The sequence below is a fragment of the Microbispora hainanensis genome (assembly GCF_036186745.1).
GTDB lineage: Bacteria > Actinomycetota > Actinomycetes > Streptosporangiales > Streptosporangiaceae > Microbispora.
This window is the reverse complement of the sequence record NZ_CP108086.1, coordinates 4,717,249-4,772,714: the sequence shown is the minus strand read 5'-3', so window position 1 is coordinate 4,772,714 and position 55,466 is coordinate 4,717,249. Positions and strand designations below refer to the sequence as shown.

At 69.3% G+C, this 55,466-nt stretch carries 59 protein-coding genes and 1 pseudogene (2 of these 60 only partly in view); 24 read left to right on the top strand and 36 right to left on the bottom strand.

Going from position 1 to position 55,466, the window contains the following annotated elements; genetic code table 11:
* The 3 genes from OHB01_RS22315 to rocD form a co-directional block, all read left to right on the top strand.
* Positions 1-370, top strand: partial view of an Lrp/AsnC family transcriptional regulator gene (locus OHB01_RS22315; protein WP_142624257.1) — the 3' portion only. It extends 80 nt beyond the left edge of the window; only the last 370 of its 450 coding nucleotides appear in the window; the start codon falls outside the window, past its left edge; it ends in the stop codon at positions 368-370.
* A gap of 107 nt (positions 371-477) precedes the next feature.
* Entirely contained in the window at positions 478-1,332 is an 855-nt protein-coding gene (gene ddaH, locus OHB01_RS22310) for a dimethylargininase (RefSeq protein WP_142649804.1), read from the top strand.
* Positions 1,329-2,534, top strand: a complete 1,206-nt coding sequence (gene rocD / locus OHB01_RS22305; RefSeq protein ID WP_328853924.1) for an ornithine--oxo-acid transaminase — start codon at positions 1,329-1,331, stop codon at positions 2,532-2,534. The genes ddaH and rocD overlap by 4 nt, the downstream gene beginning before the upstream one ends.
* Here rocD and OHB01_RS22300 read toward each other — a convergent pair.
* Positions 2,503-4,086: an alkaline phosphatase D family protein gene (locus tag OHB01_RS22300; protein WP_328853923.1), complete on the bottom strand. Its 1,584-nt coding sequence runs from the start codon at positions 4,084-4,086 to the stop codon at positions 2,503-2,505. The two genes, rocD and OHB01_RS22300, sit on opposite strands and share 32 nt — an antisense overlap.
* A 257-nt stretch (positions 4,087-4,343) precedes the next feature.
* Between OHB01_RS22300 and OHB01_RS22295 the strand changes: the two genes are divergently transcribed.
* A complete protein-coding gene (locus OHB01_RS22295) occupies positions 4,344-5,666 on the top strand; it encodes a Glu/Leu/Phe/Val dehydrogenase (protein WP_328853922.1) in 1,323 nt (440 codons plus the stop codon).
* 96 nt (positions 5,667-5,762) lie between these two features.
* Here OHB01_RS22295 and OHB01_RS22290 read toward each other — a convergent pair whose 3' ends face one another.
* The 3 genes from OHB01_RS22290 to OHB01_RS22280 are packed head-to-tail and all read right to left on the bottom strand — an operon-like array spanning position 5,763 to position 7,988.
* Positions 5,763-6,668 carry a Gfo/Idh/MocA family protein gene (locus OHB01_RS22290; protein ID WP_142649808.1) on the bottom strand — a complete coding sequence of 302 codons (906 nt, stop codon included), beginning with the start codon at positions 6,666-6,668 and terminating at the stop codon, positions 5,763-5,765.
* Positions 6,665-7,630 carry an NAD-dependent epimerase/dehydratase family protein gene (locus tag OHB01_RS22285; RefSeq protein ID WP_142649809.1) on the bottom strand — a complete coding sequence of 322 codons (966 nt, stop codon included), beginning with the start codon at positions 7,628-7,630 and terminating at the stop codon, positions 6,665-6,667. Before OHB01_RS22285 ends, OHB01_RS22290 begins: the two co-directional genes overlap by 4 nt.
* 10 nt (positions 7,631-7,640) lie before the next feature.
* Positions 7,641-7,988: a YrdB family protein gene (locus OHB01_RS22280; RefSeq protein ID WP_142649810.1), complete on the bottom strand. Its 348-nt coding sequence runs from the start codon at positions 7,986-7,988 to the stop codon at positions 7,641-7,643.
* 112 nt (positions 7,989-8,100) lie between these two features.
* On the opposite strand from OHB01_RS22280, the gene OHB01_RS22275 reads away from it, so the two are divergent.
* Together OHB01_RS22275 and OHB01_RS22270 are read left to right on the top strand one after the other, a co-directional pair.
* The gene (locus OHB01_RS22275) at positions 8,101-8,799 is read left to right on the top strand and encodes a TetR/AcrR family transcriptional regulator (protein WP_142649811.1); all 699 of its coding nucleotides are present in this window, start codon (positions 8,101-8,103) and stop codon (positions 8,797-8,799) included.
* A 44-nt stretch (positions 8,800-8,843) separates the two neighbouring features.
* A complete protein-coding gene (locus tag OHB01_RS22270) occupies positions 8,844-9,080 on the top strand; it encodes a type IV toxin-antitoxin system AbiEi family antitoxin domain-containing protein (RefSeq protein WP_328709551.1) in 237 nt (78 codons plus the stop codon).
* 25 nt (positions 9,081-9,105) lie between these two features.
* On the opposite strand, the gene OHB01_RS22265 is transcribed toward OHB01_RS22270, so the two are convergent.
* From OHB01_RS22265 to leuA, 3 genes are all read right to left on the bottom strand, one after another.
* The gene (locus OHB01_RS22265; RefSeq protein ID WP_142649812.1) at positions 9,106-9,516 is read right to left on the bottom strand and encodes a type II toxin-antitoxin system VapC family toxin; all 411 of its coding nucleotides are present in this window, start codon (positions 9,514-9,516) and stop codon (positions 9,106-9,108) included.
* The gene (locus tag OHB01_RS22260; protein WP_142649813.1) at positions 9,513-9,806 is read right to left on the bottom strand and encodes a type II toxin-antitoxin system Phd/YefM family antitoxin; all 294 of its coding nucleotides are present in this window, start codon (positions 9,804-9,806) and stop codon (positions 9,513-9,515) included. The genes OHB01_RS22265 and OHB01_RS22260 overlap by 4 nt, the downstream gene beginning before the upstream one ends.
* Before the next feature lie 366 nt (positions 9,807-10,172).
* A complete protein-coding gene (gene leuA, locus OHB01_RS22255; protein ID WP_328855860.1) occupies positions 10,173-11,900 on the bottom strand; it encodes a 2-isopropylmalate synthase in 1,728 nt (575 codons plus the stop codon).
* Between the two features lie 276 nt (positions 11,901-12,176).
* On the opposite strand from leuA, the gene OHB01_RS22250 reads away from it, so the two are divergent.
* The 3 genes from OHB01_RS22250 (at position 12,177) to OHB01_RS22240 (ending at position 15,063) form a co-directional block, all read left to right on the top strand.
* Positions 12,177-12,422 (top strand): DUF2630 family protein, encoded by a 246-nt coding sequence (locus tag OHB01_RS22250; RefSeq protein ID WP_142649815.1) that lies wholly within the window; start codon positions 12,177-12,179, stop codon positions 12,420-12,422.
* Positions 12,423-12,496: 74 nt separating this feature from the next.
* A complete protein-coding gene (locus OHB01_RS22245) occupies positions 12,497-13,609 on the top strand; it encodes a GNAT family N-acetyltransferase (RefSeq protein ID WP_328709550.1) in 1,113 nt (370 codons plus the stop codon).
* Between the two features lie 407 nt (positions 13,610-14,016).
* Positions 14,017-15,063, top strand: a complete 1,047-nt coding sequence (locus OHB01_RS22240) for an alpha/beta hydrolase (protein WP_328853921.1) — start codon at positions 14,017-14,019, stop codon at positions 15,061-15,063.
* A 38-nt stretch (positions 15,064-15,101) separates the two neighbouring features.
* Here OHB01_RS22240 and OHB01_RS22235 read toward each other — a convergent pair whose 3' ends face one another.
* The 8 genes from OHB01_RS22235 to urtA form a co-directional block, all read right to left on the bottom strand.
* Entirely contained in the window at positions 15,102-16,289 is a 1,188-nt protein-coding gene (locus OHB01_RS22235; RefSeq protein WP_328853920.1) for a PqqD family protein, read from the bottom strand.
* Between the two features lie 162 nt (positions 16,290-16,451).
* Positions 16,452-16,574, bottom strand: coding sequence for a hypothetical protein (locus OHB01_RS22230; protein ID WP_260617397.1), 123 nt, complete (start codon positions 16,572-16,574; stop codon positions 16,452-16,454).
* Between the two features lie 57 nt (positions 16,575-16,631).
* Positions 16,632-17,555 (bottom strand): HesA/MoeB/ThiF family protein, encoded by a 924-nt coding sequence (locus OHB01_RS22225; protein ID WP_147942309.1) that lies wholly within the window; start codon positions 17,553-17,555, stop codon positions 16,632-16,634.
* A 495-nt stretch (positions 17,556-18,050) separates the two neighbouring features.
* On the bottom strand, positions 18,051-18,743 hold the full coding sequence (gene urtE, locus OHB01_RS22220) for an urea ABC transporter ATP-binding subunit UrtE (protein ID WP_142649820.1): 693 nt from the start codon (positions 18,741-18,743) through the stop codon (positions 18,051-18,053).
* The gene (urtD, locus tag OHB01_RS22215) at positions 18,730-19,491 is read right to left on the bottom strand and encodes an urea ABC transporter ATP-binding protein UrtD (protein WP_328853919.1); all 762 of its coding nucleotides are present in this window, start codon (positions 19,489-19,491) and stop codon (positions 18,730-18,732) included. Before urtD ends, urtE begins: the two co-directional genes overlap by 14 nt.
* A complete protein-coding gene (urtC, locus tag OHB01_RS22210) occupies positions 19,488-20,621 on the bottom strand; it encodes an urea ABC transporter permease subunit UrtC (RefSeq protein WP_142649822.1) in 1,134 nt (377 codons plus the stop codon). Before urtC ends, urtD begins: the two co-directional genes overlap by 4 nt.
* A complete protein-coding gene (gene urtB, locus OHB01_RS22205; RefSeq protein ID WP_142649823.1) occupies positions 20,618-21,472 on the bottom strand; it encodes an urea ABC transporter permease subunit UrtB in 855 nt (284 codons plus the stop codon). The genes urtC and urtB overlap by 4 nt, the downstream gene beginning before the upstream one ends.
* 7 nt (positions 21,473-21,479) lie before the next feature.
* Positions 21,480-22,706, bottom strand: coding sequence for an urea ABC transporter substrate-binding protein (urtA, locus tag OHB01_RS22200; RefSeq protein ID WP_142649824.1), 1,227 nt, complete (start codon positions 22,704-22,706; stop codon positions 21,480-21,482).
* Between the two features lie 181 nt (positions 22,707-22,887).
* On the opposite strand from urtA, the gene OHB01_RS22195 reads away from it, so the two are divergent.
* The 7 genes from OHB01_RS22195 (at position 22,888) to OHB01_RS22165 (ending at position 28,436) form a co-directional block, all read left to right on the top strand.
* Positions 22,888-23,190, top strand: a complete 303-nt coding sequence (locus OHB01_RS22195; RefSeq protein WP_030506285.1) for an urease subunit gamma — start codon at positions 22,888-22,890, stop codon at positions 23,188-23,190.
* The gene (locus tag OHB01_RS22190) at positions 23,187-23,531 is read left to right on the top strand and encodes an urease subunit beta (protein ID WP_142649825.1); all 345 of its coding nucleotides are present in this window, start codon (positions 23,187-23,189) and stop codon (positions 23,529-23,531) included. The genes OHB01_RS22195 and OHB01_RS22190 overlap by 4 nt, the downstream gene beginning before the upstream one ends.
* The gene (locus tag OHB01_RS22185) at positions 23,524-25,242 is read left to right on the top strand and encodes an urease subunit alpha (protein ID WP_328853918.1); all 1,719 of its coding nucleotides are present in this window, start codon (positions 23,524-23,526) and stop codon (positions 25,240-25,242) included. Before OHB01_RS22190 ends, OHB01_RS22185 begins: the two co-directional genes overlap by 8 nt.
* A 1-nt stretch (position 25,243) precedes the next feature.
* Positions 25,244-26,152 (top strand): urease accessory protein UreF, encoded by a 909-nt coding sequence (locus OHB01_RS22180; protein WP_328853917.1) that lies wholly within the window; start codon positions 25,244-25,246, stop codon positions 26,150-26,152.
* 75 nt (positions 26,153-26,227) lie between these two features.
* Positions 26,228-26,926, top strand: coding sequence for an urease accessory protein UreG (ureG, locus tag OHB01_RS22175; RefSeq protein ID WP_142649828.1), 699 nt, complete (start codon positions 26,228-26,230; stop codon positions 26,924-26,926).
* Between the two features lie 5 nt (positions 26,927-26,931).
* Positions 26,932-27,714 carry an urease accessory protein UreD gene (locus OHB01_RS22170; RefSeq protein WP_328709541.1) on the top strand — a complete coding sequence of 261 codons (783 nt, stop codon included), beginning with the start codon at positions 26,932-26,934 and terminating at the stop codon, positions 27,712-27,714.
* Positions 27,715-27,953: 239 nt separating this feature from the next.
* Complete coding sequence (locus tag OHB01_RS22165; RefSeq protein ID WP_142649830.1) at positions 27,954-28,436, top strand: hypothetical protein; 483 nt, start codon at positions 27,954-27,956, stop codon at positions 28,434-28,436.
* A 7-nt stretch (positions 28,437-28,443) separates the two neighbouring features.
* Here the strand turns inward: OHB01_RS22165 and era are convergent, their stop codons facing one another.
* The 7 genes from era to OHB01_RS22130 all read right to left on the bottom strand — a co-directional run bounded on the left by era (position 28,444) and on the right by OHB01_RS22130 (position 33,925).
* Positions 28,444-29,355, bottom strand: a complete 912-nt coding sequence (era, locus tag OHB01_RS22160; RefSeq protein ID WP_142649831.1) for a GTPase Era — start codon at positions 29,353-29,355, stop codon at positions 28,444-28,446.
* Between the two features lies 1 nt (position 29,356).
* Positions 29,357-29,692, bottom strand: a complete 336-nt coding sequence (locus OHB01_RS22155; protein ID WP_142649832.1) for a cytidine deaminase — start codon at positions 29,690-29,692, stop codon at positions 29,357-29,359.
* Positions 29,689-30,345 carry a hypothetical protein gene (locus tag OHB01_RS22150; protein ID WP_142649833.1) on the bottom strand — a complete coding sequence of 219 codons (657 nt, stop codon included), beginning with the start codon at positions 30,343-30,345 and terminating at the stop codon, positions 29,689-29,691. The genes OHB01_RS22155 and OHB01_RS22150 overlap by 4 nt, the downstream gene beginning before the upstream one ends.
* 361 nt (positions 30,346-30,706) lie before the next feature.
* Positions 30,707-32,002 carry a hemolysin family protein gene (locus OHB01_RS22145; protein WP_142649834.1) on the bottom strand — a complete coding sequence of 432 codons (1,296 nt, stop codon included), beginning with the start codon at positions 32,000-32,002 and terminating at the stop codon, positions 30,707-30,709.
* Positions 31,999-32,475 (bottom strand): rRNA maturation RNase YbeY, encoded by a 477-nt coding sequence (ybeY, locus tag OHB01_RS22140; protein ID WP_142649835.1) that lies wholly within the window; start codon positions 32,473-32,475, stop codon positions 31,999-32,001. Before ybeY ends, OHB01_RS22145 begins: the two co-directional genes overlap by 4 nt.
* Positions 32,476-32,503: 28 nt before the next feature.
* Positions 32,504-33,526 carry a PhoH family protein gene (locus OHB01_RS22135; RefSeq protein ID WP_142649836.1) on the bottom strand — a complete coding sequence of 341 codons (1,023 nt, stop codon included), beginning with the start codon at positions 33,524-33,526 and terminating at the stop codon, positions 32,504-32,506.
* A 54-nt stretch (positions 33,527-33,580) separates the two neighbouring features.
* Positions 33,581-33,925 (bottom strand): histidine triad nucleotide-binding protein, encoded by a 345-nt coding sequence (locus OHB01_RS22130; RefSeq protein ID WP_260617398.1) that lies wholly within the window; start codon positions 33,923-33,925, stop codon positions 33,581-33,583.
* A gap of 244 nt (positions 33,926-34,169) precedes the next feature.
* On the opposite strand from OHB01_RS22130, the gene OHB01_RS22125 reads away from it, so the two are divergent.
* Positions 34,170-34,649 (top strand): SigE family RNA polymerase sigma factor, encoded by a 480-nt coding sequence (locus OHB01_RS22125; protein ID WP_111697223.1) that lies wholly within the window; start codon positions 34,170-34,172, stop codon positions 34,647-34,649.
* The gene (locus OHB01_RS22120; RefSeq protein ID WP_187280652.1) at positions 34,646-35,329 is read left to right on the top strand and encodes a hypothetical protein; all 684 of its coding nucleotides are present in this window, start codon (positions 34,646-34,648) and stop codon (positions 35,327-35,329) included. The genes OHB01_RS22125 and OHB01_RS22120 overlap by 4 nt, the downstream gene beginning before the upstream one ends.
* A gap of 152 nt (positions 35,330-35,481) precedes the next feature.
* On the opposite strand, the gene OHB01_RS22115 is transcribed toward OHB01_RS22120, so the two are convergent.
* The 3 genes from OHB01_RS22115 to hrcA are packed head-to-tail and all read right to left on the bottom strand — an operon-like array spanning position 35,482 to position 38,379.
* Positions 35,482-36,216, bottom strand: a complete 735-nt coding sequence (locus tag OHB01_RS22115; protein WP_142649838.1) for a 16S rRNA (uracil(1498)-N(3))-methyltransferase — start codon at positions 36,214-36,216, stop codon at positions 35,482-35,484.
* Positions 36,217-36,225: 9 nt separating this feature from the next.
* A complete protein-coding gene (gene dnaJ, locus OHB01_RS22110) occupies positions 36,226-37,365 on the bottom strand; it encodes a molecular chaperone DnaJ (protein WP_142649839.1) in 1,140 nt (379 codons plus the stop codon).
* Entirely contained in the window at positions 37,366-38,379 is a 1,014-nt protein-coding gene (gene hrcA / locus OHB01_RS22105; protein WP_142649840.1) for a heat-inducible transcriptional repressor HrcA, read from the bottom strand.
* Positions 38,380-38,824: 445 nt separating this feature from the next.
* On the opposite strand from hrcA, the gene OHB01_RS22100 reads away from it, so the two are divergent.
* Complete coding sequence (locus tag OHB01_RS22100; RefSeq protein ID WP_142649841.1) at positions 38,825-39,631, top strand: DUF3097 domain-containing protein; 807 nt, start codon at positions 38,825-38,827, stop codon at positions 39,629-39,631.
* A 17-nt stretch (positions 39,632-39,648) separates the two neighbouring features.
* On the opposite strand, the gene hemW is transcribed toward OHB01_RS22100, so the two are convergent.
* On the bottom strand, positions 39,649-40,869 hold the full coding sequence (gene hemW, locus OHB01_RS22095; protein ID WP_142649842.1) for a radical SAM family heme chaperone HemW: 1,221 nt from the start codon (positions 40,867-40,869) through the stop codon (positions 39,649-39,651).
* 380 nt (positions 40,870-41,249) lie between these two features.
* Here hemW and OHB01_RS22090 point away from each other — a divergent pair, with 380 nt between their 5' ends.
* The 4 genes from OHB01_RS22090 (at position 41,250) to OHB01_RS22075 (ending at position 44,239) form a co-directional block, all read left to right on the top strand.
* On the top strand, positions 41,250-42,128 hold the full coding sequence (locus OHB01_RS22090) for a CDP-diacylglycerol diphosphatase (RefSeq protein ID WP_142649861.1): 879 nt from the start codon (positions 41,250-41,252) through the stop codon (positions 42,126-42,128).
* A 236-nt stretch (positions 42,129-42,364) separates the two neighbouring features.
* The gene (locus OHB01_RS22085; RefSeq protein ID WP_328853916.1) at positions 42,365-42,502 is read left to right on the top strand and encodes a hypothetical protein; all 138 of its coding nucleotides are present in this window, start codon (positions 42,365-42,367) and stop codon (positions 42,500-42,502) included.
* A gap of 36 nt (positions 42,503-42,538) precedes the next feature.
* A complete protein-coding gene (locus OHB01_RS22080) occupies positions 42,539-42,910 on the top strand; it encodes a recombinase family protein (RefSeq protein WP_328853915.1) in 372 nt (123 codons plus the stop codon).
* A 24-nt stretch (positions 42,911-42,934) separates the two neighbouring features.
* Positions 42,935-44,239 (top strand): IS256 family transposase, encoded by a 1,305-nt coding sequence (locus OHB01_RS22075; RefSeq protein ID WP_169953795.1) that lies wholly within the window; start codon positions 42,935-42,937, stop codon positions 44,237-44,239.
* 88 nt (positions 44,240-44,327) lie between these two features.
* Here the strand turns inward: OHB01_RS22075 and OHB01_RS22070 are convergent, their stop codons facing one another.
* The 8 genes and pseudogenes from OHB01_RS22070 to OHB01_RS22035 all read right to left on the bottom strand — a co-directional run bounded on the left by OHB01_RS22070 (position 44,328) and on the right by OHB01_RS22035 (position 53,151).
* On the bottom strand, positions 44,328-45,593 hold the full coding sequence (locus OHB01_RS22070; RefSeq protein ID WP_405396679.1) for an IS256 family transposase: 1,266 nt from the start codon (positions 45,591-45,593) through the stop codon (positions 44,328-44,330).
* Positions 45,594-45,753: 160 nt separating this feature from the next.
* Positions 45,754-47,034, bottom strand: coding sequence for an IS701 family transposase (locus OHB01_RS22065; RefSeq protein WP_419197547.1), 1,281 nt, complete (start codon positions 47,032-47,034; stop codon positions 45,754-45,756).
* A 311-nt stretch (positions 47,035-47,345) separates the two neighbouring features.
* Positions 47,346-47,969: a hypothetical protein gene (locus OHB01_RS22060; protein WP_142652732.1), complete on the bottom strand. Its 624-nt coding sequence runs from the start codon at positions 47,967-47,969 to the stop codon at positions 47,346-47,348.
* A gap of 9 nt (positions 47,970-47,978) precedes the next feature.
* Positions 47,979-50,702 (bottom strand): DNRLRE domain-containing protein, encoded by a 2,724-nt coding sequence (locus OHB01_RS22055; protein ID WP_328709538.1) that lies wholly within the window; start codon positions 50,700-50,702, stop codon positions 47,979-47,981.
* Positions 50,703-50,969: 267 nt separating this feature from the next.
* Positions 50,970-51,254: a transposase gene (locus OHB01_RS22050; protein ID WP_328855859.1), complete on the bottom strand. Its 285-nt coding sequence runs from the start codon at positions 51,252-51,254 to the stop codon at positions 50,970-50,972.
* A gap of 10 nt (positions 51,255-51,264) precedes the next feature.
* A pseudogene (locus OHB01_RS22045) lies at positions 51,265-52,265 on the bottom strand (IS5 family transposase).
* Positions 52,262-52,534 (bottom strand): hypothetical protein, encoded by a 273-nt coding sequence (locus tag OHB01_RS22040; protein ID WP_328853914.1) that lies wholly within the window; start codon positions 52,532-52,534, stop codon positions 52,262-52,264. Before OHB01_RS22040 ends, OHB01_RS22045 begins: the two are co-directional and overlap by 4 nt.
* Before the next feature lie 77 nt (positions 52,535-52,611).
* Positions 52,612-53,151: a winged helix-turn-helix domain-containing protein gene (locus OHB01_RS22035; RefSeq protein ID WP_147945462.1), complete on the bottom strand. Its 540-nt coding sequence runs from the start codon at positions 53,149-53,151 to the stop codon at positions 52,612-52,614.
* Positions 53,152-53,678: 527 nt separating this feature from the next.
* Here OHB01_RS22035 and OHB01_RS22030 point away from each other — a divergent pair.
* Positions 53,679-54,782: a glycoside hydrolase family 18 protein gene (locus OHB01_RS22030; protein ID WP_221889988.1), complete on the top strand. Its 1,104-nt coding sequence runs from the start codon at positions 53,679-53,681 to the stop codon at positions 54,780-54,782.
* Here OHB01_RS22030 and OHB01_RS39940 read toward each other — a convergent pair.
* On the bottom strand, positions 54,751-55,161 hold the full coding sequence (locus tag OHB01_RS39940; protein WP_142650593.1) for a GntR family transcriptional regulator: 411 nt from the start codon (positions 55,159-55,161) through the stop codon (positions 54,751-54,753). The two genes, OHB01_RS22030 and OHB01_RS39940, sit on opposite strands and share 32 nt — an antisense overlap.
* A gap of 257 nt (positions 55,162-55,418) precedes the next feature.
* Positions 55,419-55,466, bottom strand: the 3' portion of a protein-coding gene (locus OHB01_RS22025; protein ID WP_142650586.1) for a hypothetical protein. 516 nt of this gene lie beyond the right edge of the window; the window shows 48 of its 564 coding nt (coding positions 517-564); the start codon falls outside the window, past its right edge; it ends in the stop codon at positions 55,419-55,421.

Below are 55,466 nucleotides of genomic sequence, written 5' to 3'. Positions count from 1 at the left end.
TCAAGTGGGGCTGTCGGCTCCGGCCGTGAAGAGGCGGGTCGACCGGCTCGTCGCCAGCGGCGCGATCACCGGCTTCAGCGCCCGGGTCGAGCCGTCGGCCCTCGGCTGGACCACCGAGGCGTACGTCGAGCTGTACTGCCGGGGGAAGACCTCACCGGCGGAGATCGGCATGGCCGTGTCCCGGCATCCGGAGGTCGTCTCGGCCTGCACGGTCACCGGCGAGGCCGACGCGCTGCTGCACATCCGCGCGACCGACGTGCGGCACGTCGAGCGGGTGATCGAGCGCCTGGCGGCCGAGCCGTTCGTGGTCCGCACGAAGAGTTCGATCGTGCTGTCGCGGCTGATTAACGGATCGCTGCAAAACGGGTGATAGACGCAACCGATCCACATGTGATCGCAACGCGGGCGCATTGGATTGTCGCCTCCGGATTCCTACGCTGAAGTCCCGTTCACCCGGTTTTCCGCTTGGAGTCGACGATGACGCTTGCGCCCGCCACCGAGGCCACGGACCGTGGCCGTACGGGCACTACCCGGCATTTCCTGATGTGCCGGCCGGATTTCTTCACGGTCTCGTATTCCATCAACCCGTGGATGCACCCGGAGAAGGACACCGACACGGCCAGGGCGGTGCGGCAGTGGGAGAGCCTCCGGCAGGCGTACGAGAGCCTGGGCCACACCGTCAGCCTGATCGACCCGATCGAGGGCCTGCCGGACATGGTGTTCGCCGCGAACGGCGCGCTCGTCGTGGACGGACGGGTCTACGGCGCGAAGTTCGCCCACCCGCAGCGCGCCGCCGAGGGCCCCGCCTACCTGCGGTGGTTCGCCGAACGGGGATACGAGACGCTGGAGGCGTCCTTCACCAACGAGGGTGAGGGCGACTACCTGACGCTCGACGAAGTTATCCTGGCCGGGACGGGATTCCGCACCGACGTCGCGGCGCACATGGAGGCCCAGGAGTTCCTCGGCCGCCCGGTCGTCACGCTGCGCCTGGTCGACCCGAGGTTCTACCACCTCGACACCGCCCTGTTCCCGCTGAACGGCCACAACGTCGCGTACTATCCGGAGGCGTTCAGCGAGGGCAGCAGGAAGGTGCTGCGGCGGCTGTTCCCCGACGCCGTGATCGCCACGTCCGCGGACGCGGAGGTGCTCGGCCTCAACGCGGTGAGCGACGGCCGCAACGTCGTCCTCAACGCCGAGGCCACGGGGCTGACCCTGGAACTCAAGCGCCGGGGTTTCGAGGTCGTCCCGGTCGACCTCAGTGAGCTGCGCAAGTCGGGCGGCGGTCCCAAGTGCTGCACCCTCGAGATCCGGCCGAACAGGGAGACCCGATGAACAGCGAGGAACTGATCCGGCTCAGCGAGAGCCACAGCGCGCACAACTATCACCCGCTGCCCGTCGTGATCAGCTCGGCCGAGGGCGCCTGGGTCACCGACGTGGAGGGCAAGCGGTATCTCGACTGCCTGGCCGGCTACTCGTCGCTGAACTTCGGCCACGGCAACCCCGCGATCCTCGCCGCGGCCCGGGAGCAGCTCGACCGGCTGACACTGACCAGCCGGGCGTTCTACCACGACCGGTTCGCCGCGTTCGTGACCGGCCTTTCCGAGCTGTGCGGCAAGGACATGGTCCTGCCGATGAACACCGGCGCGGAGGCCGTCGAGACCGCGATCAAGGTCGCCCGCAAGTGGGGCTACGAGGTCAAGGGCGTCGCTCCCGACCAGGCCAACATCGTCGTGATGGAGGACAACTTCCACGGCCGCACGACGACGATCGTGGGCTTCTCCACCGACCCCGACTCGCGCGACGGCTTCGGCCCCTTCACCCCCGGCTTCCGGATCGTCAAGTACGGCTCGGCCGAGGCGGTCAGGGAGGCGATCGACGAGAACACGGTGGCCGTGCTGCTGGAGCCCGTCCAGGGCGAGGCCGGCGTGCTCGTGCCGCCGGACGGCTACCTGGCCGCGGTCAGGGAGATCTGCACCGACAACAACGTGCTGTTCGTGGCCGACGAGATCCAGTCGGGCCTCGGCCGCACCGGTGACACGTTCGCCTGCGACCACGAGCGCGTCGTCCCGGACATGTACGTCCTGGGCAAGGCCCTCGGCGGCGGCGTGGTCCCGGTCTCCGCGGTCGTCGCGAACACCGACGTCATGGGCGTGATCGGCCCCGGCCAGCACGGCTCCACCTTCGGCGGCAACCCGCTGGCCTGCGCCGTCGGCGACGCGGTCATCGGACTGCTGAAGACCGGCGAATACCAGGCCAGGGCCCGCGAGCTCGGCGTGTTCCTGCACGCGCGGCTGGCCGAAATGGGCCCCGGCGTGGTGGCGGTGCGCGGGCGCGGCCTGTGGGCGGGCATCGACATCGACCCCTCGCTCGGCACCGGACGGCAGATCAGCGAGGCGCTCATGCGCCGCGGCGTGCTGGTCAAGGACACCCACGGCTCGACGATCCGCCTCGCGCCGCCTCTGGTCGTCTCCCGGGACGACCTGGAGTGGGCGCTCGACCAGCTCAGCGCGGTGCTGCGGGAGGCTCGGGCCTGATCCGCACCGCGTCCTGATCGCCGGTGTCGGTGAACCACGTCACCGCGGCCTCCCCGGGCGCCAGGTCGATGGCGGTCATCATGTTGGGGAACCAGGGTCCCTTGCTGATGCGCCATCGCAACGGCGGCCGGGGAAGGCCCCCGGCCCTGGCCAGCACCCCGCCGAGCACGCCCGCGAGCCCGAACGACGCCACGATGTTGGCGAAGCGCAGCGTGCGGCTCAGCGGGTTGCGGATGGGCGAGCAGACGATCTGGTGGACGCGCCCGCCGCCCCGGCGCCGTACGGACGCCATGTAGGAGTAGTGGACGTCGCCCGACAGCAGCAGGACGGTCGCGGGCGGCCTGCCCCGGCGGCCCGAGGCGACCTCCAGCACCACCCGCGCGAGGTCCTCGAACGACCGGCTGAAGGCTCCCCAGTGCTCCAGGTCGAGGAACTGCCGCAGCCGCTCGCCCCACCGCGCCGCCCGGCGGCCCCAGATGCCGTCGCAGACCGCCTCGTTCCAGCTCTCCACGTGGTGGATCCCCGCGGGCAGCAGGATCGGCAGCGACGACCCGACGAGCAGGTGCTCGAAGTCGCCGGTGGCGTGCTTGTCGAACCAGTCCCACTCCCCCGGGTCGAGCATCCTGCGGCGTCCCGGCGCCAGCACCCGGGCGCTGCGGCTGTCGAGCACGATCAGCCGGGTGCCGTCCAGGTCCCTGTGATAGCTCCAGCGCACCGAGTCGGGCTCCCGGTCGGCCCGCCGGGCGAAGGCGTCGAGCGCCTCGTCGCCGTCGCCCGCCCGCAGTGCGGCGAGCACGGGATCGGCCGCCCGGTCGGCCGGGGGCAGGTTGCCCAGGTGCTGGTAGACGTAGTAGGAGCCGAGCGCGGAGACGATGCGCCGCTCCCACCAGGGCACCTCGGCCATCTGCTCACGCCAGGCCTTCGAGGTGTTCCAGTCGTCCCTGACGTCGTGGTCGTCGAAGATCATCAGGCTGGGCACCGTGGCCAGCAGCCAGCGGACCGGCGGGTCCGACCACGCCTGCCGGTACAGCTCGGCGTACTCCTCGAAGTCGACGACCTCCTCGGGTCCGTCGTCCCTGCGCCCGGCGATGAACTGCTTCATGTCCGGCGTCAGCTCGTCGGCGTACACCTGGTCGCCGAGCAGCAGGATCAGGTCGGGCCGCTCGTCCGGCGACTCCATCAGGCGCAGGCCGTACGCCCGTAGGACGTCCGGGCCGTGCGTGCGCACGTACGGCTCCTCGTGCGGGACGCTGGTGCGGCAGGAGCCGAAGATCAGCCGGTCGAGGCGGGTCAGCGGGCGGATCACGCTCGGCGGCAAGCCGTCGGCGGGCCACACCCGCCGGTCGTCGAGCTCCACCTCGTAGGCCACCGGGCTCTCGACGCCGACGTCGATCAGGGCATAGTGGTGGCCGTGCACAGTGAAGGTGCGCTCCTCCGAGCAGGCGTCGCCGGCGCGCACGCGGACCGTGCAGGGTTCGGAGGTCTCCACCCAGACGGTCGCGGCGGCCGCGTCCACGTGGCGCAGCAGCGGGCCCAGCACAAGTTCCGGCACGAGACCTGTCTACTGCAAACGGACGGCAAAGCGCGACTTACGCCCATGTGTCCTGCGCCGTTCGCGGTCCGTGCGCCGCCTATGCGCCGGAACGGCGAAATCCCGCCCGGTGATCTCCGTATTGGCCTATATCGCGATCACCCGGCACACGGTTTGATCCAGATGTCGCTCCTCCGGCCCGCCTTCCGTGCCCGTCAACGACGACGGCGCGCGGGGGCCCGGGGGGACGGCCCCCCTTCCGACAGGAGAACAACAGAATGACCATCACGGACTTCCCGACAACGGCGTCGGGGGTTCGGTCTCCGATCCCCGATCATCCTGCCCCCACACCGGGTGAGCGCGCCCTGGCCGCCGCCCGCTTCCACCTCGCAGAGGCGTCCCGCTTCCTCGGCCTCGACGACGGCCTGCACCACATGCTCGCCACGCCCCGCCGCTCGCTGACCGTCTCCGTGCCCGTACGGCGTGAGGACGGCCGCCTTGAGGTCGTGCAGGGCCACCGCGTGCAGCACAACCTGTCGCGCGGACCGGCCAAGGGCGGCATCCGTTTCCACCCCGACACCGATCTCGCCGAGGTCACCGCCCTCGCCATGTGGATGACGTGGAAGTGCGCCCTCGTCGGCATCCCGTACGGCGGGGCCACGGGCGGCGTCGCGGTGGACCCGGCCACGCTGACCACCCGCGAGCTCGAACGCGTCACCCGGCGCTACGTCAACGAGATCCTGCCGCTCCTCGGCCCGGAAAAGGACATCCCCGCGCCCGACGTGGGCACCGACGAGCAGACCATGGCCTGGATCATGGACACCTACAGCGCCAACGCGGGCTACTCCGCCCCCGGCGTGGTGACCGGCAAGCCCACGGCGCTCGGCGGCTCGCCGGGCCGCGCGGGCGCGACCTCGCGCGGGGTGCGGATCGCCGCGCTGCAGGCGCTGACCCGGACCCTTGGTGCGAGCTCCCCCGAGGGCACGACCGTGGCGGTGCAGGGCTTCGGCAAGGTGGGCGCGCTCGCCGCGCAATACCTGGCCGACGCCGGCTGCCGCGTCGTGGCCGTCTCGGACGCGGGCGGCGCGGTCGTCCGGCCCTCCGGTCTCGACGTCGCCGCGCTGCGCGCCCACGCCGCCGAGACCGGGACGGTCCACGGCTACCGCGACGCCGACGCGCTCTCCCACGACGAGCTGCTCGAACTCGACGTGGACATGCTGGTGCCCGCCGCGCTCGACGGCGTGATCACGGCCGGCAACGCGCCGCGCGTACGGGCCCGCCTGGTCGTGGAGGGCGCCAACGGGCCCACCACGCCCGAGGCCGACCGGATCCTGGCGGGCAACGGGGTCACAGTGGTGCCCGACATCCTGGCCAACGCCGGCGGGGTGATCGTGTCCTACCTGGAGTGGGTGCAGAACACCCAGGCGTACTCCTGGAGCGCCGGTGAGGTCGAGGTGAAGCTCCGCGACCTGATGGAGAACGCCTACCGGGCGGTCGCCGACCTGGCCGCCGAGCGTGACCTCACGCTCCGCCAGGCCGCCCACGCGATCGGCGTGGAGCGGGTGGCCGAGGCCCACCGCATACGGGGCCTCTACCCGTGACGCCCCTCTGAAAGACGGCGATGACGACCGCCTCCCGGGAATATGCGGCTTCCGGGAGGCGGTCAGGCCGTCTTGGGAGAGGCTCCTGGGGGGCTGTCAGGCCGTTTCCACCGTCTTCGTGGCGGCCAGCACGATCTGCTCGCACAGCTCGTGGGTCTCCAGGGCGTCGGCGGCGTCGAGGACGCGGCCCTCGCGGACCGCGTCCAAGAATTCCCGGCAGACCTGCTCGATGCCGCGCTGCCGCGTCGCGGGCACCCAGTCGCCGCGCCTCGTGAGGGTCTCGTCCCCGGCGAACTCGACCACGTCGCCGAGGTTGACGACCCGCCGCTTCCCGCCGCCGCCCATGACCTCGCAGGTCTCCTCGGCCGCGCCGCTGGTGCGGCTCATCACGCCGACGGCGGTGAAGTCGTCCCCGCCGAGCGTCAGCACCACGTGTTCGAGCAGGCCGTCGCGCAGCCGGGTCCTGATCACGGTGTCGGTGACGGGCCCGGGGGCGAGGAAGCGCAGCGTGTCGGCCACGTGGACGAAGTCGTCGAAGATCACCGTACGTGGGTCGCCGGGCAGGTCGCGCCGGTTCTTCTGCATCACGATCACGTCGCGCGGCAGGCCGCGCAGGGCCGCGTACGCGGGGGCGTGCCTGCGGTTGAAGCCGACCATCAGCGACCTGTTCCGCTCGCGGGCCAGCCGTACGAGCCCGGCGGAGGAGGCGGCGTCGTAGGCGAGGGGCTTGTCCACGTAGACGTGCACGCCCGCCTCCAGCAGCGTGGTCACGATCGGGACGTGCGCGCCGGTGGCCGCGTGCACGAACGCCGCGTCGATCCCGGCCTCGGCGAGCGCGTCCACGGAGGTGAAGCGCGCGCCGATCCGGTACGCGTCGCCGAGCCGGTCGAGCGTCGCCCGGTCGCGGGTGCACAGCAGCGGCTCGATGCCCGGCGTCGCCGCCAGAACGGGCAGGTAGGCCTTCTCCGCGATGTCGCCCAGGCCGATGATTCCGACTCTCATGCCGGGGAGACTACCGCCGCCCGTCCAAGGCCGGTGCGCCCCCGCCACCACACCACCGTCTCCTTCACCGCGTCCTCGACCGGTGTCGGCGTGAATCCGAGGACCGCCTGGGACGCCGCGGAGTCGAGCACGTACGGCCGGTCGAACTGATAACGGGTCTCCCCCAGCTCGCGCAGGAACGGCGACCCGAGGCCCGCCGCCTTCAGCGCCCACGACGGCAGCCGCCGCAGGCGCGGCGCCGGGAGGCCGGCCGCCTCGCACACCCGCACGGCGTACTCCCTGATGGTGAAGGGCGGCGCGGTCGGCACGTGCCAGGGCCGGCCCCACGCGCGTTCCTCCTCCGCGGCCGCCGCCAGCGCGCGCACCACATCGGGCAGGTACGTGTAGCTGTGCGGGATGTCGGGGTCGCTCAGGACGAGGCCGGTCTTGCCCGCGAACAGGGGCTCCAGGAGCCGGGGGCCGAGGTAGGACTGGTCGGACGACCGCGGCCCGTAGTAGTCCGAGGCGCGCACCTCCGTGGCCCGCACCCGGCCGGCCTCGTGCGCGGCCCGCATCTCCTCCCACATCCGCGCCCTGACCCTGCCCTTCGTGCCCGTCGCGGCGAGCGGCAGGTCTTCGGTCATCGGCCCGTCCACCGGGCCGTAGCCGTACAGGCAGCCCAGCGTGACCAGGACGGCCCCGGACGACTCGGCGGCGGCCAGCAGCGAGGCGGCGACCGGCGGCCAGTCGATCGGCCATCGGTGATAACGCGGGTTCATGCAGTTGTAGAGCACGTCGGCCCCTTCGGTGACCCGCCGCATCACGGCGACGTCGGCCGCGTCCGCGGCGACCCGCGAGATCCCGGGGCGTTCGGGGCCGGAACCCGAGCGGGTGACGAGGGTGACCTCGTGTCCGCGCTCCGCCAGAGTCTCGGCGAGCCCGCCGCCGACCTGTCCCGCTCCGACGATCACATGCTTGCCCATCACTCCTCCTTCAGACCTGATCGGTCAGCAGCCGCAGCACACCGTCCACGACGTACACGATCGCGAACACAACACCCGCGGTGACGAGCCCGGAGGCCGCCAGGGCCGCCGCCCCCGCGCCGAACCACACGACTTCGAAGACGGCCCTGGCGATCCCGTGGAGCTGGTGCGGCGCCTTGCCTCCCGCCATGAACAGCCCCCACAGCGTGGCGAACACCGCGGGCGTGCCGAGCCCCAGGAGGATCTTCATCAGGATGTTGACCTCCCGCGTGAACCCCCAGTAGCCCAGCGCGAGCAGCACGCCCAGCTCCAGGAAGAACATCACTGCGGCTACCGCTCCCTTGGCCACGGTCAGCATCAGCACTCCTTGTGTTCATTGCTCTCTTGCGAGAGCAATGCTCTCGTATCGGCATGCACTTCGTCAAGAGCAGTGCTCTCTGAACACTGCGGTGCTCTGTTAGCCTGGGCTCATGAATGCGAGCAGGACCGCGCGGGAGCGGGTGAGGGCGGAGCTGATCAGGGAGATCACGGACATCGCCCGGCGACAGCTGGCGACGGAGGGGGCCGGGGGCCTGTCCCTGCGGGCGGTGGCACGCGAGATGGGGATGGTCTCCTCGGCGATCTACCGTTACTTCCCCAGCCGCGACGACCTGCTGACCGCGCTGATCATCGACGGATACAACGCCCTCGGAGAGGCCGTCGAGCAGGCCGACGCCGCCTGCCCGACCGACGACTTCGCCGGGCGCTGGCTCGCCGTCTGCCGCGCCGTACGCGAGTGGGCCCTGGCCCATCCGCACGAGTACGCCCTGCTGTACGGCTCGCCCGTGCCGGGCTACGCCGCTCCGCAGGACACCGTGGGGCCGGCCGTGCGCGACACGGCCGTGTACGGACGGATCATCGCCGAGGCCCACCAGGCGGGCAAACTCACCCCTCCCCCGGTCTGCCCGCCGCCGCCCGCGGTCCTGGCGCAGGACGCGGACGTCGTGCGGGCACTGATGCCGGGCGTGCCGGACGACGTGGTCACCCGCGCGATCATCGCCTGGACGGGCCTGTTCGGCATGGTCAGCTTCGAGGTCTTCGGCCAGTTCAACAACACGATCACCCACCGGGCCGAGCTGTTCGACCACAACATGACCTGCCTCGCCCGCCTGATCGGCCTGCCCGGATAACCGCCCCACCCCCGCCTCATCTCACCGAGGCGCAGTGCGGCCTGGTGACGACACGCCAGGCGGAACTGAACGGTGCGCACCGCCGCGATCTGAGCCGCCTGGTGCAGGCCGGGATCCTCGAACACATGGCACACGGCGTTTACCGCCTGGCCGGCGCGCCGCACCCGGATCTGGTGGATGACGCCGACGCTGACGTGGACCTGAAGCAGGACGAGGAGTTCGCCGAGCGGGTCCTCCAGCTCTTGCCGCAGGTCGGTGCCTATCGCGGGCAGGTCTCGTAGGGTGGCCGGCGCGACAGGAAGCGGTTTATCCGGGCCCGACCCCTTGCAAGCCCGGTGCGGCGATGGGAAGGCCCGCCTCTTCGGCCGCGGCGAGCAGCCGCTTGTCGTACGCCACGAACCAGTCGAGCGCGCGCTCCAGCAGCCGCGCGGCGGACAGGTGAAGGGCGTCGAGAGTCCGCAGCCGGGCCGGCCCGATCTCTGCGGCCGCGTCGAGAAGCGGTGTGTCCACGGGCACCATCCTCAGCCGGGCCATCAGCGCCTTCGCCGTGGAGACCGCCTGAGGTCCGCAGGGTCGTACCGCCCGGATCACCTCGGCCCGGGCCAGTTCACAGGCGACCACCGCCCCGCTCTGCGCCGCCAGCCATTTCTCGAGCGCCGCCGTCTCCTCCTCCCGGACGACCAACTTGACCAGTGCCGAGGAGTCGAGGTAGATCACCGCTCGTCCGCCCTGAGATCCGCCAGCACCTCGCTGGGCACGGGCGCTCCGGGTTCGGGGGGCAGGGCATGCCAGGCGGTCCAGTCGATCTCCACCTCGGGCGGCTTCATGCGGCCCTCCGCGACGAGCCGGTCGGTGACGACACGTTCGTGTGGCAATGCGGTGAGCTGCGCCACCGGCCGCCCCCTCTCCGTGATCTCGACCGTGTTTCCCGCCTGGACCAGCTCCAGGTAGTGCGCGAGCCGGTCGCGCAGTTCCCGGACTCCCACGCTGACGACCTCGTCCGACATGTCCTCAGGCTAACCGACACGGTCCTACCTGTCTGTCAACGGTACACCACTCTGCGTATGCGTACCCTCTGTTTCGGTAGCGGTACACATTCAGCGGTGAACACAAAGGTCGCAGGTCCGGCCGGCGGGCCGCCCGAGATCGACGACGTCGGCGAGGCCATCCGGGACCGGCGGGGGTAGCCACGCGGCTCGAACGCGTCGGTCACGGGACATGCGAAAGGCGGCAGTCGGGGATCTCCCGGTTGCCGCCTTTCGCGTGTTTCACGACAGCTTTGTGGGCTGTTCAGGGCGTACGCTTGCGATTTTGTGCAAGGTCAGGGCAGTGAGGCCGCGGGTCCCGCCGGATCACTGCAAGCTTGGGAGCCGTCAGACGCGGGTGGCGCGGTTGACGGCGGAGATGATGGCCTTGAGCGAGGCGCTCGTCGTGTTCGCGTCGATGCCGACGCCCCACAGGACCTGCGTGCCGTTCGGCCCGCCGACCTCGCACTCGACGTACGACGCGGCCTTGGCGTCGGCGCCCGCGCTCATCGCGTGCTCGGTGTAGTCGAGGACCCGCACCGGCACCCCGATGCTGTCCAGCGCGTCGCAGAAGGCCGAGATGGGGCCGTTGCCGACGCCCTCGATCTCCCGGATCTGGCCGTCCACCCGTACGTCGGCGCTGATCGCGTCCTTGTCGTCCACGGTCGAGGTGTGCCGGTGGGCCAGCAGGCCCAGGCGGCCCCAGGGGCTCGCCGGGTTGGGCAGGTATTCGTCGGCGAACCGCTCCCACATCTCGGCGGCCGTGACCTCGCCGCCCTCGGCGTCCGTACGGGCCTGGATGACGCGGGAGAACTCGATCTGCAGGCGGCGCGGCAGGTCGAGCTGGTGGTCGGCCTTCATGATGTAGGCGACGCCGCCCTTGCCCGACTGGCTGTTGACGCGGATCACGGCCTCGTACGTGCGGCCGATGTCCTTGGGGTCGATCGGCAGGTACGGCACGGCCCAGGTGAACTGGTCGACGGGCACCCCGGCGGCGGCCGCGTCGCGCTCCAGGTGCTCGAAGCCCTTCTTGATCGCGTCCTGGTGGGAGCCGGAGAATGCCGTGTAGACCAGCTCGCCGCCCCACGGGTGGCGGGGGTGCACGGGGAGCTGGTTGCAGTGCTCGACCACGCGCCGGATCTCGTCCATGTCGGAGAAGTCGATCTCCGGGTCGATGCCCTGGGAGAACAGGTTCATGCCCAGCGTGACCAGGCAGACGTTGCCGGTCCGCTCGCCGTTGCCGAACAGGCAGCCCTCGATGCGGTCGGCGCCGGCCATGTAGCCCAGCTCGGCGGCGGCGACGGCGGTGCCGCGGTCGTTGTGCGGGTGCAGGGACAGCACGATCGAGTCCCGGTACGCCAGGTTGCGGTGCATCCACTCGATCTGGTCGGCGTACACGTTGGGGGTGGCCATCTCGACCGTCGCCGGCAGGTTGACGATCACCTTGTGGTCGGGGGTGGGCTGCCAGACGTCGTTGACGGCGTTGCAGACCTCGACGGCGTAATCCAGCTCGGTGCCGGTGAAGGACTCGGGCGAGTACTGGAAGTAGATGTCGGTGCCCTCCATCTCGGCCGCCAGCTTCTTGCACAGCTTGGCGCCCTCGACGGCGATCGCGGTGATGCCTTCCTTGTCCTGGCCGAAGACGACCCGGCGCTGGAGGATGGAGGTGGAGTTGTACAGGTGGACGATCGCCTGACGGGCCCCGCGCAGCGACTCGAAGGTCCGCTCGATCAGCTCGGGCCGGGCCTGCGTCAGCACCTGGATGACCACGTCGGAGGGGATGCGCTCCTCTTCGATGATCTGGCGGACGAAGTCGAAGTCGGTCTGCGACGCGGCCGGGAAGCCGACCTCGATCTCCTTGTAACCCATCCGGACCAGCAGGTCGAACATCTTCAGCTTGCGGTCGGCGTCCATCGGGTCGATCAGCGCCTGGTTGCCGTCGCGCAGGTCCACGGCGCACCAGCGGGGCGCCTTGGTGATGACCTTGTCGGGCCAGGTGCGGTCGGTCAGCCGTACGGGCTCGAACGGCGTGTAGCGATGGAAGGGCATGGGGCTGGGCTGCTGCTCGTTCATGATCTGCTCCTCGTCGGGCGCACGGCGATCCCCGGGCACGACGCAACCGTCGGGTTCGTGAGAGAGGGGCGCCGTTGGATGAAACCAGGGCGGCCGACGCGCATGACTCTCGCACCGCGGCGAGGGAGCCGGCCTCTTACAGGCCCTCGCCGCGGCGGATAAGAAGGAGTCCGCGCAGCATGCCAAGCAGACTAGCAGACCCCCTCAACCGCATGAGACACCCGATCACATTTCGAGACGGAGCCCCAGGTTATGGTGACTCGTGACGAAGGAGGCGACATGAAGGACGACGAGATCCTGAGGCGGATCAGCGACCTGGTCGACGAGGAGCACGCCCTGCGCGAACGGCTGGTCGCGGGCAAGCTGACCTCGGAGGAGGAGCACAACAGGATCGCCTCGCTGGAAGAGCAGCTCGACCGCTGCTGGGACCTGCTGCGCCAGCGCCGCGCCCGGCGCGACGTGGGCGAGGACCCCGACTTCGCCTCTCCCCGTCCGGCCGACGAGGTCGAGAACTACTTGCAATAGCGCCCTCACCACCCCTGTTCCACGATGTGAAAATCAGTCGCGCCCCTGACACTGGGCGCGAAATCCTTGTCGGCATGCAAACGAAGCGCGTCGGCCCCAACGAGAACGACGCCGCGCAGGAGGAAGACGACCCGGACGGCCCGGCAGACCACTCTCCTCTGGCCGGTCTGCACGCCATCGCGCGGGCATGCGACCATCCGGGCCCGGCTATGTCGTGGCGGCAGTTCACGGCGAGCGTACGGAGCGGGCCCGGCGGCGAGCGGGGCGAGGCGTGGGTGGCGGACGACAGCGGCCGGATCGACCACGCCCGAACCGACCGCGCCCGAACCGACCGCGCCCGAACCTACGACGGCCGAACCAGCAGCGGGCAGGGCGGCGGTGACGAGGTCACCGGTGGTTACCTCCTCCACTTCCCGCAGGACGACAACACCCACCTCGCCCTGCTCCGGCTGATGACGCGTCCGGACCGCAGGCGCGAGGGCATCGGCGGCGCGCTGCTCGACCACGCCATCGGCCGGGCACGCGAGGAGGGCAGGCGCGTCCTCGTCGGCGAGGCCGCGGCCGGCGGGCCGGGCGCGGAGTTCGCCAAGGCCCGCGGGTTCTCCCCCGCCTCCACCGAGACCCGGCTGGTGCTCGACCTGCGTACGGCCGACTGGTCCGGCCTCGAACTCCTCCGGGCCCGGGCCGTACGGCACGCCACTGACTACTCGCTCGAACGGTGGGTCGGACCGACGCCCGCCGACCTGCTCGGCGACATGGCCCGCCTCACGGAGGGCATGAACGACGAGCCGCTGGGCGACCTCGCGATAGAGCATCAGCGGTGGACGGCCGGCCGCGTACGCGCCCGCGAGGAGATGCTCGCGCGGGCGGGCCAGCGGACCTACACGATGATCGCCCGGCACACGGCCAGCGGGGAGCCCGCGGGGTTCACCCAGCTCATTGTGGACGCGGAGCGGCCGGAGGGATGGGGCCGCCAGTCCTCGACGACCGTCCTCGCGCCGCACCGCGGCCGGCGGCTCGGCCTGGTGCTCAAGCTGGCCAACATCACCTGGTTCCGCGCCTGCGAGCCGTCGGTCGAGCGGGTCATCACCTGGAACTCCGTCGCGAACCCGCACATGCTGGCGATCAACGAGGCGATGGGCTTCGAGGTCTTCGACACCTGGCACCAGTGGCAGCTCGACATCTGACCGGGAGCGCGGGCCGGCGGTGACGTCTGCCAGGCTCGGAGGCGAACCGCGTGAAGCGTCTCGCCGCCGGGCCTACCTGATCTTCCGGATGAGACGACCCGGTCGGCCGACCGTCCGGGCGCCCCGAGAAGATCTCGGGAACGTCGGCTCGGAACTGGTCGAGGCGCTGCTCGAGGCGGGCCGTTCACTTTGCGGACAGCGGGGACTCACGACTCGGCCAGCGTGCCGTCGGGCGCAGCGCCGGAAGAACGCATCGGCCACTGCGCGGGCCCACCATGGCCGATCAATCGTCATTGATTTGGCGGCCGGACTCGCTGTACGAATGACGGAGGCGAGGTGATCCACGGCGCGACCGCCGCTCTCGTCCCTCCTCGGAACCATCGAAGAACCGGCACAACTGGAGGGTGATGAACCGCTCGATCGGCAGCAGGGGGATCATCGTCAAGGCACTGACCGGGCTCGTCTCAGGCGCGATCGCCGGGGCCGCCATGAGCGCCGCGTACCAGACTTACGGAGCACGGCGTGATCGGCGCCGGTTTCCTCCCCCCGGACGGACGGTCGACGTGGGCGGACGTCGGATCCATCTGTGGATCGCGGGCACGGGCTCACCGAGCGTTGTCATCGTGCCGGGGCTGGGCGAGCCGGGCTTGAACTGGGCCGCCCTGCTACCCGAATTGGCGGTGGAGTCATCGGTTGTCCTATACGACCGCGCCGGTCTCGGGTGGAGCGACCCGTGTCCGTGGTCGGGAACGGCGCTGGGAGCCGCTCGTGACCTGCGACGCGCACTGGACGGGGCGGGGATCGTGCCGCCATATGTTCTGGTGGGGCATTCGGCCGGGGGCAACATTGTCCGGTTGTTTGCGGCCGAAAAGCCCGACGCCGTCGCAGCGGTCGTCCTCGTGGATTCCAGCCATCCCGAGCAGATCCGCCTGCTGCACGGGACGAGAGTCGCCATCACCCGAGAGATGCTGCGCTCGCGCCTGACACCGCTGGGGCTTCGGCGCCTGGCCTTCGACGCGGGATGGAGCGACCGCGCCCGCTGCGAAGCCGAGGCCCGGCGCCTGCCGGCGAAGCTCCTCTCCACCAGAATCGCCTTCGACCTCAGCGACCGGCAACGGCGCGCTGAACTCCGTGAGGCTGCGGCCGCGATCACCGTCAATCCCTGGCAAGTCCGGCGCAGAGCGCCGAGCCTGGGGCCGATCCCGCTCACGGTCATCTCTTCCTGTCCCGACGAACCACTGGGAGCCGACGTCGAGGCGATCGCGGAACAACGCCGCTTCTATTCTGTCTGGTCTCCGCTCCAGGCCGACCTGACCCGTCTGTCCTCGAACGCCGAACACGTTGTCGCGGAGCATGCTGGGCATCACATCCACAGGGACCGGCCCGAGCTGGTCGTCAAGGTGATACTCGACCATCTCCAGCGAGCCCGGACCGAGGCAAGGCGCGATCGATGACCGGCGCCGTGAGAGGGTCGCCTACGAGAACAGATTGATCAGGCACTCACCACTGCGGCTCCGCGGCGGCGAAGGCGACGACCGTGACGACGCCACCAGGCACGTAGCCAGAGGAACTGCGTCGTCGCCAGCAGCGTCAGAACCACCACCGCGTCCACCGTCCCCGACGGCCCGCCGGGTGAGATCAAGGTCCGCACCGCCCCGACGACCAGGGCCACCGTCACCGGAAGAGTGATGGTCGCGAAGACAGCGAGGCAGGCGATCGTCCCGCCCACCAGCACCACTCCGTACACGGCCAACCAGCGGCGCTCGCGGCGGCTCACGTGGACGATCGGACCGGGACGCCTCCGTCCCATCAGCCGCGCCAGCCCGTACCGTACGTAGGCGACGACGTCGCCGTACATGTTGCGGCAGCCCGTGAGATCCTGCAGCACGAAGTACAGGTCCGTGCGCATGAACACGCAGGCCTGGGTGGCCAGCATGGACATGCCGGTAAGCAATGCGATCGAGTACGCGGGATGTGGACCCGTCAGGACGCTGAGGATCACGCAGGCCGCGCATAAGGCGATGTCCACCGCTATCCCGGAAAGATAAACGGTGAGCCGCACTCGGCGCGGTGCGAGCCAGATGCCCGAAACATCTGTCTGCACCGCCAAAAACTGCAGCCTCGTGCCGAAGGCGACCCGTCCGGGAACCCCTGCCGCGCGAGCGGTAACCAGATGCGCCATCTCGTGGACGAAAAGCATCAACCAGCCGACAGCAATCCGTGTGAACAGCACGGCCGCCCCGCTCGGGCTCCACAGGATCGCGCGCCAGTTCGGCAGCAACGCGGGCTGCCTGATGAGAAGGACCACGCCGACCGCGATCAGCGCCACGACACAGATATGCAGGACAGGATCCAGCGTCCAGCGAACACTGCCTGGACGTAACCAAGGAAAGGTCGGACGCGGCGGGTCTGGCGCCGGGACGGGCCTGCCGTCGATGGCGGCCACCAGCCCCGCGTCCGCCAAGTGCCGGACGAAGGAGTCGATGTCCAGCTTGGCGCCAGTCTCCTGCCGAAGCCGCGTCTGGATGTCCTCGACGGGAAGACCGTCGCCCAGCAGGCGCAGAACCCACATGCCGACCTCGGGCAGCGCCACAAAATCGCCGGTCGAAACACGCCCGACGATCCACTCCCCCCGGTCCGGGCGTACGCCGAGCTCGTGCAGCACAACCCTGCTGGTCATGTTCCCTCGGAGGTGAAAAGAACAGCAGCGGAATCCCTGCATATGCGGGAGGGTCGCGATTCCTGTCGCAGGTCCGGCATGTGCGAACGCTCCCTGCTCATCGTTGTGCCCAATGACGTGCGGCTGAGCCGGAATATACCGGCTCAGCCGCGACGGCCCCGCCTATTGGCCGTGACTGTTGCTCTCCAGCATTGTCGTCTCGATCTTGTCGAGTTTACGAATCGAGATGGCCTGCAACTCCTCGGCCTCGTCCAGTGCAGGATGCGTTTCACGTTCCTCTGCCACGAGAACTTCCTCTCAATCATGTTTGGGCCACGAGGTTTCGAAGCCCCGACACGAGCATCATGATCGATCCATAGGAGATGTCAAGGGATGACAATTGGTACAGCCGGCGCGCGGCGGAGGTTTGAAGAGGTCGTGGTGTCCGAGCACGGCGAGATTCATGGCTCGTATTGTCCCCGGCATCGGATCCGGCACATCCGTAATAAGAGAGACAACGGATTGTGCGACCATCTGGCCACTGATTCCCGCCGAGAAGGCGATAACGCCGGGACCGCCGAGATCGACGTCTATTCCGGATCGTCGTTTGGCTATTGCCTGCGCGCTTACGCACTCGTAACACGCGCCCCGAGGCGGCGCGAAGACGCCGCAGGTGACGACAGGACCGGAGTAACCGCCACCGGCCCACGGGACTCCCGCGGCGGCGCAGGCTCGGCTGGCCCAAACCTTGATGTTCTCCGAACCTCGGGGCTCGTCCGCACAGAGCGCCAGGACGTCGTAGCCCTCCACAAGCCGGGAAAGATCGGCCTGGCTCGTAACCCTCGCTCGTGAGCACGTGACGGTGACGTCGGAGTTCACCCGGCTGATCCGATTCGCAGCGACCTCTGCCTTGAACCGGCCGAGGTCGTCCTCCGTGTATAGGATCTGGCGGTTCGGATTTGACAACTCGACCCGGTCCGGATCGACGCAGTGAATCTCCCCGACTCCCGCCGCGGCCAGTGCCCACGCAACGTGCGAACCAGTGCCGCCCAGCCCAAGTACGACTGCACGGGAGCGCTTCAATCTGAGCTGAATCTCCCAATCGTGGGCCCGTGGGGTGAGATCGACACGCCGGAAGAACGCGCGGCTTCTACTGTAGCGTTCGAGTTCGCGTTCACTGAGTTCTGCCGGTATGGCGGCAGCGGCATCCTCGATATAACCCGAGGCCGTCAGAGCCGAAACGATCCGACAGCAGCGTCGCGATAGCATCCGGGTCTCGACTGCCATCCATCAATTGCAATGCCGCCCACACCCAGCCCTCTGGATCGTCTATCTCGGCAGCGATGCCGTAGGTGTCGCCACCGATACGGATGGCCCCGCCGTCAAGCCGGTACGGCCTATGCTCGGACTTCACTTGCGGCATGCGAAATCTAGGCGTCATCCGCGACACTCCCCGTCCCGTAAAACCTTCTGATCATCAGACGGTGAATACAGAATCTCAACCTCTGTCCGAAAACGCGGGACAGCATCCTGTCCTGCTCATCAGAACCCGCTTGAGGCGGCTGGTTTCACGGTTGGTCACACACGCCCTCGTATGGCGACACACCTCGGCCATCGCGCGAACCGGCCGGAGACGGCGGAGGAAGCGGTCGGTCCGTGCGCAGTGCCGGGTCCGGACGGCCCCTGCCGCTGCGGAACCGCTGTGGCGGCGCGGAGCCTCCGGCGCGGCCGAAGGCGTTCACACGTGCGATCGCTTCCTCCCCTCCAGGGTAAGCGCGAGGCTCAGACCGACAACAGCCGGTGGACCTCCTCATCTTGGAGCTCCTCTGCCGGGCCGGATCTGACCACGCGGCCGGCGTCGAGGATCACGAACCCGTCGGCCAGCCGCAGCGCGAGGTCCAGATACTGCTCCACCAGCAGGATCGCCAGACCGCTCGCGTGCAGGCGTTCGACGGCCTCCTCGATCTCCAGGATGATCGACGGCTGGATGCCCTCGGTGGGTTCGTCCAGGATCAGCAGCTTCGGCCGGGTGACCAGGGCCCGCGCCATCGCGAGCTGCTGCTGCTGACCACCCGACAGGAAGCCCGCCGGCCGTTTGAGCAGTGGTTTCAGCCGGGGGAAGACCTCCAGGGCCTCCTCCACCGCCGCCCGGTCCCGGTGCGCCGACGCCTCCAGCGTGACCAGCAGGTTGTCGATCACGCTGAGCTGGGGAAACGTGTCGTGTCCCTGCGGCACGTAGCCCATGCCGAGCCGTACGCGCTGGTCGGGGCGCAGCCGGGTGACGTCCCTGCCCTCGAACGTCACCTTCCCACCGGTCGCCGGGAGCACGCCCATGATGGTGTCGAGCAGGGTCGTCTTGCCGACCCCGTTGCGGCCCATCACGCAGACGAGGCGGCCGGCGGGCACCTCGAGCGAGACGCCGAAGAGCACCCGCGCCCGGCCGTACCCCGACTCCAGTCCCTCAACGGACAGCATCCTCGGCCTCCTCCCGAGCCCGGCCCAGGTAGATCTCCTGCACGCGCGGGTCGGCCCGCACCTGGTCGACCGAGCCCTCCGTCAGCACCTTGCCCTCGTGGAGCACGGTGACCTGGGAGGCGTAGCGACGCAGGAAGTCCATGTCGTGCTCGACCACGATCACGGTGTGGTCGCGGGCGACCTCGGTGAGCAGCTCGCCGGTGCGCTCGCGCTCGCCGGAGGACATGCCGGCGACCGGCTCGTCGAGCAGCAGCAGCCGGGGCCGCTGGACGATCAGCATGCCGATCTCCAGCCACTGCCGCTGCCCGTGCGACAGCACCCCGGCCTTGCTGCCGGCCAGGGAGGCCAGGCCGGTCGTCTCCAGCGCCGCCGTGACCTCCTCCGACACCCCGCGCCTGCGGCGCAGCAGCGACCACAGCGGGCGCCGGAACGACGCGGCCAGGTCGAGGTTCTCCAGCACGGTGAGCTCCTCGAAGACCACCGAGGTCTGGAAGGTGCGGCCCACGCCGAGCCGCACGATCTCGTGCTCCCTGCGGCCCACGAGGTCGTGCCCCTCGAACCGCACCGAGCCCCCGGTGGGCCGGGTCAGGCCCGTGATCACGTCGATGAGGGTGGTCTTCCCCGCGCCGTTCGGGCCGATCAGGAACCGCAGCTCGCCCCGGCCGACGGTGAGGTCGACGCCGTCGATCGCCCGGAAGCCGCCGAAGGCGACCTCCAGAGACCGGATTTCCAGCAGCGTGTCGGTCACACCCGTGCCTCCCTTCTCCGTACGAGGCCGGCGGCAAGGCCCGCGATGCCCTTGGGCGCCAGCGTCATGACGAGCACGAACAGGGCGCCCTGGAGATAGAGCCAGGCGTCCGGCAGTTCCTCGCTGAAGTACGTCCGGGCATAGCCCATGACGACCGCGCCCAGCACCGCGCCGGCCAGCGCGAACCGGCCGCCGACGGCCACCGCGACGACGAGTTCGAGCGAGGGCACGACCCCGAGCAGGGCAGGCGAGATGATGCCGACCACGGGCACGAACAGCGCCCCGGCGATGCCGGCCATGCCCGCCGAGACGGCGAAGGTCAGCGTCTTGACGGTGGCCGGGTTGTACCCGAGGAAGCGCACCCGGTCCTCGCCGTCCCTGACGGCCAGCAGCAGCCGCCCGAACCGGCTGCGGACGAGCTGCCTGGCCCCCAGGTAGAGCACCCCGAGCACGACCGCGACGAGCAGGTAGAGGCCCCGCTGGGTCTCGTCGGCCGCCACGTCGCGGCCGAAGAAGTCGAAGAAGTTGGTCAGGCCGTTCGTGCCGCCGGTCAGCCCCTGCTGACCGACCAGCAGGATCACCAGCGCCGCCGCCAGCGCCTGGGTGAGGATCGCGAAGTACGCCCCGCGTACGCGCTGGCGGAAGACCAGCGCGCCGAGCAGCAGCGCGACCACGACCGGCAGCACGACGACCATGGCCAGCGCGAAGACCGGGTTGCCGAACGGCTTCCACAGCGCGGGCAGCTCTTCCACCCCGCTCCAGACCATGAAGTCGGGCAGGTCCCCGCCCGCGTCGTTGAGCTTGAGATACATGCCCATCGCGTAGCCGCCGAGGCCGAAGAACACCCCCTGGCCGAGCGTGAGCATGCCGCCCTGCCCCCAGGCGAGGCCGATGCCCAGCGCCACGATCGCGTAGCACAGATACTTGGCCAGCAGCCCGAGGCGGAACGGCTCCAGCAGCAGCGGCGCCACCACCAGGGCGAGCACCGCCACCGCCGTGAAGACCGCCGGGCCCTGCCACCGCCGTACGGGCTTGTCCGGCGCCGCCGCGCCCGCGCCCTTGTCCGGGACGGCCGCGTCGGCGCTCTCGACCGGCGCCCTCGTGTCGGCGCCCTCGACCGAGGCCGTCATGTGAGCGCCCTCGATCGGACGAAGAACAGCCCCTGCGGCCGGATCTGCAGGAAGCCGATGATCGCCACGAAGACCACCACCTTGGCGAGGCTGGCGTCGCTCCAGAACTCGGCATAGGAGTTCAGCAGACCGAGGCCGGCCGCGGCCAGCACCGCGCCGCGAAGCTGCCCCAGACCGCCCGCGACGACCACGAGGAACGCGTCCACGATGTAGTAGGTGCCGAGCGTCGGGCCGACCGGCCCGATCAGCGTGAGGGCGACCCCGGCGATCCCGGCGAGGCCGGAACCGATGAAGAACGTCCGCTGGTCGACCCGCCCGGTGTCGATGCCGCTCGTGGCCGCGAGCTTCCTGTTCTGCATCACGGCCCGCATCCGCCGTCCCTGCCCGGTCCTGTTCATGTACGCCCAGATCGCGAGCACCGAGGCCGCGGCGAGCGCCATGATGAACAGCCGGTTGTACGGCAGGATCCCGATGCCGCCGCGCAGCCAGGCGGGCGAGGCGACCTGCACGTTGGGCGCCCCGAACAGGTCACGGGCGAGCTGCTGGAGCATGAGGCTGACGCCCCAGGTGAGCAGCAGCGTGTCGAGCGGGCGACCGTAGAAGCGCCGGATCAGCGTGCGCTCCAGGATCAGGCCCATGACCCCGGCCACCACGAAGGCGGCCGGGAGGGCGATCAGGAAGCCCACGCCCTGCAGCAGGTAGGCCGTGTAGGCCCCCGCCATGATGAACTCACCGTGGGCCATGTTGATCACGCCCATCTGTCCGAACGTGAACGTCAGCCCGAGAGCGATGAGCAGCAGGACCGCTCCGATCGACAGCCCGATCGGCAGCTGGTTGAGCATTCCCTCCATGTCGGCGTCAGACCAGTCCGCCGGCCCAGGGGTACGTCTTGAGGTAGGGGTCCGGCTTGATCGGCTCGCCGGAGTTCCACACCTCCTTGATCTGACCGTCCGGCTGGACGACGCCGATGCGCGCGGTCTTGTAGACGTGCTGGTTGTCGCCGTCGATGGTGACCTTGCCCTCGGGGCGGTCGAGGGACACACCTCCGGCGGCCTTCTTCACGGCCTCCACGTCGGTGCTGCCGGCCTTCTTCACGGCCTCGGCCCACAGGTAGACGGCGTTGTATCCGGCTTCCATCGGGTCGGAGGTCACCTTGTCCGCGCCGTACTTCGCCTTGAACGCGGCGACGAACTTCTGGTTCTCCGGGGTGTCGGTCGTCTGGTAGTAGTTCCAGGCCACGAGCTGCCCGGCGACGTTGTCGACGCCGATGCCCTTGACCTCCTCCTCGGCCACGGACACCGACATGACCGGCATCTGCTCGGCGGTGATCCCGGTGCTCTTGAGCTGCTTGAAGAACGCGACGTTGCTGTCGCCGTTCAGGGTGTTGAAGACCGCGTCCGGCTTCGCCTCGGTGATCTTGTTGACGAGCGTGCTGTATTCGGTGTGCCCGAGCGGGGTGTACTCCTCGCCGAGGATCTCCATCCCGTTCGCCGCGGCGTACGCCTTGATGATTTTGTTCGCGGTTCTCGGGAAGACGTAGTCGCTGCCCACCAGGAACAGCTTCTTCTTGCCCTCCTGCTTCAGATAGTCGAGCCCGGGAACGATCTGCTGGTTGGTCGTCGCGCCCGTGTAGAAGATGTACGGCGAGCTTTCCAGGCCCTCGTACTGGACCGGATACCAGAGCAGCGCCTTGCGTTTCTCGAAGACCGGGAGCATCGCCTTGCGGCTCGCCGACGTCCAGCCGCCGAATACGGTGGCGACCTTGTCCTGCGCGATGAGCTTGGTGGCCTTCTCCGCGAAGGTCGGCCAGTCGGAAGCGCCGTCCTCCACGACGGGCTCCAGCTTCTTGCCCAGCACGCCGCCGGCCGCGTTGATCTCCTCGATCGCGAGCAGTTCGGCGTCCCTGACCGTGACCTCGCTGATGGCCATCGTGCCGCTGAGGGAGTGCAGGATGCCGACCTTTATGGTGTCGGAACCACCAGATGAGGCCGATGTACTATTTGTCGAGGATTGTCCGCCACATGCCGCGAGTGTCGCGGTCGCGAGAGCGAAAGCCGCTCCGGCACGCCATAATGAGTTCCGCAATTGCCTCTCCTTGCCGCTGCGGCCCCCGAGTTGATCCGTCTGCCGCCAAGGTGGGCGCGTGGTATTTCCCGCCGAAATCCCGGGAGTTAACAACTCATTAGCGAGAGCTCACCGCCTGTCGGATACGCATACGAAATGCACGGGTAACGCGGGGGAAACGGCGGGTACCTATCGTCCCGCCATGCGGCTCACTCCACACGAACAGGAACGGCTCCTCATCCACGTCGCCGCGGGCGTGGCCCGCGAGCGCAAGGAGCGCGGCCTTCGCCTCAACCATCCGGAGGCGACGGCCCTCATCGCGTCATTCCTCCTGGAAGGCGCCCGCGACGGCCGCAGCGTCGCCGACCTGATGGACGCCGGCCGCAAGGTCCTGCGGCGCGAGGACGTCATGGAGGGCGTGCCCGAGATGCTGGAGTCCGTCCAGATCGAGGCCACCTTCCCCGACGGCACCAAGCTCGTCACCGTCCACAACCCGATCGCATGAGCACACCGCGCTTCGAGGGCGTGCCGGGAGAGATCCTCTGCGGCGACGGCGACGTGCCGCTGAACCCGGGCAGGGAGCGGATCACCCTGAGAGTCGTGAACACCGCCGACCGGCCGGTGCAGGTCGGATCGCACTATCACTTCGCCGCCGCCAACCCCGGCCTGGAGTTCGACCGCGAGGCGGCCTGGGGCACCCGCCTCGACATCCCGGCGGGCACCGCGATCAGGTTCGAGCCCGGGGTGGAGCGCGACGTCACGCTCGTCCCGCTCGCGGGGAACCGTGTCGTACCCGGCCTCCGTCCCGAGTGGGCCGGGCCTCTCGACGGGAGGACCGATGACTAGCGTCGAATGCGCGCGCTACGCCGCGCTGTACGGCCCGACCACCGGCGACCGCGTGCGCCTGGCCGACACCGACCTGTACGTCGAGGTGACCGACGACCTGTCGATGGGCCCCGCCGGGGCGGGCGACGAGGCCGTGTTCGGCGGCGGCAAGGTCATCCGCGAGTCGATGGGGCAGGCGCGCACCACGAGAGCCGAGGGCGCGGCCGACCTGGTCATCACCGGCGCGGTGATCCTCGACCACTGGGGTGTGGTGAAGGCCGACATCGGCGTACGCGACGGCCGGATCGCCGCCATCGGCAAGGCCGGCAACCCCGACACCATGGACGGCGTCCACCCGGACCTCGTCATCGGCCCGTCCACCGAGATCCTCGCGGCCAACGGCAAGATCGTCACGGCGGGCGCGGTCGACTCGCACGTCCACCTGATCTGCCCGCAGCTCATGGACGAGGCGCTGGCCTCCGGGGTGACCACGATCATCGGCGGCGGCACCGGCCCCGCCGAGGGCACGAAGGCCACCACCGTGACCGGCACCTGGTATCTCGGCCGGATGCTGGAGTCGCTGGACTCCTACCCGGTGAACGTCGCCCTGCTCGGCAAGGGCAACACGGTCAGCGAGGAGGGGCTGCTCGAACAGCTCAGGGCCGGGGCGTCGGGCTTCAAGCTGCACGAAGACTGGGGCACCACCCCCGCCGCCATCGACGCCTGCCTGCGGGTGTGCGACGCGACCGGGGTGCAGGTCGCCATCCACACCGACACGCTGAACGAGGCGGGGTTCGTGGAGTCGACCCTGCGGGCCATCGGCGGGCGGGCGATCCACGCCTACCACACCGAGGGCGCCGGAGGCGGCCACGCCCCGGACATCATCACGGTGGCCTCCCACGTCAACGTGCTGCCGTCGTCCACGAACCCGACCCGGCCGCACACGGTCAACACCCACCACGAGCACCTGGACATGCTCATGGTGTGCCACCACCTCAATCCCGCCATCCCGGAGGACCTGGCGTTCGCCGAGTCGCGCATCCGGCCCACGACGATGGCGGCCGAAGACGTCCTGCACGACATCGGCGCGATCTCGATGATCGGCTCCGACTCCCAGGCCATGGGCCGGATCGGCGAGACGATCATCCGCACCTGGCAGACGGCGCACGTGATGAAGCGCCGCCGCGGCGCGCTGCCGGGCGACGGCCCGGCCGACAACCTCCGGGCCCGCCGCTACGTCGCCAAATACACGATCAACCCGGCGATCGCCCACGGCCTGGACGCGGAGATCGGCTCGGTGGAGCCCGGCAAGCTCGCCGACCTCGTGCTGTGGAGCCCGGCCTTCTTCGGGGTGAAGCCGGACGTCGTGGTGAAGGGCGGCGTCATCGCCTACGCCCAGATGGGCGACGCGAACGCGTCGATCCCGACGCCGCAGCCCGTGCTCCCCCGGCCGATGTTCGGCGCGGCCCCGGTCACCGCCGCCGCGACCTCGCTGCACTTCGTCGCGCCGCTCGCGCTGGAGGACGGCCTGGCCGACCGCCTGGCCGTGGGCAGGCGGCTGGCGCCCGTGGCCGACGTACGCGCCCGGCGCAAGGACGCGATGCCGCTCAACGACGCCCTGCCCGACATCCGGGTGGATCCCGACACCTTCGCCGTACGCGTGGACGGCGAGCTGATCGAGCCCGCCCCGGCCGAGTCGCTGCCGATGGCGCAGCGCTACTTCCTCTTCTGACATGAACGGCGAAGCGGCGCTGCTGCTGCTGGCCGACTCCCGGCTGCCGGCGGGCGGGCACGCCCACTCGGGCGGCGTGGAGGAGGCCGTACGGCGGGGCGTGGTGACCGGCACCGGCGACCTGGCGCGGTTCCTGCGCGGCAGGCTCGCCACCGCCGGCCTCGTCACCGCCGCCCTCGCCGCCGCCGCCTGCGAACTGGCCGTCTCGGAAACCGCCGCCGAGACCGTCCCCGCAGGCAGCGGCGGCGCGGACCGGGAACGTGGCACAGACCGCGAACGCGACACCGGCCGGGAACGCGGCAGCGACGGCGCGGACCGGGAACGCGGCGCCGCCCGTGACCCGGTGGCGTCGCCCGCGAAGGGCGTCACGGACGACGCAACGGACGACGCAACGGACGAGGCTGCGGGCGAGGCCGTCAGCGGCATGGAGCTGTGGCGGCGGCTGGACGCGGAGGCCGACGCCAGGACCGCCGCACCCGCCCAGCGGGAGGCCTCGCGCACCCAGGGGCGGCTCCTGCTGCGCACGGCCCGGCGGATGTGGCCCTCGGCCGTCCTGGGCACGCTCGCGCGGGCCGTGCCGGAGGGACCGCACCATCCTGTCGCGCTCGGCGCGGCCGGAGCCTCGGCGGGCTGCACGCCCCGCCAGGCCGCGCTGACCGCCGCCTACACCTCGGTCACCGCCCCGGCCACAGCGGCCGTGCGGCTCCTCGGCCTCGACCCGGTCACCGTTCACCGCCTGCTCGCCGATCTCGCCCCCGCGATCGAGGACGCGGCCCGCGCCGCCTGCGCGCCGCTCGGCGACGCGGCCGGGCCGGCGGGCTGGCACACGCTGCCGGGGCACGGCGCGCCCGCGCTCGACCTCCTGGCGGAGGGACACCTGACCAACCCGATGAAGCTCTTCGTCTCCTGATCACTCCTCCCGACGAATCTCCACGAATCTCCACGTATCCGTACCGGCCATCGCACGAGAAGGAGCACAACCCCCATGGGCGCTCAGCACGACGATCTCCACGACGCGGCCGATCCACACGGGCGGGCGCTCCGCCTCGGCATCGGCGGGCCGGTCGGCAGCGGCAAGACCGCCCTGGTGGCGGCGCTGTGCCGCAGCCTCGGGCCGTCGCTGCGGCTCGGGGTCGTGACCAACGACATCTACACCACCGAGGACGCCGACTTCCTCCGCCGCGCGGGCGTCATCGACCCCGAACGGATCCTCGCCGTACAGACCGGCTGCTGCCCGCACACCGCCATCCGGGACGACATCGCGGCCAACCTGGACGCCGTCGAGACGCTGGAGGAGCGGTTCGGGCCGCTCGACCTCGTGATCGTCGAGAGCGGCGGCGACAACCTCACCGCCACGTTCAGCCGGGGCCTGGCCGACCGGCAGATCTTCGTGCTCGACGTGTCGGGCGGCGACAAGGTGCCGCGCAAGGGCGGGCCGGGGGTGACCTCCGCCGACCTGCTCGTCGTCAACAAGACCGACCTCGCGCCGATGGTCGGCGCCGACCTGACCGTGATGTCCCGCGACGCGGCGGCCGTACGGGACGGCAGGCCCGTGCTGTTCACGTCGATCAGGGAGGACAAGGGCGCGCACGCCGTGGCGGAGTGGGTGACGCACATGGTCGGCGCCTGGCAGCACGAGCACGGCGAGCCCCACCACCACGCCGCGCAGGCCCCGGCGTCCTGACCGGCATGACGGCCTTCACCGCGCACGCGCTGATCAGGACGGAGGCCGCGAGCGGGGGCCGGACCCGGCTGGAGACGCTGCGGTCCGACCCTCCGCTGACGCTGCGGCAGACCGGCCCGCAGCGGGTCCACCTCGTCTCGACCGGCGCGGGACCGCTGCGCGGCGACCACCTCGACCTCGACGTGGACGTCGCGCCCGGCACCTCGCTGGAGGTTCGCTCGGTGGGCGCCACGCTGGTGCTGCCGGGGCTCGCGGACGCCCCTTCGGTCATGGTCGTGCGGGCGCGGGTCGGCGCGGGTGCCACCCTGCGCTTCTCCCCCGAGCCGACCGTCCTCGCCGCCGGATGCGCCCACCGCCTCGTCGTACGGCTCTCGCTCGCCGAGGACGCCACGGTCTTCTGGCGGGAGGAGATCGTCTTCGGGCGGCACGGCGAACGGCCGGGACGCTGCCACTCGCGGTTCGACGCGACCGTGGCCGGACGGCCCCTGCTCCGCCAGGACCTCCTGATCGGCGAGGAGGCGCTGGACGGCAGCCCGGCCGTCTACGGGGACGCCCGGTGCGTCGGCTCGACCCTGCTCGCGGGGCCCGCCTGGGCTCCGCCCGCGGTGCCGGATGTCAAGCGCGAGCGGCGGGCCGTGCTGGGAGACGGCTGGGCGGCGCTGCCGCTGGGCGGTCCGGGCGTGCAGGTGTGCGCGCTCGGCGCGGACGCGGTCGAGCTCAGGGAGCGGCTGCGGCGCGGCGAGGAGGCCGCGGCCGCCTGCGCGCCACCCGGGCCGCCGCCCGCCTGAACGCCACCGGGGCCGCCGCCCGCCTGAACGCCACCGGGGCCGCCGCCCGCCTGAACGTCACCCGGGCCACCGGCCGCCGCACCGGCCACGACGGTGCACAGACCACGGACGTTCCCGGCCTGCCACACCGACCACGGCCACGGACGTTCCGGCCCGGGCGCATCATCGAGGGCGACTCGGGCGTCCGCCGCGCGGCCGGGGGGCTGAAACCGGCGGCCTCGGGCCGTAGCCTGGTGATCGTGTCGGAACCCACGCAGCACCCCGGCGGTCCGCGGCGAGGCACCAGCACGGCCGGCGTCCTGCGGGCCGCCGGTGTGTTCGTCGCGGGGTTCGCGCTGGCCGTGACCGCGCTGCTCCCGTGGGCGGGCCTCACCGCCGAGTTCGGCATTCTCAACGCGTCGCTCACGCACGCCGTGCGCGGCGTCGACGCGGGCCCGGGCTGGTTCGTGCTGGGCGCCGGGATCACGGCGATGCTGCTCGGCGTGCTCGGCGCGACGCGAAACTGGCTGTTCACCGGGCTGGCGATCCTGCCCGGCGCGGTGGCCGCCTTCGCGCTGGCCATGTTCCTCGCCGACCCGCACGACCTCGTGGGCCGGCTCGACTTCCAGGTCTCCGGGCTGCTGCGGGTGCACCCGACGATCCAGTACGGCTGGTTCGCCGGCCTGCTGGCCTCGGTCGCGCTGGCCGTGCTCGCCGCCGTCGCGCTGCTGCGCCGCCGGTGAACGGCCGTCAGTCGTAGAAGCCGAGACGCCGCAGCTGCTTGGGATCGCGCTGCCACTCCTTGGCGATCTTCACCCGGAGATCGAGGTAGACGCGGGTGCCGAGCAGCGCCTCGATCTGCTGCCGGGCGCGGGTGCCCACGTCCTTGAGCCGCGCGCCGCCCGGGCCGATCACGATCGCCTTCTGCGAGGGCCGCTCGACGAACATGTGGGCGTACACGTCGAGGAGGTCGTCACGACCCTCCCGGGGGTGCATCTCCTCCACGACCACCGCGATCGAGTGGGGCAGCTCGTCGCGCACGCCCTCCAGTGCGGCCTCCCGGATCAGCTCGGCGACCAGCGTCTGCTCCGGCTCGTCGGTGAGTTCCCCGCCGGCGTACAGCGGGGGCGACTCCGGCAGCCGTTTGACGAGCACGTCGGCGAGGACGTCGAGCTGCTCGCCGCCCTGCGCGGACACCGGGACGATCTCCGCGAAATCGGCCAGCGCGGACACCGCGAGAAGCTGGTGGGCGATCTGCTCGCGAGTGGCGAGGTCGCACTTGGTGACGACCGCCACCACCGGGGTCTTCTTGACGGCGGCGAGCTTGTCGACGATGAACCGGTCGCCCTTGCCGATCGGCTCGTTGGCCGGCACGCAGAACCCGATCACGTCGACCTCGGTCAGCGTGGACAGCACCAGGCTGTCCAGCCGCTCGCCCAGCAGCGTGCGGGGACGGTGGAACCCGGGGGTGTCCACGATCACGAGCTGGGCGTCCGGGCGGTGCACGATGCCGCGGATGGCCCGCCGCGTGGTCTGCGGCTTGGACGAGGTGATCGCCACCTTGGTGCCGACCAGGGCGTTCATCAGCGTGGACTTGCCGACGTTGGGCCTGCCGACGAAGCAGGCGAAGCCCGCACGGAAACCGCTCGATTCGGCGTCCACGTCAGATGTACCGGCCCTTCAGGGAACCGTCGGGCGCGGCCAGGAAGAGCGTGCCGTTGCCCATGTCCTCGACGACGGCCACGTCCTGCTCCGCCGGGTCGTCGGCCTCGGTGACGATCGCCGCCGCCTCCAGGGACTTCGCCCCGCTGGACACGGCCATGGCGACGGCCGCCTGGAGGGCCGAGAGCCGGAGCGAGGGCAGCGCCACCGTGGTCGCGGCGTACGTCCGGCCGGTCTCGTCGCGCACCGCGGCGCCCTCGGGGGTGCCGCCGCGCGCCCGCGCCGACCTGGCCAGCGTGATGATCTTGTTGTCCTCGGGGTCCAGCGTCTGTGTCACGCGTCAAGGGTACCGACCTCGCGGACGAGCAGCCGTGTCAGTTCGGCCGTACGGACGGGGTCGGGAGCGGCCAGGCCGGCGTGCACGAGCGCGATCAGCGTATGGCCGGAGCGGGCGACGACCACGTGCATGCGGTAGGGGTAGCCGCCGACCTTTCCGGTCAGCGCCCGGCCCGCGGCGTCCGGCCCGCCGATGCCGGGCAGCGGCGTCCGCCCGGTCAGGCGGTCGTACGGCGTGCCGTCGTCGGCCGTCGCGCAGCGGGAGAGGGCGTCGCGGAGCGCGGCGAGGTGACCGGCCGCCTCGCCGCCGTCGTAGACGGCGACGCCGACCCCGGCGAGCTCGCCCGCGTGCGCGCCCTGGTAGGTGGCGGCGGTCGCGCCGCTGAGCCCCTCGCGCGGGGGCCTGCCCGCGGCCGCGTCGAACAGCAGGCGGCACGCGCGGGCGCGGGGACGGAACGGCGGACGCCAGGGCGCCCGCGCGTGGCTGAAGAACCCCTCGGGAAGGCCGTCCATCCGGCCGAGCACCATCGGCGGGCGCCTGACCTCCGCCTTGTGAGGCACCCGGACGGGGGCGTGCGTGACCCCGTCCGTGCCGCCGCAGGCACCGGTGGCCAGGACCAGGCAGCCCGCGACGGCCGCGTGGACGATGCGCATACCCGCCTCCCCGCTTTGCCGGAGGTTTTCCTTCCCCGGACCGCGAGCGGGTAATCACATTGCGTAATCAATACTGATCCGACGCGGGAACCAATGCGGGGCTCCCACCCTTGACCGGGTGGGAGCCCCGCACCGATTACGGATCCCCCATGGGAGGCTCCGGTGCGCCGCGAACCCCTCCCGGCGCGCCGGACTCCCCAACGAGACGCCCCGAACCCCTTCTGAGCGCCTGGGACAACGATGGCCGGGCACGCTTGCAACTCGGTTGAAAGACGCTTGCAGCCCCAGGTGGTGACGGGTCACCCGAGGTCGCGCCGGCTCACTCGTGGCGGGTCACTCGTGGCGGGTCACTCGTGGCAGGTCACTCGTGGTCGGCGCCGGCGGCCACGACCTCGTCGCCCGTCGCGGGCTCCTCGCGGCGCACGACGACCGTGCTGATCCGGTTGCGGCGTCCGGCCAGGTTCTCGGCCGTCAGGCGCAGGCCGCCGACCACCGCCTCCGAGCCCGCGATCGGCACCCGGCCCAGGGCGTGCGCCAGCAGGCCGCCGACCGTGTCGACGTCGTCGACCTCGATCTCGCGGTCGAACAGCTCGCCGAGCTCGTCGACCGGGAGCCGCGCGGTCACCCGCACCGCCCCGTCGTCCAGCCATTCGACCCGCGGGGCCTCCTGGTCGTACTCGTCGGCGATCTCGCCGACGATCTCCTCGATGACGTCCTCGATGGTGACGAGGCCCGCGGTGCCGCCGTACTCGTCGATGACGATGGCGAGGTGGATCTGCCGCGCCTGCATCTCGCGCAGCAGCTCGTCGATCGGCTTGCTCTCCGGCACGTACGTCGCGGGGCGCATGAGCTCGTCCACCCGCGTCCCGCCGTCGCCGGTGTCCTGGATGCGGCGGACGATGTCCTTGAGGTAGGCGATGCCCACCACGTCGTCCTCGTTCTCCCCCACCACGGGGATGCGGGAGAACCCGCTGCGCAGGGCCAGCGAGAGCGCCTGGTGCAGCGTCTTGCCGCGCTCGATGAAGACCATGTCGGTGCGCGGCACCATGACCTCGCGCACCAGCGTGTCGCCGAGCTCGAAGACCGAGTGGATCATCTCCCGCTCGTCGGGCTCGATGACCCTGCGCTGCTCGGCCAGGTCGACGAGGTCGCGCAGCTCGGCCTCGGAGGTGAACGGCCCCTCGCGGAAGCCCTTGCCCGGGGTGAGCGCGTTGCCCAGCAGGATCAGTAACTCGGGCAGCGGCCCGAAGATCCGGGTCAGGCCGTACACGATGGGCGCGCTCGCCAGCGCCACCACCTCGGCGTGCTGGCGGCCGAGCGTGCGCGGCATGACCCCGACGATGACGTAGCTCACCAGGATCATCACCACAGCCGCCAGGGCGTACGCCTGCCCGCGGTCGCCGAGCCAGTCGATGAACAGCAGCGTCGTGATCACCGTCGCGACGAGCTCACAGCTCAGGCGGAGCAGAAGCACCAGGTTGAGGTAGCGCGGCGGGTCGGCGACGATCGCCTGCAGCCGCACCGCACCGCGCCTGCCCTCCTTGACGAACTCTTCAGCGCGCACCCTGGAGATGCGGGTCAGCGCCGTCTCCGCACTCGCCAGCAGGCCGCCGGCCACGATGAGGACGACGGCGGAGAGCAGCCAGCCGTCGTTCACGGCTTACGCCGCACCTCCCGCCAGGCGCCGAGCAGCTCGTCCTGCAGCCCGAACATCTCGGCGTGCTCCTCCGGCTCGGCGTGGTCGTAGCCGAGCAGGTGCAGGATGCCGTGCGTGCACAGCAGTTCGAGCTCGTCCTGCGCGCTGTGCCCGGCCTCGGCGGCCTGCTTGGCGGCCACCTGGGGGCACAGCACCACGTCGCCGAGCAGCGCCGGGTCGGGGGACGCGTCGTCCTCGTCCCGGCCGCCGACGTTGGGCCGCAGCTCGTCCATGGGGAAGGCCAGCACGTCGGTCGGCCCCGGCTCCCCCATCCACTGCTCGTGCAGCTCGGCCATCGCCGCCTCGTCGATCACCAGGATCGACAGCTCGGCCAGCGGGTTGATCCCCATCCGGCCGAGGACGTGCCCGGCCAGCTCGACCAGCGCCGACTCGTCGACCTCGACGCCGGACTCGTTGGCCACCTCGATGCTCACGGGGTCTCCTCACCCGTCATGGTCCCGCTCACCGCCGGTTGTTCCGCGGCCGCTTGTTGATCGCGCGCGGTTCCGACGCCATCGCGGCGTCGTACCGGCCGTAGGCGTCGACGATGTCGCTCACCAGCTTGTGCCGTACGACGTCGGCGCTGGTCAGCCTGCTGAAATGGATGTCCTCGATGCCGTCGAGGATCTGCTGGACGACCTTCAGGCCGCTGTCCTGGCCGCCGGGCAGGTCGATCTGGGTCACGTCACCGGTGACCACGATCTTCGAGTTGAACCCGAGCCTGGTCAGGAACATCTTCATCTGCTCGGGCGAGGTGTTCTGCGCCTCGTCCAGGATGATGAAGGCGTCGTTCAGCGTGCGTCCGCGCATGTACGCGAGCGGCGCGACCTCGATCGTCCCCGCCGACATCAGGCGCGGGATGGACTCGGGGTCGAGCATGTCGTGCAGCGCGTCGTACAGCGGCCGCAGGTAGGGGTCGATCTTCTCGTAGAGCGTGCCGGGCAGGAAGCCCAGCCGCTCCCCCGCCTCGACGGCGGGGCGGGTGAGGATGATCCGGTTGACCCGCTTGTTCTGGAGGGCCTTCACGGCCTTCGCCATCGCCAGATACGTCTTGCCGGTGCCGGCGGGGCCGATGCCGAAGACGATCGTGTGCCTGTCGATCGCGTCGACGTACCGCTTCTGGTTGACCGTCTTCGGGCGGATGGTGCGGCCCCGCGAGGACAGGATGTCCAGGGACAGAACCTCGGCCGGACGGTCGGTGGCCTGCCGCAGCATGTGGATGCTGCGCTCGACCGCGTCGGGGGACAACTCGGCACCCGAGCCGACCAGCTCCACCAGCTCCTCGAAGAGGCGCACGACGATGCCGCTCTCCTCGGGACTGCCGGTGATCGTGATTTCGTTGCCCCGCACGTGGATATCGGCGCTGAAGGCGCCCTCGATGACCCGTAGCAGCTCGTCGCCCGACCCGAGGAGGCTGACCATCGGCTGCCCCTCGGGGATGACTACCTTGGCCTGGGTCTTGTGCATTTGCTGTGACTCGGACATGGGCGGCCTTTGCGGCCCTGATCGCCTCCCTAGCTCCCTCCCCACTTTAGCCGCTCAGCCGGGGGGCCAGGTGAGGCCCCGGCCGCCGAGGACGTGCGCGTGGACGTGGAAGACCGTCTGCCCGGCGCCCTCTCCGGTGTTGAACACGATCCGGTAGCCGCTCTCGGCCACGCCCTCCTGTACGGCCACCGCGTGGCAGGCCTTGAGCAGGTCGTCTGCCAGGCCGTCGTCGGCCGCCGCCAGCGCGGCGGCGTTCTCGTGGTGGGCCCTCGGCACGACGAGGACGTGGGTGGGGGCCTGCGGGTTGATGTCGCGGAAGGCCAGCGCCCGCCCGGTCTCCAGGACGATGTCCGCCGGGACCTCCTTGGCCACGATCTTGCAGAAGAGGCAGTCGCTCACGCGCGAAAGCCTAGCCGTTGACACTAGTTGATGACTGCAATGATCCCCCGGGCTAGGGTGAGTGTGCGAGACTGCACCAGAAAACCCCCCTAGTGTCGGGCGAGGACACCACTGGGCCATGCCCCCTCATGATTCGGAAGAACGTAAACCCCCCGAGGATGACGAGCGTCCTATTGATGTGACCACCGAGACCCTCGTGGCCGACAGGTCGTTGGGAACGGTGCCCGTCGGGTGGGATGCCGACATGGCCGTGACGGCGCTCTACAGCGCTCACTATCGGTCACTGGTGCGTCTCGCCGTGCTGCTGGTGCGTGATGTGGCCAGCGCCGAAGAGGTCGTTCAGGACGCGTTCGTCGCCCTTCATGGCGCCTGGCGCAGGCTGAGGGACACCGACAAGGCACTGGCCTACCTTCGGCAATCGGTCGTGAACCGATCGCGTTCCGTGCTGCGGCACCGAGCGGTCGTCGAGAAGTACGCGCCCAAGGGGCTGCCCGACGCGCCCAGCGCTGAGAACGGCGCGATCGGCGAACTGGAGCGCTCGGCCGTCATCGAGGCGCTGCGCGGCTTACCCACCCGGCAGCGCGAGGCACTGGTGCTGCGATACTACGGCGACCTGTCGGAAGCCGAGATCGCCCACGCGATGGGGATCAGCAAGGGCGCCGTGAAGAGTCACACGGCCCGCGGCATGGCCGCACTACGGATGGCACTGGAGCAGTTCTCATGACCTTCCCTCCCGACGACGAGTACGGCGAGCTGCTCCGCCGTGCCCTGCGCGCGGAGGCGGACTCGGTCGTGCCGTCTCCCGATGGACTCGAAATCATCCGCGGGCGGATCGAGCAGCGTGGTCTGCGCGGCCTGCGGCACCTGCTGTGGCGGCGGGTCGGAGCGGCCGCCGCCGGGGCCGTGCTCGTGGCGGGCGCGGTCGTGATGATCGTCCCCGGCCTGCGCGACCAGGTGGCGCAATCAACGGGCATCTCCAACGCCGGCGACGAACGTGAGGACAACAGGGACACCTCGTCGGTGATCCGGCCGCCCAACCCGGCGGAGCCCTCGCGGCCGGTCGTGATCGTGCCCGTCACCCCGAGCCCGTCGCGCGAACGGCCCAGCCCGACCCCCACGCCCAAGACGGAGGCGACCACCAGACCGTCGCCGTCGCCGTCCGATCCCTGCGTCACGCCCACCCCCGAGGCCGGGGTGATCGAGCCCGACACGGCCCTCCCGCCGACGTGCTCGCCCACGTCGGTGACGCAGGAGACGCCCGTGACGACGCCGTCGGCCTCGCGCCGCCCGTCGTCGCCTCCGCGCACGACGTCCGCGCCCCCGGTCACCCCGAGCACGCCGCCTCCCGCGGAGGCGGCGACGCCCGAAGCGGCGGCGGCCCCGTCGCCCTCGCCCTCGCCCTGACCCGGCCCCCTGGTCGTCGGCCGGGGTCCGCGGCCCGGTGGACGGGCCGGTCCCGGCCTCCGAGTTGACGGGACGGCTTTGTCAGCCGTGGCGGGGCTATGCGCCGCGGCCGGACTATGAGCCGAGGCCGGGCTATGCGCCGCGGCCGTGCGTCACCAGCGGCCGCAGCGGGACATCAGGACGGCCGCCGCGGCCACGCCCGCAGTCGAGGTGCGCAGCACCGTCGGCCCCAGCAGGGCCGGCGTGGCTCCCGCGGCCCGCAACGTGGCGATCTCCTCGTCGGTGACGCCGCCCTCCGGGCCGACGATCATCACGATGTCGCCCGGCTCCTCCGGCAGGGGCAGGCGGCTCAGCGGCTCGGCGGCCTCCTCGTGCAGGACGACCGCGAGCGCCGCCGACGAGACGAGCGCGCCGACCGCCGCGGTCGTGGCCTGCTCTGTCACCTCGGGCAGATGGAAGCGCCGGGCCTGCTTGGCCGCCTCGCGGGCCGTGCCGCGCCAGCGGGCGAGGGCCTTGGCGGCCCGGTCGCCCTTCCACTGGGTGACGCACCGGGAGGCGGCCCAGGGGACGATCACGTCGACCCCGGCCTCGGTCATCATCTCGACCGCGAGCTCGCCCCGGTCGCCCTTGGGCAGGCCCTGGACGACCACCAGTCTCGGCCGGGGCGGCGGGACCTCATAGCGGCGCAGCACCTCGGCGGTCAGCGAGTCCTTCCCCGCCGCCGTGACCGTGCACTCGGCCACCCGCCCCGCGCCGTCGGTCAGGTCGATCCGCTCCCCCGGCCGCAGGCGGCGTACGGCGGCGGCGTGCCGCCCCTCGGGCCCGTCGAGGACGATCGTGTCCCCCGTCTGGCCGGCCGCGTCCGACAGGAACACGGGAACAGTCATGCGATCAGCTCAGCGGCCGTTGAAGGCGTCCCGCAGGCGGGAGAAGAAGCCCTGCTGGCCCGGGGAGAACTTGCCGGGCGGGCGCTCCTCGCCGCGCAGCTTCGCCAGCTCGCGCAGCAGTTCCTCCTGCTGCGGGTCGAGCTTGCTCGGCGTCTCGACGTTCACGTGGATCAGCAGGTCGCCTCTGCCGGTCTCGTTGAGCCGCTGGACGCCCTTGCCGTACAGGGGGATGACCTGGCCGGCCTGGGTGCCGGGCCGGATGTCGATCTCCTCCGCGCCGTCGAGGGTCTCGATCGTGAGCGAGGTGCCGAGCGCGGCGGCCGTCATCGGGATGGCCACCGTGCAGTGCAGGTCGTCGCCGCGCCGCTCGAAGATCTGGTGCGGCCGCTCGACGATCTCCAGGAACAGGTCGCCGGGAGGCCCGCCGCCGGGGCCGACCTCGCCCTCGCCGGCGAGCTGGATGTGCGTGCCGTCCTCGACGCCGGCCGGGATCCTGACCTTGATCGTGCGCCGGGTCCGCACCCGTCCCTCGCCCGAGCACTCCATGCAGGGGTGCCGGATGACGCTGCCGTACCCGCCGCACTGGGGGCAGGGACGCGAGGTCATGACCTGGCCGAGGAACGAACGGGTCACCTGCGACACCTCGCCGCGCCCGTGACACATGTCGCAGGTGTCGGGGTGCGTGCCGGACGCCGCCCCGGAGCCCTGGCAGACCTCGCAGACCACGGCCGTGTCGACCACGATCTCGCGGGTCGTGCCGAAGGCCGCCTCCGCCAGGTCGAGCTCGACCCTGATGGTGGCGTTGCGGCCCCGGCGGGCACGGGAGCGGGGCCCCCGCGCGGCGCCCGCCGAGCCGAAGAAGGCGTCCATGATGTCGCTGAACGGGAAGCCCGCGCCGAAGCCGCCGGCTCCGGCCCCCGCTCCGCCGCCACCGCCGAACGGGTCGGCGCCCATGTCGTACATGCGGCGCTTGCCCGCGTCGGACAGCACCTCGTACGCCTGGTTGATCTCCTTGAACCGCTCCTGGGTCTCCGGATCGGGGTTGACGTCCGGGTGCAGCTCACGGGCAAGACGGCGGTATGCCTTCTTGATCTCTTCCTGGCTGGCGTCGCGCCGTACGCCAAGGGTCGCGTAGTAGTCGTTGGACACTTATGACCCCGCCAGGATCTGGCCGACGTAACGCGCCACCGCGCGCACCGCACCCATCGTCACCGGATAGTCCATTCGTGTCGGGCCCAGCACTCCGAGCCGGGCCAGTTCTCTGTCGCCCGAACCGTATCCGGCGGCCACGATAGACGTGCCGCGGAGCCCGCTGTAGGGGTTCTCGGATCCGATGCGGACGGTCAGTTCGGAAAGCCCGCCGGTCTCCCCCAGCAGGCGGATGAGGACGACCTGCTCCTCCAGGGCCTCCAGCACGTCCCGCAGGCCGATGCTGAAGTCGGCGGCGGCCAGGTTGGCCGTGCCACCGAAGACGATCTTCTCCTCGTGCCGCTCCACGAGCGTCTCAAGCAGCACGGAGAGGATCGTGGCCGCCACCGGCCTGTCCTCGGGGGGCAGGCGGTCGGGAATGTCGGCCACCGTCTCCGGCACCTGGGACAGGCCGCAGCCGTCCAGGCACGCGTTGAGCACGGCGCGCAGATTCGCGATCCGGTCGTCGGCGATGGCCTCGGGCAGATCGACCACACGCTGCTCGACCCGCCCGGTGTTCGTGATCAGCACCAGCATGACCCGGCGCTCCGCGAGCGGGACGATCTCCACATGGCGGACCGACGACCTGGTGAGCGAGGGATACTGCACCACCGCGACCTGACGGGTGAGCTGCGCGAGCAGCCGCACCGTACGCATGACGATCTCGTCGAGGTCCACGGCCCCGGCGAGGAAGGTCTCGATGGCCCTGCGCTCGGCACCCGACAGCGGCTTGATCTGGGACAGCCGGTCGACGAACAGCCGGTATCCCTTGTCCGTCGGCACCCTTCCGGCACTGGTGTGCGGCTGGGTGATGTAGCCCTGCTCCTCCAGCGCCGCCATGTCGTTGCGGATCGTCGCCGGAGAGACGCCGAGGTTGTGCCTGTCCGCCAGGGCCTTGGACCCCACCGGCTCGTTGGTGGACACGTAGTCCTCGACGATGGCCCGCAGGACGGCGAGCTTGCGGTCGTCGAGCAATGTGTCACCTCCCTGTGCCTGGAAACACCGACTCTGGCACTCTGTGTTCCCGAGTGCCAAGTGTACGGCTACCACCCCACCTGGTGCGATAACGCGCAGGGGGGCACGGACAAGCGGGCTGCGAATCGACCGCAAGCCGCATGGCCGACTCTTCACCCTATGCACGAGCACCAGAGACCCGCGCCGGCCGAGGCGACCACGCGGGTTCCCCGCCCATGATGCCCCCGGCACGGCCCGGCGCGCCCCTGTGGCTGCCGCACCCGTTTCCCCCGCCGTACGCCGCTCCCCGGCCGATCCGGCCCCGCGCTGCTGTGGGTCCCTGGGTGCTCTTCGCCGTCCTGCCGGTCGTGCCGGCTTCCTGGCCGCGCCGATCGTGACGATCGTCGTACTCGCGCGCCGCTCCGCGGCCCGCCGCCGCAGGGCGTGATTTGCTAGCGTTCCCCGCATGTACGGGCGGGACGTGCTTTCCGGAGACTGGCGGCGGCCACGGCGGGGGCAGATCCCCGAGGTCCCGGCAGAGCCCGACCTCGTGGTGGAGGACGCCGAGGGCCGCTTCTGCGGCGCCGTGGTGGCCTGCGACAAGGAGGCCGTGACGCTGGAGGACCGGTTCGGCCGCAGGCGGGTGTTCCCGCTGACGCCCGCCGGGTTCCTCCTCGAAGGCAAACCGGTGACGCTGGTGCGGCCCCAGGCCGGCCCCAAGGGCCCGCTGCGGAGCGCCTCCGGGTCGATCGCGGTCGAGGGCCTGCGCGCGCAGGTCGCCAAGGGGAGCCGCATCTACGTCGAGGGCGTCCACGACGCCTCGCTGGTGGAGAAGATCTGGGGACACGACCTGCGGGTGGAGGGGGTCGTCGTCGAGTTCCTCGAAGGGGTGGACGACCTCCCTGCCATCGTCGAGGAGTTCGGCCCCGAGCCGGGCAGGCGGCTCGGCGTGCTCGTCGACCACCTGGTGCCCGGCTCGAAGGAGAGCCGCATCGCCGCCCGGGTGTCCGGGGACGACGTGCTCGTCGTCGGGCATCCGTTCGTGGACATCTGGCAGGCGGTCAAGCCCCGGGCGCTCGGCATCCCCGCCTGGCCGGACGTGCCGCGCGGCGTGCCCTGGAAGGAGGGCGTGATCGCCGCCCTCGGCTGGCGGATGGACCCCCAGGAGGCGTGGCGGCACATCCTGAGCCGGGTCACGACCTACGCCGACCTGGAGCCCGAGCTCCTCGGCCGTGTGGAAGAACTGATCGACTTCGTCACCGCCCCCGTTTAAGGGGTGAGATCCCGGATCTAAGGGGTGAGGTCCCGGACCACCGCGTCGGCGAGCAGCCTGCCGCGCAGCGTGAGCACGGCCTGGCCCGCCTTGAACGCCTCCACCTCCAGCAGTCCGTCCGCCAGTGCCCGCGCGCACGCCGTACGCGCCTGGGGGGCGAGGTCGGCCAGCGGGAGACCCGAGGCGAGGCGCAGCTCCAGCATGACCCTTTCGACGGCCCTGTCCTCCGCCGACAGCACCTCGCGGGCGTGCGCGGGCGAGGTCCCGGCCGCCAGCCGGGCGGCGTACGCCGCCGGATGCTTGACGTTCCACCAGCGGGTGCCGCCGACGTGGCTGTGCGCCCCCGGCCCGGCCCCCCACCAGTCGCCGCCGGTCCAGTAGAGCAGGTTGTGGCGGCAGCGCGCCTCGTCTCCCGCCGCCCAGTTGGAGATCTCGTACCAGCTCAGGCCCGCGGCCGTCAGCATCTCCTCGGCGATCAGGTAGCGGTCGGCCGCCACGTCGTCGTCCGGCATCGGCAGCTCGCCGCGCCGGATGCGTGCGGCGAGCCGGGTGCCGTCCTCGACGATCAGGGAGTACGCCGAGACGTGGTCGGGCCCGGCGGCCAGCGCGGCCTCCAGGGAGGCCCTCCAGTCGTCGTCGCTCTCCCCCGGCGTGCCGTAGATGAGGTCGAGGTTGACGTGCTCGAACCCGGCGTCGCGGGCCTCTCGTACGGCCTCGGCGGGCCGGCCGGGGGTGTGCCGCCGGTCGAGGACGGCGAGGACGTGCTCGCCCGCGCTCTGCATGCCGAAGCTCATCCGGGTGAACCCGCCCGCCCGCAGCTCCTTCAGGTAGGCCGGGTCGACGGACTCGGGGTTGGCCTCGGTCGTCACCTCGGCGCCGGGCCGCAGGCCGAACTCCTCGCCGATGGCGTCCAGGATCCGTACGAGGTCGGCGGCGGGCAGCAGGGTCGGCGTGCCGCCGCCGAAGAAGACGGTCTCAACGGGCGGCGCGGCGTCTCCCAGCACGCGCCGGGCCAGCCGTATCTCCTCGACCGCGGTGGCGGCGTAGTCGCGCTGTGATGCGCCGGGCCCCAGCTCGGACGCCGTGTAGGTGTTGAAGTCGCAGTAGCCGCAGCGCGTCGCGCAGAACGGGACGTGGACGTAGAAGCCGAACGGACGGGAGCCGAGCCCGTCGAGGGCCTCGGACGGCAGCTCGCCGCTCGGGGGGACGGGATCGCCGTCGGGAAGCACGGAAGGCACACTCTCCAGTCTGCCGCCACTCGCCCCCTGCCCTCGACGCCCGGTCTGGTATCACTGCCGGTTTTTCGCTCTCGCCCGAATATCGCACGATATGCGATGCCGGAATATCTCTTATGAGCATTCGCCCGGCCGAGATTTCCGGGTCCGTTCGCCGCGCGCCAGGAGATTCTCTCGACCCCCCGGGGAAGTGTTCCGATCTTTCCTACGGAAAATCAAGCCTGCGCCAGGGGCTTTTACCGGCCACCAGAGGGGGGATCAACCTCGCCGAGTGCGTCGATCTTTCACTGACGACGCCGTTTCCGGTCTCGCGTACGGCCTGAACCGCAAGGCGCGCGAAGATCGCGGCAAATAGCAACAGATGCGGGTTGTCGGGGGTAGTCATGCATGAAAACGACGAGGCGAGCGAGCTGACGCGGCGCCGGTTCATCCAGTTCTCCAGTATGGCGGGCGCCACCATACTCACAGGCGCGAGCATTCTCGCCGGCGCCGGGCACGCGCTCTCCGCGCCTTCACCGACATGCGGCCCAGACCCCGACGAAAATGATTGCGGCAATCCCCACAGTAAGGAGCCCCTCTGGACAAAAAGTCAGGACTGCTTCAAAAAAGGCACCTGCCTGCAGAACCACCCAGACTTCGTGGTGATGAAGGGCAACCCGAGCAAGAAGAAGTACGTCAACTACCTCCTCATCCCCACCAAGCGGATCAACGGCATCGAGTGTCCGTGGATCTGCTGCAGCACCGCACCGAATTATTGGAGCGCCGCCGACTACTGCGCCACCCAGCAGCCCACCGAGGTTCCCGCCCCGGTGGGATTGGGGATCAATTCGAGGCCGGCGAGACAGCTCGACCAGTTGCACATCCACATGGCGCGGGCGCGCCCGGAGTCCTATAACGACCTCGTCGCCCAGGACAAGCTGGCCGCCAGAACCGTAGAGAATTGGGCGGACACGCGCGTGTCGATCACCGGCTACAGCGAGCAGCACCACACGAACATCCAACACACCTACCGCGTGCTCATCTGGGGGGGATTCACCCACGACAATCTCTTCGCCATGCTCAGGAGCATGCTGGTCCACACGCCGCACGGAGGGACCATCGCCAAGGCTCAGGCGATCATGTACCTCCAGACGCTGATCGTGATACCTCGGCCCTTCGGCGGCTACTACATCGTCAACAGCGAGAGGAGCCTGGAGAAACCGGGGACGTCCAAGGCGGATGGAAGCGACACCTGCGACCCCCTGCTTCTCATGCATCCGTGACCCCGTCACCGTTCGCATGGCAGCGCCCGAACTAAGTGCGTACGACGCCGTGGTCGCGCGCGAGGCGCCGTCGCACGCGTGGCAGCACGGTCGCGCGTGTGGCGGCATGATCGCGTGCGTGGCGCCGGCCCGCCGCACTCGGACGCTGCCATTGACGCCCCGATCACCCCGGTCTACGATCGCGGCAATTTACAGGAAACTTTCCTATAAAAAGCGCTTTGGAGGCCGGCGTGCTCATGAGAAGGACTCTCGCCGCGGCGGTCGCCGCCACCCTGGCGGCCGGATTAGCGCCGTCAGCGGCCCAGGCCACCACCGGCGACGGAGACCGCTACAAGCGGGTGGCCTACTTCATCCAGTGGGGCATCTACGGTTAGAACCTTCCTCGGAGTGCAAACTTCGAGGAGGCCCCCATGCCAGAGGTTGTCCCTGTCGTCTCGTACGCGCGCATCTCGTCCGACGGCCGTGGAGACGAGCACGGCGTACAGGATCAGCACAAGGTCAACCGAGAGACCGCCGGGCGGCTCGGCTGGACGATCGTCCACGAGTTCACCGACAACGACAAGTCCGCCGCCAAGGCCAACGTCGTACGCGACGCCTTCGAGGCGATGGTCAAGGCGCTGCGGGCCGGACGCCTCGCGGACGGGACACCTATAGAAGGTGTGGTCATCGTCGCTGAGGACCGGCTGGCACGCCGTCCCGGCGACTACGAGCGCTTCGTGGAAGCCTTCACCTACCGCGACGGGCGGGTCTTCGCCGACGGGACTGTACGGTCTTCGGTGTAACTCCTGATCAAGGAGAACGCATCGATGACTACTGTGATCCAGGCATCGGAAGCGACGAATGACCTGGAGGACGCCGCGGTGGCGCGTAAGAAGCCGCAGGCCTCAGAGCAGGAACTGGTGGCCAAGCTGGTCGAGCAGGCCCGCGCTGATGGCCTGGAGCTGGTCGGCGACAACGGGCTGCTGGGCCGGCTGACCAAGCTGGTGCTGGAGTCCGCCTTGGAAGGCGAACTCACCGACCATCTCGGCTACGACAAGCACGAACGCGGCGCGAGCCAGACGGGCAACGCCCGGAACGGCACCCGTACCAAGACGGTGATCACCGACGTCGGGCCCGTCGAGATCGATGTGCCGCGGGACCGGGACGCCAGCTTCGAGCCGAAGATCGTGGCCAAGCGGCAGCGGCGCCTGTCCGGCGTCGATGAGATGGTCATCTCGCTCGCTGCCAAGGGCCTGACCACGGGCGAGATCTCCGCGCACCTGGCCGAGGTGTACGGCGCGCAGGTATCCAAGCAGACCATCTCCACCATCACCGACAAGGTGATCGAGGGCATGACCGAGTGGCAGAACCGGCCGCTCGACCCCGTCTACCCGGTGGTGTTCATCGACGCGATCCACGTGAAGATCCGCGATGGTCAGGTCGCCAATCGGCCCATCTACGTCGCCCTGGCTGTGACGGTCGACGGCGAACGCGACATCCTCGGCCTGTGGGCCGGTGACGGCGGTGAGGGCGCCAAGTTCTGGCTGCACGTGCTGACCGAGATCAAGAACCGCGGTGCGGGTGATGCGCTGATGGTGGTCTGCGACGGGCTCAAGGGCCTGCCGCAGGCGATCGAGCAGGTCTGGCCCCAGGCGGTGGTGCAGACCTGTGTGGTGCACCTGCTGCGCGCCAGCTTCCGGTACGCCGCCCGCCAGCACTGGGACGCGATCGCCAAAGCGCTGCGGCCTGTTTACACAGCCCCGACCGAGGCGGCGGCGCTGGAGCGGTTCATGGAGTTCGCCGAGGCCTGGGGCAGCCGGTATCCGGCGATCGTGAAGCTGTGGGAGGACGCCTGGGCCGAGTTCGTGCCCTTCCTCAACTTCGATGCCGAGATCCGCCGGGTGATCTGCTCGACGAACGCGATCGAGTCGGTCAACGCCCGCATCCGCCGGGCGGTCAAGGCCCGCGGCCACTTCCCCAACGAGCAGGCCGCGCTCAAGTGCGTCTACATGGCGATCATGAGTCTCGACCCCACGGGCAAGGGCCGCAAACGCTGGGTCACCCGCTGGAAGGCCGCCCTCAACGCCTTCGCCATCACCTTCGAAGGCCGGCTGTCCCCGGCCTCGCGATAGAAGAAATCAGCCGCGAGTTACACCGTTGACTGGACGGACCCTCGGTCGGGCCTGTCCAGCGAACGGTGTAACTCGGCTTCGGTTTGTTCTAGCGGCGGGTTGCTGACAGTCGGCCTTCGAAGGTGATCTCGAAGGCGTTCAGGGCGGCCTTCCACCGGTTCATCCAGCGTTTGCGGCCCTTGCCCGTCGGGTCCAGGCTCATGATGGCCATGTAGACGCACTTGAGCGCGGCCTGCTCGTTGGGGAAGTGGCCGCGGGCCTTGACCGCCCGGCGGATCCGGGCGTTGACCGACTCGATCGCGTTCGTCGAGCAGATCACCCGGCGGATCTCCACATCAAAGGACAGGAACGGCACGAACTCCGCCCAGGCGTCCTGCCACAACTTCACGATCGCCGGGTACTTGCCGCCCCAGACCTCGGCGAACTCGGCGAACCGCTCGAGCGCGGCGGCCTCGGTCGGGGCGGTGTAGACCGGCCGCAGCGCCTTGGCGATGGCGTCCCAGTGCTGGCGTGCGGCGTAGCGGAAGGAAGCGCGCAGCAGGTGCACCACGCAGGTCTGCACCACGGTCTGCGGCCAGACCTGCTCGATGGCCTGCGGCAGCCCTTTGAGGCCGTCGCAGACCATCATGAGCACATCGGCGACGCCCCGGTTCTTGATCTCGGTCAGCACGTGCAGCCAGAACTTGGCGCCCTCACCGCCGTCGCCGGCCCACAACCCGAGAATGTCGCGCTCACCGTCGGCGGTGACCGCCAACGCCACATAGATCGGCCGGTTGGCCACCTGCCCATCACGGATCTTGACGTGGATGGCGTCGATGAACACCACCGGGTAGACGGGATCCAGAGGGCGGTTCTGCCACTCGGCCATGCCCTCGATCACCGCGTCGGTGATCGTGGAGATGGTCTGCTTGGACACCTCCGCCCCGTAGACCTCGGCCAGGTGCGCCGAGATCTCCCCGGTGGTCAGGCCCTTGGCGGCCAGCGAGATGACCATCTCATCCACACCCGGCAGCCGCCGCTGCCGCTTGCGCACGATCTTCGGTTCGAAGCTGGCGTCCCGATCCCGAGGCACGTCGATCTCGACCGGCCCGACGTCGGTGATGACCGTCTTGGTCCGGGTGCCGTTACGGGAGTTGCCGCTGCCGCGACCGGCCGGATCATGCTTGTCGTAGCCGAGGTGGTCGGTCAGCTCGCCTTCCAGGGCCGACTCCAAAACCAGCTTGGTCAGCCGGCCCAGCAGCCCGTTCTCCCCGACCAGCTCCAGCCCCTCGGCGCGGGCCTGGCCGACCAGGCGGGCCACCAGCTCACGATCCGACGCCTCATGCTCTTTCCGCGCCACCGCGGTGTCCTCCAGGTCCAGCGCCTCAGACTGCTGGATCACCGTACTCGTCACAGGTGTCTCCTTGATCAGGAGTTACACCGTTGTTTGTACAGTCCCACCAAGGGCCACGAACAATCGAGCAGCGGGGGCAGGGCGGCGGGGATCGCCCTAGTACTCCAGTGACACATTGAGATCATGGGTGGGATCTGCGCTGGTAGTGGCATCGGCGGGCGGTGGCTTGGTGGCGGCGTCGCCAGTGTGACCAGTGCAGGATCTCCTCGGTGCGGCGGTGTCGGGTAAGGGTGAGGGCGGCCAGTAGGCGGCGGATCTCGGGCATGGTCAAGGGCAGATGCGCGTGGTCGTCGTCGGGCTGGGAGGCGGCCAGGGCCGCGAGGAAGGCCAGGGCGAGCATCGCCAACGTGATGTGGCGGTGCCAGCCGTCCCAACTGCGGACCTGGTAGTGGTCCAGCCCGACCTGGCCTTTGGCGGCCTGGAAGGACTCCTCCACCGTCCATCGGATGCCGGCGATGCGCACCAGGGCGGCCAGCGGCATCGGGGTGGGTGCGTAGCAGCGGTAGAAAGCCAGTTCCCCGGTGACCGGATTGCGGCGGATCAGCAGCCACCGGTGACCGGGCCGGTGGGTGTCGATGCGGGTCCAGGCCCAGGCGTACCAGCGGTGTCCCTTGGCGCCACGCCCGGCGCTGTAGCGGTGCCAGTGCGCATCTGGGACGTGCGCGGCGATCTGGGCGGCCTTCCAGTCGAGGCCCTCGCACCGGATGCGGGCCGTGCCCGCGATCACCAGCACATACCCCACCTGCCGCGCTTCCAGCAGGGCGCGCAGGCGCGGATCTTGGCCGTAGACCTCATCGCCGGTCACCCAGGGTGCGTCGATCCCGGCGTCCAACGCGGCGGCGATCATCTGCGCGGCCAGGGCGGGTTTGGTGGCGAAGGCGATCTCGTCCGGGACGCCGGCGGAGCGGCAGCGGGACTGGTCGGCCCGCCAGGAGTGCTCGGGCAGGTACAGACGGCGATCGATCAAGGCGCGGCCGCGCGGGGTGGCGTAGGCCAAGAACACGCCGACCTGGCTGTTTTCGATCCGGCCGGCGGTACCGGTGTACTGGCGTTGCACGCCGGCCGATCGGAGGCCCTTTTTGAGGAAGCCGGTCTCATCCACGATCAGGACACCGCCCGCGCCGAGGTGCTCGCTCACGTAGCCGCGGACGTCGTCGCGGACGGCCTCGGCGTCCCAGCGCGCGGTGCGCAGCAGGCGCTGCATGCTCTGCGGGCCGTTCAGCCCGGCGTGTTCGGCCAGGTTCCAGCAGTTCTTCCGCTCGACGCCGGACAACAGGCCCCGGACGTAGGCGTTCGCCGCGCGACGTGGCTCGATGCGGCCGAACCGGTGCGCGATCCGCGCCATCAGCTCATTGAGGGTGACGATCCAGCGGTCGGGGTCTACGCTGTCGGCCACGGCCATCACGCGATCTTCAGATGTCTTCACAAACTCCGAATGATCACGTGGTGGCCGTTCCCATGCCACCTCAACCGCGAAGATCGCGAAGTGTCACTGGAGTACTAGAGGTTTCGTTAACAGCAAACGGCGCGGGCACAACCGGAATCATCTGCGGCCGTCGCGAGAAGGCTGGACGGAAGCGGCGACTTGGTCACATCCCACCAACTTGTGTGGCCGGTCACCGTTCCCCCACCGCCGGCCTCGTTGACCCCGCGACCCGTGCGGAATGCCGCCGCGATATAGCATGGACAGTCAGTTATCGATGACAACTTTGACTAAATGAACACCCGCACACCTCCAGAAGTTTCCCCGATCTCCAACCCATTCAGATGGTGGAGGCCCTCGCAATAACGACTTATCAAGTCAACCATTGAATAGTTCAAGCCAATAAGGAGATCAGGGTCTTCACTGTGCGACACGGAGAGTGTCAGCGTTCGCTCATAACCGTCGATACGGAAGACGACATCCGTGTAGCCATTACGGGAAAAGCAGATGGCCATAAGTTCCCCAGACCATGTCCGACCATAAACAGTCCAGGGGTCGGAACCGTATGCAATCTGCTTCAGGATCCAAGCATGCTTGTGAAGAGCGGAATCCGCTGGCGACGGCATCCCTAGAGTTCCGTCATCTCGCGGCACAGGGCGGGCGGGGAAACCCTCGCCAATGAGCGCATCAGAGAGGGCCTCCCCTCGGGAGGATGAGTAATCGACACTGACATCGACTGTGCTACGGCCAGGCTGTTCTATGGTCAGCGTCGCATACCGTGCATGAAAAGCGATGGACGCGATGCCGATGCCGATATCGGCATTAGCTTTCTGTAGTGCTGCCACCTCAGAAAGTAGCCGAAGGCACTTTACCACATCCGGCGCACCGCCGTCGCGTCTGTCGTCGATCCTCAACCTTACCTCTTACGGCTTATACGGAATTGGTAGAATCGGGTGGACCGGGTTGCCCCCTACCCAGTCCGGACACCAGGTTACCCCCTCACAGTATGCCGTAACTACTCCGAACGTGTCCGCATACTTCCACGGCTCTGTGTTGAAGTCAACGATCGTCCTTGTGTTCATAGTGCGAACGGTTCTACATCTCTTCCACCGCAGAATACCCGAGCAATGATTATCGTATGCTGTGGCGAGATAGTGAAATCTGGACACAAGGATTGAATCCGGTTGCTGGATTCCTCGTATCGGGCTCTTGGTCATGTAGTAGGCTGCCGTGACGGTGAGGTTGTGCTTCTGCGTGATCTTTATATGCCCGAAGCCTCTGTCCAGGATCGGATCAAACCATCCTTTTCGGTAGTTTATTTTCTTTCCGCCCTTGTCTCGCCAAAACGCGAGAAGGTCGAACGAGCCCGCGGGTTCCGCCGCTAGCTGCGATGTGTTCACCTGCTCGTGATTGACTGCATTGCCCGTGCTTCTCTGAGTTGCCCTGCCAGAGTGATCCCTCTTGACTTTGTCCCGAAGTTCCGTGAGGAGCCGAGGAGCCTTACCGTCAGACCTTCTCGCTGCAGCCTGGCGCGCAGCTGCCGCACCTACTACAGGGGCCATTCGCAGGTCATCTAGGTATACTGTATGCAGAGACTCATCCGTAAAGTCCGCCTCTGTCCACAGAACGGCGTTCGCCGTTCCCGCCGGCGCAGTTACTACGACGCTCTGCAGCGGTTGCCATCGACCCGATGTAAGCTCGCCGAAGTCAGATGAGGAGTCCAGGAAGTTCCAGTCGGCGTCATACCAATCGACACCGTAGAAACCTGTCGCATCCGCGTCAGGGCGAATCCACCCTGTGATCTCATAAGTACCGGGCGTCACGGAAAGATCTTGCGCCATACCTGTGCAGCATTCCGGTGCTCCAAGCGAGAGCTTCGCTGACGCCGCCCCCTCGTGCGCCTGTTCGGTCGACTGAGTGAGTTCATCGTCCCCCCACCATGGATACCAGGGGGATATCCCCTCTTCGAAGGATGGGTTGGCATTAAGCGTGGATCCCGTCGCTGGCGGGGTAGGTGAGGGTGACGGGGTGGGGCCGTCGTCCGTTGGCTCCCCCGTTTGAGGTTCGTCATAGCGCGGATGCGCCTCGGGATCGCTGGCGATCGGCGACTCGATGCCCGAGTCGTCGGCGAGTACCGGCTCTCGAGTCACCTGTCCCGTGGTTACCAGCTCTGTCAGGTCCTCCTCTGACATGTCGGGGACACTTGAGAGGGAAGAGAAGTCATATTCCGTACCATTCAGCGGAACCGTGGGCGACCCGTCAAACAGCGTGAAGTCGACGGAATCCGGTGCATCTGTCTCAAAGTTGATGAACAGAACCGGCCCAGTTCCGGCGCTCTCCGACGAGCGATACATTCGCCAGTTGGTGGCGTCCGACTCATTTGCTGCCCGCAGTTGGACCCCGTAGTCGGAGGCACCATCTGCCCAGGCCTGAACGATGTTCTCGATGGAGTAGTAGAGCTCCGCCTCGGCGCAGTTGGGATCCCCGGCTGCAGCTTTCTGAGTGATCGCGCCAGATGTCGTCGTTGAAGGCTGATTAGACAGGGTTAATGTGCTTTGCATCCAGTCGCTGGTAACACGTCGGACCTGAATTCCCGAGCCGACAGAGGAGCCGCATGCGTTGGACTTATAGTTCCATAGGCGTAGGTCCGCGTTGAGGATCCTCGCTCCACGAAGAGGTCCCCCGGCATTGAAGCGGATGTACGTCCGTGCGGTCTTGCTGCCGCTGCCGAACTTGCCCGCGTGCAGCCAGGTCGCATCCCCGATAGCATTTGGGTAGTCGCTGCTCACGAACACGTCGTCCTGCAGGCCCGCCCCCACCCAGGACGATGTAGTGAGCGTGACGGGGTACTGAACTGCGGGGTCGGCGAGGAAAGTTTGGTCGGGTTGCAGTACCAGTGCGGTACCGGTGCTGGTTTTCTCGACCTTCCCTGGGACGTCTCCTACGTGTCCCGTATCGGGTGAACGCTCGGCGCCGGCATCAGCCATGCGCAGGGGCCCGGCCGTCGCCAGCGTTTCATCTTTAGCTCCCGTCAGCCGCAGCTTTCCGCCTGCCGAAAGCTTGTACTGCTGCCCCTGGGGGAGGTCTACGGGGATGCGAATCTCCGTAGGCTTCTTCGGGCGTTCACGTAGCACGATCGACTGGGTGAAGCCGGTCGGTGTTGCCTTGAGGACCAGGTCGCCTCCGGTCACAGCATTCCGATAGATGGCCTCATTGCCGCTGATCTGCGGGCGAGAAAGGGCCTTGGGCCATCCAACTGTGCGAAGACCGTGCCCGTCGTCGAACCGGACAACTGGACCCGGTCCGCCGACAGAAAACGAGACGTTGGACTTAGCCGCCTTTGGCTTAAGCTCACCATTATCTTCGACCAGCGTAGTGTCGATGGGGACGAACTGACCGTTCCTGCTGACCCGGATCGGGCCAGCGTGCATTTCTACTCGGAAGGTGCCATCTGGGAGAGCATAGAGGGTGGAGTCTTCACGCCTGGCGGACGTAATCTCCACTTCCGATCCTCGAGCCTTAGCGGCTGCCTTTGCCGTCGATACCTCATCCTTCTGAACAGTTGGCGACGGGCTGGTGACGATAGCGGAATCAGCAGTCCCCTGGCCGACAATGCTAAGAGAGACGATGATGCCGGCGGTTGTCAACCCAGCCAGTACACCGAATTTTTTCCGGATGTACGATGAGCGACCCACGTGCCTCCAATCGCAGCAGGGTTCACCCCCGGTCGTTCCGGGCGGCAGTGACCAAACCAATTGATCTTCACATAGACTTTCCACAAAAGTAAAGAGATATCTTTCTGTGACTATGGTGCCGCGGAGAATAACTTTCCCGATGGCCAGCCATCGGCCGGAAAGGGTTCTATGACTAACCTCGGCGGGGACCACGGCTGGTCGTCACGGCGCTACTGACCTTTAATTCGTGATGTCGCCTCCCGTTCTCATGGTCAGGCCGGTCGGTGGGAGGCATCCGTCGATGAGGTGGGCCCGGTACTGGATCTTCTTCAGGGCGCGCTTGATGACGCGGACGAGCTGGGGCAGGTCGGCGGCGGCGAGGTTGGCCAGGGCGCCGCGTTTGAGCAGGGACCAGATGCCCTCGGTGGGGTTGAGGTCGGGGGCGTAGGCGGGGAGCTGGACGATGGTGAGCCAGTCGGCGTGCTCGGCGGCGAAGGTCTTCATCCCGGGCACTAGGGCGTGTATTTGGTTGTGATCAAGGGGTGGCCTGGGTGAGGTCTCTGATCCAGATCATCGCGGCGCGGAGGTGGAGGCCGGCGAGGTAACTCGCAGGGGTTTTGTCGTAGCGGGTGGCGATGCCTCGCCAGGCCTTCAGCTTGTTGATCAGGCGCTCGACGGTGTTCCGCTCCTTGTACAGGCCGGCGTCGTGACTGACGGGCCGGCCGCCCTTGCTGCCCTTCTTCTTCCGGTTGGCGGCCTGGTCCCTCTTTTCCGGGATGACCGCCTTGATACGACGTCCGCGTAGGTAGGCGCGGTTGCCGCGGGAGGAGTAGGCCTTGTCGCCGGCGACCGCGCCGGGCCGGGTGCGGGGACGGCCGACGGGTACCCGGACGCGTACTTTCTTCAGCACGGGGATGAACTGCGGGCTGTCGGCGGCCTGCCCCGCGGTCACGACGAACGCCAAGGGGCGGCACCTGCGGTCGGCGGCGAGGTGAATCTTGCTGGTCTGCCCACCCCTGGAGCGTCCGAGCAGGGCAGCTTTCAACCGGAGCCTGCGCCGCCGCCGGATGTGCCGCCGTTGTTCTGCTTCGGCGTCGTTTCGGGCGTCCTGCTCCTGTTGTCCTTCCCGGTCGCCCCCTTTTGCCGGGCCCGCTCCTGTTCGGCAGCCTTCTCCAAGGCGGCCAGCACGTCCGGGTCAAGGTGCATCCCGGCGGCGTCGTGGTGCGCCCGAGCGGTGGTGGAGTCCACACTGACCAGGGATAAGTCCACCTCGCCGCGTTTGGCGGCTTCCGCGATCGCCCCTTCAAGCAGGACTTCGAAGACGCCGGCATCCCTCCACTGCCGGAAGCGGTTGTGAACGGTCTGCCAGGCTCCGAACTCCTGCGGGATCTCCCGCCACTGCCCACCCGTCCGGAACCGCCAGATCACCCCCTCGAACTGCTGCCGCAGCCGCTCAGGGTACGGGCCGAACCTGCCGATCGGGAGATATGGCTTGATGAACTCCCATTCCTCATCCGTCAGCTGCGCACACGTCACACACGCCGATCTACCGGATCAAGCCACGATGGACAGGCGAATCCCACAAATTGATCACAACCCGATACGCGCCCTAGGTGCAGGTTGAGGTTGTCCCAGACCAGCACGATCGGGGCGCCGAGCTGGGCGTGGGCATGAAGGATCAGGTCGCGGTAGTCCATCCAGCCGAAGGTCTTGGGCTCGCCTTTGCGGCCGCGGTAGACGTGCAGGCGGTAGATCAGCCGGGAGCGTTCGCCGGGTTTGTAGCAGACCAGGGCGGCGATGTTCACCCGTCCGCTTCCGCGCCCGCGGACGTGTACCACCGGCGTGTGCCCGCGCCGGCCCCACGTTCGTGCGCGAGGCGGCCTCAGCCCTTGACCGGCTTCGTCTTCGAAGCAGATCCAGGCGCCGTCGGCCGCCGCGGATCTTCCACCTGCGGCCAGACCTCCTTCTTCCACACCTCGATCGCGGCCTCGTCCCGCTCGATCGCCCGGCGGGCGGGGCGCTGGCACGACCAGCCGTTACGCCGCAGCAGGTACCACACCCCCTGAACGGTGTAGCCGAGGTGGAACATCCTGCCGATCAGCGTCTTGATCCGCATCAGCGTCCAGCGCTGGTCGGCGAACCCGTGCGCCAGCGGACCGCGTTCCAGCTCGGCCTCCAGCCGGGCGAACTGCGCCGGGCTGAGCCGGGGCAGCGCGTGCGGGCCTGCTGAGGCCAGCGCCGCCGTGCCACCCTCGCGCCAGGCGCGCCGCCACCGCTCCACCGACCGCTGAGTGACCCGCAACGTCCGGGCTACCGCCGCGTTCGTGACCCCCTGCTCGAACATCACGGCTGCGCTCAGCCGTACCTCCTCGCGGCGCCGCTGCTCCTGGGGGGTGAAGCCGCCGCCTTGGGCATACCGCACACCCTGGTCATACAGACCAGATCAGCCCTCGTCAGCTCACCGACAAGACCCATTTAAGTTCCGTATCTGCGGTGCATGAGTATCCTGATGGCGGTGGCTTGACTGGGTAGTAGAGATCACCGCACGAGCAGTGAGGATGCAAGCAGTCGACGGATTCCCAAAGGGGCGATGGATGCCATTTCGCTCGGGAGTTCAAGGGGGCTGACGGAGCGGGCGCCGGGGGCGCGGGCCGGGACCGGCCGGAGAGCCGCACGCCCGGCCCGCTGGCCGCCCGGCGCGCTGCGAGCCGCCGCAGGCGGCTCGCCTTGACCTTGTAGAGAAAGTCCTCGCCGATAGGTGGTCATCTGTCGCTGTCTTCGTGCCTGGCGATCAGTGCTGGCGACGCGAACTACGGCGGCATGACGGCATCGGAGCACGTCAGACGTGAAATCGCGCTGGATGGTGGTCGCCAAGCCCTGGGCCGACATTCCATCGGTGACATGTTGCGCGAAGGGAGGTACTAGGGGCGCAACTACCACGTCAAGGATGTGGAGACGAGCGGCGCCGCCGGGAAGCTGACCCACATCAACTACGCCTTCGGGTTCGTCGGCCCTGAGGGCACCTGCTACTCCGCCGACCCCTGGGCCGACTGGCAGCGCCCCGTGCCCGCCGACCAAAGCGTCGACGGCGTCGCCGACTCCGACGACCAGCCTCTCAAGGGCAACCTCGGCCAGCTCAAGAAGCTCAAGGCCCGCCACCCCGGCCTCAAGGTCCTCATCTCCCTCGGCGGCTGGACCGGCTCCGCCCACTTCTCCGACGCCGTCCTCACCCCCGAATCCCGCGCCAAGCTCGCGGCCTCCTGCGTCGACCTGTGGCTCAAGGGCAACCTCCCCGGCCTGCCCGCAGGCGTCGCCGCCGGCGTCTTCGACGGCATCGACCTCGACTGGGAATGGCCAGGCTCCGCCGGAAACGACGGCAACGTCATCCGCCCCGAAGACAAGCAGAACTTCACCCTGTTCCTGGCCGAACTCCGCCGCCAGATGAAGGCCCACGACCGGCACGACCAACTGACCGCCTTCCTCCCCGCCGCCGCCACCAAAATCGACGCCGGCTTCGAGGTGCGGAAGGTCTTCGACCAGCTCGACTTCGCCACCGTCCAGGGCTACGACCTGCACGGCCCCTGGGAGAACCGCACCGGCCACCAGGCCAACCTCTTCACCGACCGCCGCGACCCCAACGACGTCAAATACAGCGTCGACCAGACCGTACGCGACTACATCGCACGCGGCGCACCCAAAAACAAGATCGTCATCGGCGTCCCCGCGTACGGCCAGGGCTGGACCGGAGTGACCTCCCGCGCCGACGGCCGCTACGCCACCGCCACCGGCCCCGCCCCCGGCACCTGGGCCCCCGGCAGCGACGACTACAAGATCCTCGTCAACAAACCCGGCAAACGCTACCGCGACCTGCTCACCGGCACCCTCTGGCTCTACGACGGCAACGAGTTCTGGTCCTACGACGACCCCGCCGTCATGCTGGAAAAAGCCGCCTACATCCGCCTCAAGGGCCTCGGCGGCTCCATGCTCTGGTCCATCGACCAAGACGACGCCAAAGCCTCCCTCACCACCGCCCTCTACTCCATCCTCCGCTGACACCCGGCCCGGGGGAGGGACTTCGTACGGCTCCCCTGCCTGGGTGTCTTCGAAGGCCCCCGATCTGTTCGGGGGCCCTCACTCGTCTTCGGTGTCTCTCCCGGGCGGGCCGCCGGTCTCGGGGTCGGCGACTGAAGGTGCCCTTGCCGAGCACGGTGTAGACGTCTCCGGCCTTGAGCAGCTCGTTGATGACCCGGCGTGCGGTGCCCTTGGCGATGCCGAACTCCTCGGCCATGCGCGGTTCACCAGGGACGGGGTGCCCCACCTGGTATTCGCCCGTCCGGATACGCCGTCGTATCTCTTCGAGGACGGCTTCCCATTTGAGCTGGTCAGGCCGGAACTCGATCACGGGCTCAAGAGTAGGACAGCAGGCGGACATCCTGGCCGCGCTCGGCGGCCCGCTCCGATCCCAAGGGGTCCGTACGCGGTTGATCAGCCACATCACCCTGCGGATGACCGGCTCCCCGGTGCGGGAGAAAGCGGGCTCCGAGCTGGACGTCTACGGCCTCGGTGTACTGACCACGGAGCGATGGAGCCGGGCGCGATGCGGCGTGGCGCACCATAGGCGCGAACCGAGGATTCCAACGGCCGGGCAGCTCGGAGGCGGGTGATGCCGGAAACGGATGCTCGGCCGTCTTAGTCGTCGCAGTACTTCGTCCGTCCTTGCCGGTCGAACTCGGCCTG

Bases quoted from the DNA above. Each gene is read 5' to 3' on its own strand.
- OHB01_RS22280 (WP_142649810.1), bottom strand. From the start codon at position 7,988: ATGCTGACCGTGGCCAAGGGAGCGGTAGCCGCAGTGATGTTCTTCCTG.
- OHB01_RS22260 (WP_142649813.1), bottom strand. From the start codon at position 9,806: ATGTCGGACGAGGTCGTCAGCGTGGGAGTCCGGGAACTGCGCGACCGG.
- OHB01_RS22285 (WP_142649809.1), bottom strand. From the start codon at position 7,630: ATGGGCAAGCATGTGATCGTCGGAGCGGGACAGGTCGGCGGCGGGCTC.
- OHB01_RS22245 (WP_328709550.1), top strand. From the start codon at position 12,497: ATGCAAACGAAGCGCGTCGGCCCCAACGAGAACGACGCCGCGCAGGAG.
- ddaH (WP_142649804.1), top strand. From the start codon at position 478: ATGACGCTTGCGCCCGCCACCGAGGCCACGGACCGTGGCCGTACGGGC.
- urtB (WP_142649823.1), bottom strand. From the start codon at position 21,472: ATGGAGGGAATGCTCAACCAGCTGCCGATCGGGCTGTCGATCGGAGCG.
- OHB01_RS22295 (WP_328853922.1), top strand. From the start codon at position 4,344: ATGACCATCACGGACTTCCCGACAACGGCGTCGGGGGTTCGGTCTCCG.
- OHB01_RS22090 (WP_142649861.1), top strand. From the start codon at position 41,250: ATGCATGAAAACGACGAGGCGAGCGAGCTGACGCGGCGCCGGTTCATC.
- OHB01_RS22125 (WP_111697223.1), top strand. From the start codon at position 34,170: ATGGCCGTGACGGCGCTCTACAGCGCTCACTATCGGTCACTGGTGCGT.
- OHB01_RS22065 (WP_419197547.1), bottom strand. From the start codon at position 47,034: ATGGCCGTGGCCGACAGCGTAGACCCCGACCGCTGGATCGTCACCCTC.
- OHB01_RS22185 (WP_328853918.1), top strand. From the start codon at position 23,524: ATGACTAGCGTCGAATGCGCGCGCTACGCCGCGCTGTACGGCCCGACC.
- OHB01_RS22235 (WP_328853920.1), bottom strand. From the start codon at position 16,289: ATGACCAGCAGGGTTGTGCTGCACGAGCTCGGCGTACGCCCGGACCGG.
- OHB01_RS22195 (WP_030506285.1), top strand. From the start codon at position 22,888: ATGCGGCTCACTCCACACGAACAGGAACGGCTCCTCATCCACGTCGCC.
- OHB01_RS39940 (WP_142650593.1), bottom strand. From the start codon at position 55,161: ATGTCCGCCTGCTGTCCTACTCTTGAGCCCGTGATCGAGTTCCGGCCT.
- OHB01_RS22100 (WP_142649841.1), top strand. From the start codon at position 38,825: ATGTACGGGCGGGACGTGCTTTCCGGAGACTGGCGGCGGCCACGGCGG.
- OHB01_RS22275 (WP_142649811.1), top strand. From the start codon at position 8,101: ATGAATGCGAGCAGGACCGCGCGGGAGCGGGTGAGGGCGGAGCTGATC.
- OHB01_RS22170 (WP_328709541.1), top strand. From the start codon at position 26,932: ATGACGGCCTTCACCGCGCACGCGCTGATCAGGACGGAGGCCGCGAGC.
- urtC (WP_142649822.1), bottom strand. From the start codon at position 20,621: ATGACGGCCTCGGTCGAGGGCGCCGACACGAGGGCGCCGGTCGAGAGC.
- ureG (WP_142649828.1), top strand. From the start codon at position 26,228: ATGGGCGCTCAGCACGACGATCTCCACGACGCGGCCGATCCACACGGG.
- OHB01_RS22085 (WP_328853916.1), top strand. From the start codon at position 42,365: ATGAGAAGGACTCTCGCCGCGGCGGTCGCCGCCACCCTGGCGGCCGGA.
- OHB01_RS22080 (WP_328853915.1), top strand. From the start codon at position 42,539: ATGCCAGAGGTTGTCCCTGTCGTCTCGTACGCGCGCATCTCGTCCGAC.
- OHB01_RS22150 (WP_142649833.1), bottom strand. From the start codon at position 30,345: ATGCGCATCGTCCACGCGGCCGTCGCGGGCTGCCTGGTCCTGGCCACC.
- OHB01_RS22075 (WP_169953795.1), top strand. From the start codon at position 42,935: ATGACTACTGTGATCCAGGCATCGGAAGCGACGAATGACCTGGAGGAC.
- OHB01_RS22115 (WP_142649838.1), bottom strand. From the start codon at position 36,216: ATGACTGTTCCCGTGTTCCTGTCGGACGCGGCCGGCCAGACGGGGGAC.
- OHB01_RS22240 (WP_328853921.1), top strand. From the start codon at position 14,017: ATGAACCGCTCGATCGGCAGCAGGGGGATCATCGTCAAGGCACTGACC.
- urtE (WP_142649820.1), bottom strand. From the start codon at position 18,743: ATGCTGTCCGTTGAGGGACTGGAGTCGGGGTACGGCCGGGCGCGGGTG.
- OHB01_RS22120 (WP_187280652.1), top strand. From the start codon at position 34,646: ATGACCTTCCCTCCCGACGACGAGTACGGCGAGCTGCTCCGCCGTGCC.
- OHB01_RS22135 (WP_142649836.1), bottom strand. From the start codon at position 33,526: ATGTCCGAGTCACAGCAAATGCACAAGACCCAGGCCAAGGTAGTCATC.
- OHB01_RS22225 (WP_147942309.1), bottom strand. From the start codon at position 17,555: ATGGCAGTCGAGACCCGGATGCTATCGCGACGCTGCTGTCGGATCGTT.
- OHB01_RS22180 (WP_328853917.1), top strand. From the start codon at position 25,244: ATGAACGGCGAAGCGGCGCTGCTGCTGCTGGCCGACTCCCGGCTGCCG.
- rocD (WP_328853924.1), top strand. From the start codon at position 1,329: ATGAACAGCGAGGAACTGATCCGGCTCAGCGAGAGCCACAGCGCGCAC.
- OHB01_RS22250 (WP_142649815.1), top strand. From the start codon at position 12,177: ATGAAGGACGACGAGATCCTGAGGCGGATCAGCGACCTGGTCGACGAG.
- OHB01_RS22190 (WP_142649825.1), top strand. From the start codon at position 23,187: ATGAGCACACCGCGCTTCGAGGGCGTGCCGGGAGAGATCCTCTGCGGC.
- OHB01_RS22290 (WP_142649808.1), bottom strand. From the start codon at position 6,668: ATGAGAGTCGGAATCATCGGCCTGGGCGACATCGCGGAGAAGGCCTAC.